General features: G+C 70.4%; 51 protein-coding genes and 3 pseudogenes (1 of these 54 cut by a window edge). 32 read left to right on the top strand and 22 right to left on the bottom strand.

Going from position 1 to position 56,277, the window contains the following annotated elements; genetic code table 11:
* From ACFUJY_RS06470 to ACFUJY_RS06435, 8 genes are all read left to right on the top strand, one after another.
* On the top strand, nt 1-554 hold the 3' portion of the coding sequence (locus ACFUJY_RS06470; protein WP_383295359.1) for a helix-turn-helix domain-containing protein. The gene continues 250 nt to the left of window position 1, outside the view; only the last 554 of its 804 coding nucleotides appear in the window; the start codon falls outside the window, past its left edge; it ends in the stop codon at nt 552-554.
* Between the two features lie 132 nt (nt 555-686).
* Entirely contained in the window at nt 687-2,165 is a 1,479-nt protein-coding gene (gene rimO / locus ACFUJY_RS06465) for a 30S ribosomal protein S12 methylthiotransferase RimO (RefSeq protein ID WP_383295356.1), read from the top strand.
* Nucleotides 2,162-2,899, top strand: coding sequence for a CDP-diacylglycerol--glycerol-3-phosphate 3-phosphatidyltransferase (gene pgsA, locus ACFUJY_RS06460; protein WP_383295353.1), 738 nt, complete (start codon nt 2,162-2,164; stop codon nt 2,897-2,899). The genes rimO and pgsA overlap by 4 nt, the downstream gene beginning before the upstream one ends.
* Nucleotides 2,896-3,405: a CinA family protein gene (locus ACFUJY_RS06455; protein ID WP_383295350.1), complete on the top strand. Its 510-nt coding sequence runs from the start codon at nt 2,896-2,898 to the stop codon at nt 3,403-3,405. The genes pgsA and ACFUJY_RS06455 overlap by 4 nt, the downstream gene beginning before the upstream one ends.
* A 109-nt stretch (nt 3,406-3,514) precedes the next feature.
* Entirely contained in the window at nt 3,515-3,898 is a 384-nt protein-coding gene (locus ACFUJY_RS06450; protein ID WP_018105285.1) for a helix-turn-helix domain-containing protein, read from the top strand.
* Nucleotides 3,899-4,162: 264 nt separating this feature from the next.
* Nucleotides 4,163-4,633: a Dps family protein gene (locus ACFUJY_RS06445; RefSeq protein ID WP_383295346.1), complete on the top strand. Its 471-nt coding sequence runs from the start codon at nt 4,163-4,165 to the stop codon at nt 4,631-4,633.
* Between the two features lie 46 nt (nt 4,634-4,679).
* On the top strand, nt 4,680-4,871 hold the full coding sequence (locus ACFUJY_RS06440) for a CsbD family protein (RefSeq protein ID WP_361025244.1): 192 nt from the start codon (nt 4,680-4,682) through the stop codon (nt 4,869-4,871).
* A 175-nt stretch (nt 4,872-5,046) separates the two neighbouring features.
* Nucleotides 5,047-5,310, top strand: a complete 264-nt coding sequence (locus tag ACFUJY_RS06435; RefSeq protein WP_383295343.1) for a hypothetical protein — start codon at nt 5,047-5,049, stop codon at nt 5,308-5,310.
* Nucleotides 5,311-5,377: 67 nt separating this feature from the next.
* Here ACFUJY_RS06435 and ACFUJY_RS06430 read toward each other — a convergent pair whose 3' ends face one another.
* The gene (locus ACFUJY_RS06430; RefSeq protein WP_383295340.1) at nt 5,378-6,208 is read right to left on the bottom strand and encodes a DNA-formamidopyrimidine glycosylase family protein; all 831 of its coding nucleotides are present in this window, start codon (nt 6,206-6,208) and stop codon (nt 5,378-5,380) included.
* Between the two features lie 73 nt (nt 6,209-6,281).
* On the bottom strand, nt 6,282-10,958 hold the full coding sequence (locus ACFUJY_RS06425) for a DEAD/DEAH box helicase (RefSeq protein WP_383295337.1): 4,677 nt from the start codon (nt 10,956-10,958) through the stop codon (nt 6,282-6,284).
* A gap of 101 nt (nt 10,959-11,059) precedes the next feature.
* Between ACFUJY_RS06425 and ACFUJY_RS06420 the strand changes: the two genes are divergently transcribed.
* From ACFUJY_RS06420 to ACFUJY_RS06410, 3 genes are read left to right on the top strand one after another with little or no spacing between them, the layout of a single operon-like run.
* Nucleotides 11,060-11,923, top strand: coding sequence for an AraC family transcriptional regulator (locus ACFUJY_RS06420; protein WP_383295334.1), 864 nt, complete (start codon nt 11,060-11,062; stop codon nt 11,921-11,923).
* Between the two features lie 10 nt (nt 11,924-11,933).
* Nucleotides 11,934-12,731, top strand: coding sequence for an AzlC family ABC transporter permease (locus ACFUJY_RS06415; RefSeq protein WP_383295331.1), 798 nt, complete (start codon nt 11,934-11,936; stop codon nt 12,729-12,731).
* Nucleotides 12,728-13,033 carry an AzlD domain-containing protein gene (locus tag ACFUJY_RS06410; protein ID WP_383295328.1) on the top strand — a complete coding sequence of 102 codons (306 nt, stop codon included), beginning with the start codon at nt 12,728-12,730 and terminating at the stop codon, nt 13,031-13,033. Before ACFUJY_RS06415 ends, ACFUJY_RS06410 begins: the two co-directional genes overlap by 4 nt.
* 111 nt (nt 13,034-13,144) lie before the next feature.
* Here ACFUJY_RS06410 and ACFUJY_RS06405 read toward each other — a convergent pair whose 3' ends face one another.
* Nucleotides 13,145-14,059, bottom strand: a complete 915-nt coding sequence (locus ACFUJY_RS06405; protein ID WP_383295325.1) for a hypothetical protein — start codon at nt 14,057-14,059, stop codon at nt 13,145-13,147.
* Nucleotides 14,060-14,139: 80 nt separating this feature from the next.
* On the opposite strand from ACFUJY_RS06405, the gene ACFUJY_RS06400 reads away from it, so the two are divergent.
* The 5 genes from ACFUJY_RS06400 to recX all read left to right on the top strand — a co-directional run bounded on the left by ACFUJY_RS06400 (nt 14,140) and on the right by recX (nt 18,526).
* Nucleotides 14,140-14,334, top strand: a complete 195-nt coding sequence (locus ACFUJY_RS06400; RefSeq protein WP_383295322.1) for a DUF3046 domain-containing protein — start codon at nt 14,140-14,142, stop codon at nt 14,332-14,334.
* Nucleotides 14,335-14,508: 174 nt separating this feature from the next.
* Entirely contained in the window at nt 14,509-15,708 is a 1,200-nt protein-coding gene (locus ACFUJY_RS06395; RefSeq protein WP_383295429.1) for an AI-2E family transporter, read from the top strand.
* 77 nt (nt 15,709-15,785) lie between these two features.
* Entirely contained in the window at nt 15,786-16,544 is a 759-nt protein-coding gene (locus tag ACFUJY_RS06390; RefSeq protein ID WP_383295319.1) for a hypothetical protein, read from the top strand.
* A 212-nt stretch (nt 16,545-16,756) separates the two neighbouring features.
* Nucleotides 16,757-17,881 carry a recombinase RecA gene (gene recA / locus ACFUJY_RS06385; protein ID WP_383295316.1) on the top strand — a complete coding sequence of 375 codons (1,125 nt, stop codon included), beginning with the start codon at nt 16,757-16,759 and terminating at the stop codon, nt 17,879-17,881.
* A 3-nt stretch (nt 17,882-17,884) separates the two neighbouring features.
* Nucleotides 17,885-18,526: a recombination regulator RecX gene (recX, locus tag ACFUJY_RS06380; RefSeq protein ID WP_383295313.1), complete on the top strand. Its 642-nt coding sequence runs from the start codon at nt 17,885-17,887 to the stop codon at nt 18,524-18,526.
* 10 nt (nt 18,527-18,536) lie between these two features.
* Here recX and ACFUJY_RS06375 read toward each other — a convergent pair whose 3' ends face one another.
* On the bottom strand, nt 18,537-19,178 hold the full coding sequence (locus ACFUJY_RS06375; protein WP_383295310.1) for a hypothetical protein: 642 nt from the start codon (nt 19,176-19,178) through the stop codon (nt 18,537-18,539).
* A 412-nt stretch (nt 19,179-19,590) separates the two neighbouring features.
* Between ACFUJY_RS06375 and ACFUJY_RS06370 the strand changes: the two genes are divergently transcribed.
* Together ACFUJY_RS06370 and ACFUJY_RS06365 are read left to right on the top strand one after the other, a co-directional pair.
* Entirely contained in the window at nt 19,591-20,223 is a 633-nt protein-coding gene (locus tag ACFUJY_RS06370; protein ID WP_383295307.1) for an ArsR/SmtB family transcription factor, read from the top strand.
* The gene (locus tag ACFUJY_RS06365; RefSeq protein WP_383295304.1) at nt 20,220-22,775 is read left to right on the top strand and encodes an FtsX-like permease family protein; all 2,556 of its coding nucleotides are present in this window, start codon (nt 20,220-20,222) and stop codon (nt 22,773-22,775) included. Before ACFUJY_RS06370 ends, ACFUJY_RS06365 begins: the two co-directional genes overlap by 4 nt.
* A gap of 45 nt (nt 22,776-22,820) precedes the next feature.
* Here the strand turns inward: ACFUJY_RS06365 and ACFUJY_RS06360 are convergent, their stop codons facing one another.
* From ACFUJY_RS06360 to ACFUJY_RS06325, 8 genes are all read right to left on the bottom strand, one after another.
* Nucleotides 22,821-23,210 (bottom strand): rhodanese-like domain-containing protein, encoded by a 390-nt coding sequence (locus ACFUJY_RS06360; RefSeq protein ID WP_383295301.1) that lies wholly within the window; start codon nt 23,208-23,210, stop codon nt 22,821-22,823.
* Between the two features lie 477 nt (nt 23,211-23,687).
* Complete coding sequence (locus tag ACFUJY_RS06355; protein ID WP_383295298.1) at nt 23,688-24,203, bottom strand: cysteine dioxygenase; 516 nt, start codon at nt 24,201-24,203, stop codon at nt 23,688-23,690.
* 104 nt (nt 24,204-24,307) lie between these two features.
* Nucleotides 24,308-24,394, bottom strand: coding sequence for a putative leader peptide (locus tag ACFUJY_RS06350; RefSeq protein ID WP_311307652.1), 87 nt, complete (start codon nt 24,392-24,394; stop codon nt 24,308-24,310).
* Nucleotides 24,395-24,426: 32 nt separating this feature from the next.
* Entirely contained in the window at nt 24,427-26,043 is a 1,617-nt protein-coding gene (locus ACFUJY_RS06345; protein WP_383295295.1) for an FAD-dependent monooxygenase, read from the bottom strand.
* Nucleotides 26,044-26,264: 221 nt separating this feature from the next.
* Complete coding sequence (locus ACFUJY_RS06340; protein ID WP_383295292.1) at nt 26,265-27,176, bottom strand: amino acid ABC transporter permease; 912 nt, start codon at nt 27,174-27,176, stop codon at nt 26,265-26,267.
* A complete protein-coding gene (locus ACFUJY_RS06335) occupies nt 27,173-27,841 on the bottom strand; it encodes an amino acid ABC transporter permease (RefSeq protein WP_383295427.1) in 669 nt (222 codons plus the stop codon). Before ACFUJY_RS06335 ends, ACFUJY_RS06340 begins: the two co-directional genes overlap by 4 nt.
* Before the next feature lie 75 nt (nt 27,842-27,916).
* The gene (locus ACFUJY_RS06330) at nt 27,917-28,759 is read right to left on the bottom strand and encodes a glutamate ABC transporter substrate-binding protein (protein ID WP_383295289.1); all 843 of its coding nucleotides are present in this window, start codon (nt 28,757-28,759) and stop codon (nt 27,917-27,919) included.
* 69 nt (nt 28,760-28,828) lie between these two features.
* Nucleotides 28,829-29,617: an amino acid ABC transporter ATP-binding protein gene (locus ACFUJY_RS06325; protein ID WP_361025186.1), complete on the bottom strand. Its 789-nt coding sequence runs from the start codon at nt 29,615-29,617 to the stop codon at nt 28,829-28,831.
* 329 nt (nt 29,618-29,946) lie between these two features.
* Between ACFUJY_RS06325 and ACFUJY_RS06320 the strand changes: the two genes are divergently transcribed.
* Nucleotides 29,947-30,639, top strand: a complete 693-nt coding sequence (locus tag ACFUJY_RS06320; protein WP_383295286.1) for a response regulator transcription factor — start codon at nt 29,947-29,949, stop codon at nt 30,637-30,639.
* Nucleotides 30,640-30,654: 15 nt separating this feature from the next.
* Nucleotides 30,655-32,049 (top strand): sensor histidine kinase, encoded by a 1,395-nt coding sequence (locus ACFUJY_RS06315; RefSeq protein ID WP_383295283.1) that lies wholly within the window; start codon nt 30,655-30,657, stop codon nt 32,047-32,049.
* Nucleotides 32,050-32,061: 12 nt separating this feature from the next.
* Here the strand turns inward: ACFUJY_RS06315 and ACFUJY_RS06310 are convergent, their stop codons facing one another.
* Nucleotides 32,062-33,060 (bottom strand): TAXI family TRAP transporter solute-binding subunit, encoded by a 999-nt coding sequence (locus ACFUJY_RS06310; protein ID WP_383295280.1) that lies wholly within the window; start codon nt 33,058-33,060, stop codon nt 32,062-32,064.
* A gap of 99 nt (nt 33,061-33,159) precedes the next feature.
* On the opposite strand from ACFUJY_RS06310, the gene miaB reads away from it, so the two are divergent.
* The gene (gene miaB / locus ACFUJY_RS06305) at nt 33,160-34,680 is read left to right on the top strand and encodes a tRNA (N6-isopentenyl adenosine(37)-C2)-methylthiotransferase MiaB (protein WP_383295277.1); all 1,521 of its coding nucleotides are present in this window, start codon (nt 33,160-33,162) and stop codon (nt 34,678-34,680) included.
* A gap of 140 nt (nt 34,681-34,820) precedes the next feature.
* Nucleotides 34,821-35,534 carry a class III extradiol dioxygenase subunit B-like domain-containing protein gene (locus ACFUJY_RS06300; RefSeq protein WP_383295274.1) on the top strand — a complete coding sequence of 238 codons (714 nt, stop codon included), beginning with the start codon at nt 34,821-34,823 and terminating at the stop codon, nt 35,532-35,534.
* 65 nt (nt 35,535-35,599) lie between these two features.
* On the opposite strand, the gene ACFUJY_RS06295 is transcribed toward ACFUJY_RS06300, so the two are convergent.
* Complete coding sequence (locus ACFUJY_RS06295; RefSeq protein WP_383295271.1) at nt 35,600-35,842, bottom strand: antitoxin; 243 nt, start codon at nt 35,840-35,842, stop codon at nt 35,600-35,602.
* A gap of 145 nt (nt 35,843-35,987) precedes the next feature.
* Here ACFUJY_RS06295 and miaA point away from each other — a divergent pair, with 145 nt between their 5' ends.
* Nucleotides 35,988-36,926, top strand: a complete 939-nt coding sequence (miaA, locus tag ACFUJY_RS06290; RefSeq protein ID WP_383295268.1) for a tRNA (adenosine(37)-N6)-dimethylallyltransferase MiaA — start codon at nt 35,988-35,990, stop codon at nt 36,924-36,926.
* Between the two features lie 666 nt (nt 36,927-37,592).
* Here miaA and ACFUJY_RS06285 read toward each other — a convergent pair.
* Nucleotides 37,593-38,288: an SDR family oxidoreductase gene (locus tag ACFUJY_RS06285; RefSeq protein ID WP_383295265.1), complete on the bottom strand. Its 696-nt coding sequence runs from the start codon at nt 38,286-38,288 to the stop codon at nt 37,593-37,595.
* 137 nt (nt 38,289-38,425) lie between these two features.
* Here ACFUJY_RS06285 and ACFUJY_RS06280 point away from each other — a divergent pair.
* Nucleotides 38,426-39,282: pseudogene (locus ACFUJY_RS06280) on the top strand (helix-turn-helix domain-containing protein).
* Between the two features lie 108 nt (nt 39,283-39,390).
* On the opposite strand, the pseudogene ACFUJY_RS06275 reads toward ACFUJY_RS06280, so the two are convergent.
* A pseudogene (locus ACFUJY_RS06275) lies at nt 39,391-39,603 on the bottom strand (IS5/IS1182 family transposase); the annotation flags it as partial.
* 231 nt (nt 39,604-39,834) lie between these two features.
* On the opposite strand from ACFUJY_RS06275, the gene ACFUJY_RS06270 reads away from it, so the two are divergent.
* The 6 genes and pseudogenes from ACFUJY_RS06270 (at nt 39,835) to ACFUJY_RS06245 (ending at nt 44,581) form a co-directional block, all read left to right on the top strand.
* Entirely contained in the window at nt 39,835-40,293 is a 459-nt protein-coding gene (locus ACFUJY_RS06270; RefSeq protein ID WP_383295262.1) for a MarR family winged helix-turn-helix transcriptional regulator, read from the top strand.
* Between the two features lie 31 nt (nt 40,294-40,324).
* Nucleotides 40,325-41,749 carry an MFS transporter gene (locus tag ACFUJY_RS06265; protein WP_383295259.1) on the top strand — a complete coding sequence of 475 codons (1,425 nt, stop codon included), beginning with the start codon at nt 40,325-40,327 and terminating at the stop codon, nt 41,747-41,749.
* A gap of 81 nt (nt 41,750-41,830) precedes the next feature.
* The gene (locus tag ACFUJY_RS06260; RefSeq protein WP_383295256.1) at nt 41,831-42,418 is read left to right on the top strand and encodes a cysteine hydrolase family protein; all 588 of its coding nucleotides are present in this window, start codon (nt 41,831-41,833) and stop codon (nt 42,416-42,418) included.
* A gap of 373 nt (nt 42,419-42,791) precedes the next feature.
* Nucleotides 42,792-42,944 (top strand): oxidoreductase, encoded by a 153-nt coding sequence (locus ACFUJY_RS06255; protein WP_383295253.1) that lies wholly within the window; start codon nt 42,792-42,794, stop codon nt 42,942-42,944.
* A gap of 267 nt (nt 42,945-43,211) precedes the next feature.
* Nucleotides 43,212-43,642, top strand: a pseudogene (locus ACFUJY_RS06250) (heme-binding protein).
* Nucleotides 43,643-43,735: 93 nt separating this feature from the next.
* Nucleotides 43,736-44,581, top strand: coding sequence for an SDR family oxidoreductase (locus tag ACFUJY_RS06245; RefSeq protein ID WP_383295250.1), 846 nt, complete (start codon nt 43,736-43,738; stop codon nt 44,579-44,581).
* 329 nt (nt 44,582-44,910) lie between these two features.
* Here the strand turns inward: ACFUJY_RS06245 and ACFUJY_RS06240 are convergent, their stop codons facing one another.
* The 3 genes from ACFUJY_RS06240 to ACFUJY_RS06230 all read right to left on the bottom strand — a co-directional run bounded on the left by ACFUJY_RS06240 (nt 44,911) and on the right by ACFUJY_RS06230 (nt 48,191).
* Entirely contained in the window at nt 44,911-45,813 is a 903-nt protein-coding gene (locus ACFUJY_RS06240; RefSeq protein ID WP_383295247.1) for a carbohydrate ABC transporter permease, read from the bottom strand.
* Nucleotides 45,810-46,781, bottom strand: a complete 972-nt coding sequence (locus tag ACFUJY_RS06235) for a carbohydrate ABC transporter permease (RefSeq protein ID WP_383295244.1) — start codon at nt 46,779-46,781, stop codon at nt 45,810-45,812. The genes ACFUJY_RS06240 and ACFUJY_RS06235 overlap by 4 nt, the downstream gene beginning before the upstream one ends.
* Nucleotides 46,782-46,868: 87 nt before the next feature.
* Nucleotides 46,869-48,191 carry an ABC transporter substrate-binding protein gene (locus ACFUJY_RS06230; protein ID WP_383295241.1) on the bottom strand — a complete coding sequence of 441 codons (1,323 nt, stop codon included), beginning with the start codon at nt 48,189-48,191 and terminating at the stop codon, nt 46,869-46,871.
* Between the two features lie 267 nt (nt 48,192-48,458).
* Here ACFUJY_RS06230 and ACFUJY_RS06225 point away from each other — a divergent pair, with 267 nt between their 5' ends.
* Entirely contained in the window at nt 48,459-50,867 is a 2,409-nt protein-coding gene (locus ACFUJY_RS06225; protein WP_383295238.1) for a glycoside hydrolase family 2 protein, read from the top strand.
* Nucleotides 50,864-51,895, top strand: coding sequence for a LacI family DNA-binding transcriptional regulator (locus ACFUJY_RS06220; protein WP_383295235.1), 1,032 nt, complete (start codon nt 50,864-50,866; stop codon nt 51,893-51,895). The genes ACFUJY_RS06225 and ACFUJY_RS06220 overlap by 4 nt, the downstream gene beginning before the upstream one ends.
* Before the next feature lie 155 nt (nt 51,896-52,050).
* Here ACFUJY_RS06220 and ACFUJY_RS06215 read toward each other — a convergent pair whose 3' ends face one another.
* The 3 genes from ACFUJY_RS06215 to ACFUJY_RS06205 form a co-directional block, all read right to left on the bottom strand.
* Nucleotides 52,051-53,370, bottom strand: a complete 1,320-nt coding sequence (locus ACFUJY_RS06215; protein ID WP_383295232.1) for a cellulase family glycosylhydrolase — start codon at nt 53,368-53,370, stop codon at nt 52,051-52,053.
* 392 nt (nt 53,371-53,762) lie between these two features.
* Entirely contained in the window at nt 53,763-54,956 is a 1,194-nt protein-coding gene (manA, locus tag ACFUJY_RS06210) for a mannose-6-phosphate isomerase, class I (protein WP_383295229.1), read from the bottom strand.
* Nucleotides 54,957-55,059: 103 nt separating this feature from the next.
* Entirely contained in the window at nt 55,060-56,025 is a 966-nt protein-coding gene (locus ACFUJY_RS06205; RefSeq protein ID WP_383295226.1) for an ROK family protein, read from the bottom strand.
* Nucleotides 56,026-56,277: the final 252 nt, after the last annotated feature.

Raw genomic sequence — 56,277 nt, 5'->3', positions numbered from 1 at the left:
CCGAGCACGGCGGCCGTCCCGCGCCCACGTTGGCGGCGCCGCTGTTCGAGGCCGAACGCATCCGTTCCGAACCCCGCAGGCCCAACTGGACGGCGGCCATGGTCGCGGCGATCGTCGCCGTGATCGGCTTCGTCGGCTTCACCTTCTTCAAGGGCGGCGACGACGGGCCCTCGACCGCGGGCCGCGTCGCCGAGGGCCCGACCTCCGACAAGATCGCCCCGAAGCCCTCCGCCAGCAAGCCCGCCGACCCCAAGCCGGCCCCGTCCGAGAGCGCCATCGCCGCGGCGCCCCAGGACAAGGTCACCGTCAAGCTCAGCGCCACCCAGGGCAAGAGCTGGATCTCCGCCAAGGACCACAACGGCCGGTCCCTCTTCGACGGCACCCTCCAGCAGGGCCAGTCGAAGACCTTCCAGGACAAGGAGCGCGTCGACCTCATCCTCGGCAACGCGGGCTCGATCGAGCTCTTCGTGAACGGGAAGAAGGTCGAGGACCAGTTCAAGCCCGGACAGGTCGAACGCCTCTCGTACACCAAGGGCGACCCCGAGGTCGGCTGACCGGTCACCCGGAGACATCGCGGCGCGGCGAGCGCCCGGCCACCGTGCCGGGCGCTCGCCGTCTTTGTCACCGTGGGTGACGGCGCAGCCTCCGCGGCGGGGCCGGTGCCGGGACAAAGTAGTCTTGAGTCCATGCCCGAACGCCGTACCGTCGCCCTTGTCACTCTTGGCTGCGCCCGTAACGAGGTGGACTCGGAGGAGCTCGCAGGCCGCCTGGCAGCGGACGGCTGGGAGCTCGTCGAGGATGCCTCCGATGCCGATGTCGCCGTCGTCAACACCTGTGGGTTCGTCGAGGCCGCCAAGAAGGACTCCGTCGACGCCCTCCTCGAAGCCAATGATCTGAAGGACCACGGCCGCACCCAGGCCGTCGTCGCCGTCGGCTGCATGGCCGAGCGCTACGGAAAGGACCTCGCCGAGGCCCTGCCGGAAGCGGACGGCGTCCTCGGTTTCGACGATTACGCCGACATCTCCGACCGCCTCCAGACCATCCTCAGCGGCGGCATCCACGCCGCCCACACCCCCCGCGACCGCCGCAAGCTGCTGCCGATCAGCCCCGCCGAGCGGCAGGACGCCGCCGTCTCCCTGCCCGGCCACGCGCAGGAGGTCGCCCCCGCCCCCGCCGACCTGCCGGAGGGCGTCGCCCCGGTCTCCGGGCCGCGCGCGCCGCTGCGCCGCCGGCTGGGCACCAGCCCCGTCGCCTCGGTCAAGCTGGCCTCCGGCTGCGACCGCCGCTGCTCCTTCTGCGCCATCCCGTCCTTCCGCGGCTCCTTCATCTCCCGCCGCCCCTCGGACGTGCTGGGCGAGACCCGCTGGCTCGCCGAACAGGGCGTGAAGGAGGTCATGCTGGTCTCCGAGAACAACACCTCGTACGGCAAGGACCTCGGTGACATCCGTCTCCTGGAGACCCTGCTGCCCGAGCTCGCGGAGGTCGACGGGATCGAGCGCATCCGCGTCAGCTACCTGCAGCCCGCCGAGATGCGGCCCGGCCTGATCGACGTCCTCACCTCGACGCCGAAGGTCGCGCCCTACTTCGACCTGTCCTTCCAGCACTCCGCGCCCGGCGTGCTGCGGGCGATGCGCCGCTTCGGCGACACCGACCGCTTCCTGGAGCTGCTGGACACGATCCGGGGCAAGGCACCGCAGGCCGGCGCGCGGTCCAACTTCATCGTGGGCTTCCCGGGCGAGAGCGAGGACGACCTCGCGGAGCTGGAACGGTTCCTCACGGGCGCCCGTCTCGACGCCATCGGCGTCTTCGGCTACTCCGACGAGGAGGGCACCGAGGCGGTCGGCTACGACGACAAGCTCGACGCCGACGTCATCGCGGAGCGCCTCGCGCACATCTCGCAGCTCGCCGAGGAACTGACCTCGCAGCGCGCCGAGGAGCGCATGGGCGAGACGCTCCAGGTGCTGGTCGAGTCCGTCGAGCCCACCGAGGAGGAGCCGCGCGCCTACGGCCGTGCCGCGCACCAGGCGCCCGAAACCGATGGCCAGGTGCTCTTCACCACACGCGAGGGCCTGGTTCCGGGCCGTATGGTCGAGGCAAAGGTCGTGGGCACCGAAGGGGTGGACCTGATCGCCGAGTGCAGTGAGCTTGTGGAGGTAGCCAGATGACCGGAGTCCCGGCGTCCGCGGCAGGCGGTTCCGGCGCGACGCCGGTCCGCGGCGGAAAGCTGGGCGCCGCTGCGGTCAATCAGGCCAGTCTGTGGAACATCGCCAACCTTCTGACGATGGCCCGGCTCGTGCTCGTCCCCGGCTTCGTGGTGCTGCTGCTCCACAACGGCGGTTACGACCCGGCCTGGCGCTCGTTCGCCTGGGCCGCCTTCGCCGTCGCCATGATCACCGACCTGTTCGACGGGCACCTGGCGCGCACGTACAACCTGGTCACCGACTTCGGGAAGATCGCCGACCCGATCGCCGACAAGGCGATCATGGGTGCGGCGCTGATCTGTCTGTCGTACCTGGGCGACCTGCCCTGGTGGGTCACGGGCGTGATCCTCTTCCGCGAGCTGGGCATCACGCTGATGCGGTTCTGGGTGATCCGGCACGGGGTCATTCCGGCCAGCCGCGGCGGCAAGATGAAGACGCTGGCGCAGGGGACGGCCGTCGGGATGTACGTCCTGGCGCTGACCGGTCCGCTGGCCACCCTGCGCTTCTGGGTGATGGCGGTGGCCGTCGTGTTGACGGTCGTCACCGGTCTGGACTACGTCCGCCAGGCCGTCGTGCTGCGGCGCCAGGGCCTCGCGGCGGAACGGGCGGCCTCGGAGGCGCCCCGGCCCGCCGCCGCGGAGAGCGGCACGGCCGCCGAGGCGGCGGGGGCCCGGGGCCCGGCGGAGGCCGAGCGGTGACTGCGGCGGGCCGGGTGCTGTGGCTGCTCGTCGAGCGCGGGCAGACCCTCGCCGTCGCGGAGTCGCTGACCGGCGGCCTGGTCGCGGCCGAACTCACGTCCGTACCGGGTGCCTCCCAAGCCTTCAGGGGCTCGGTGACGGCTTACGCGACCCCCCTCAAGAGTGAAGTCCTGGGAGTGGACGCCGGTCTCCTGGCGGAGCGCGGGGCGGTCGACGCGGACGTCGCGCGGCAGATGGCGACAGGCGTACGGCGGGCTCTGGGCGCAGACTGGGGAGTGGCGACCACCGGCGTCGCCGGCCCCGAACCGCAGGACGGCCAACCCGTCGGGACGGTCTTCGTAGCGGTCAGCGGCCCGTGCGGCACCGAGAAAGTGGCCGCGCTGCGGTTGAACGGCGATCGGGCGGACATCCGTAAGAAGAGCGTACGAAGCGCGCTCGACCTGCTCTCAGGCGAACTCCACGAGAATGCGAGCGCACAGGATACGGAAGAGAACGGGGGGAATTGATGTTTGCAGCCCTGAGTGAACACGACATCGCTCCCCGCACGGCCGCAGCGCTAGGCGGTACGGTGGGGCGTGAAGGATGCGGCTACGCGGTCCGAGGAGGGAGCCACCGATGATTCTGCTCCGTCGCCTGCTGGGTGACGTGCTGCGTCGGCAGCGCCAGCGCCAAGGCCGTACTCTGCGCGAAGTCTCCTCGTCCGCCCGAGTTTCGCTCGGCTATCTCTCCGAGGTGGAGCGGGGGCAGAAGGAGGCATCCTCCGAACTGCTCTCCGCCATTTGCGACGCGCTTGACGTACGGATGTCCGAGCTCATGCGTGAAGTGAGCGATGAGCTGTCCCTGGCCGAACTGGCCGAGTCGGCAGCGGCCAGCGATCCGGTACCTGTACCGGTGCGCCCCATGCTCAACTCCGTCTCCGTTACCTCGGTGGCGGGTGTACCGACGGGGCGGGTGACCATCAAGGCACCCGCGGAAGCGGTGGACGTAGTCGCCGCCTGACCGTTCGGTTCGGTGTGAAGCCGAAGCCCCGGTTCTTCCCCTGCTGTGGGGGAGAACCGGGGCTTTCGCGTGTCTACGGGTGGATTTCGTGGGCCTTCTCGTGTGTCAGCGGGGCGATGGGGGGCAGGTGCGTGGATGAGAGACCGAGGAAGCCCTCCGACCGAACGCGACGGATTCGTCGAGCGCTTCTCAAATGACCGTTTTGCTTCGTTTGTGCCATCGTGGGTGGTGCTGAACGGAACGGATTCCAGATCGGAGACGTGCATGTCTGTGGTGAAGAGCCCACTGTCCGAGACCGACCTCAAGACCGTCGGAGACGCCCTGCAGGGCGCCCTGGTGGATCTCCTCGACCTTTCTCTGGTGGCCAAGCAGGTCCACTGGAACGTGGTCGGGCCGCGGTTCAGGTCCGTGCACCTCCAGCTCGACGACGTCGTGGACACCGCGCGCCAGCACTCCGACACCGTCGCGGAGCGGGCGTCCGCGCTCGGCGTCAACCCGGACGGCCGAGCCGCGACGATCGCCAAGAGCACGGCCATCGCGTCGGTGTCCGAAGGCTGGATCAAGGACGTGGACGCGGTGAAGACCCTGGTAGACGCCCTCGGGGTGGTGATCGGGCGGATGCGCGAGCGCATCGAGGCGACCGAGACCCCGGACCCGGTCAGCCAGGACATCCTGATCGCGCTGACCGCCGATCTCGAGAAGCACGCGTGGATGTTCCAGGCCGAGAGCGCCTGAGCGCACACGCCATCACCCAGCAGATTTTCTTCACGGAGGTAGCGGCATGAGGAACGAAGGCGCGAAGGACAAGGTCACCGGCAAGGCGAAGGAAGCCATGGGCAAGATGACCGGCGACCGTCGCAAGGAGGCCGAGGGCAAGGCGGACCAGGCCAAGGGCAAGGCCAAGGACGCCATGGACGGAGCCCGTGACCGGGCGGACGGCGTCAAGGACTCCCTGAACGACGACAAGGGCTGACCCCTCGGTCCGCGGCGAGCCCCCACCCGTGCGGTGGGGGCTCCGCGCTGAGAGGGGGCGGGGCGGGGTGGTGCGACCCGCACCGTGCGCGCCGGGGGTGCAACGGTGCGCTCTCGTCCCGGAAGAACGGGCGCGACTAGGGTCCTTCGTTTGGATCAACCCGGAGGAGGCAGCCATGGTACGGCGATGGGTGCCGGCGCTCGTTCTCTGCGGCGTGTGGTGGTGGGCCGTGCTGCGGCTGATGCTGGCCCCGGCGCACGCCGGGGTGGTCGAGGGAGCGGTGGCGGCGGGCGGATGGGGCCTCAGCCTCCTGCCCGTGCACGTGGCCGCCACGGCCAGACCTCTCGGCATCTTCGACGCGGGTACCGGTCTGCTGCGGCGCGGTACGGCGTGGGCCCGGAGGCGGGCGGGGGCGTGGCGGCGGTGGGTGGTCAGGTAGGGGACGTGGGCGGCACGATCCGCTGCCGCTGGCCGGTACGGCTGCCTGACCCGGCAGTCGCGGTACGTCAGGCCGGCCCCGGGCCGGTCTGGCAGCTGGGGCACCAGTAGGCGGGGCGGTCGTCCTGCTCGGCCGCGCGGATCGGGGTTCCGCAGCGCAGGCAGGGGCGGTGTGCCCGGCCGTAGACCCAGAGACTTTCACTCGGCCTCCGCGTGCGGGCGGCAGCGCTCGCGACGGTACGCGAACGGCCTCCGGCCGTCGTGACGCGGTTCGGGCGGTCGCGGTTGGCGTCGAGGAGCTGGTGCGCCGTGCTGACCAGCAGGGCGGCCGTCCGGGCGGGCAGCTCGCCGATGGGAAGCCAGGGTGTGGCGCGGGCCAGGAAGCAGAGCTCGGCCTTGTAGATGTTCCCGATGCCGGCCAGGTTGCGCTGGTCGAGCAGGGCCTCGCCGAGCGGGCGGGCGGGGTCGCTCAGCAGATTCCGCAGCGCCGTGTCGGCGTCCCAGTCCGGCCCGAGCAGATCCGGGCCGAGGTGGCCGACCGCCTGCTCCTCGTCCTGGGTGCGCAGGAGCTCCAGGACCGGGAGGCGGTACCCGACGGCGGTGTGCGCCGCGTTGCCCAGGACGGCGCGGATCTGGTGGGCGGGGCCGCCGCGCCAGCGCTCGCCCGGGGCGTAGATCCGCCAGGCGCCGTCCATCCGGAGGTGGCTGTGCAGGGTGAGACCGCCCTCGACACGGGTCAGCAGGTGTTTGCCCCGGGCGGTGACGTCGAGGACGGCCCGGCCCGTGAGGTCGGCGGTGGCGAACCGGGGGACGCGGAGGTCGGACGTGGTGAGGACCTGTCCGGCCAGCGCGTGGTGCAGCCGCGCGGCGGTCTGCAGGACGGTATCTCCTTCGGGCATGCCTCCATGATGCGTGGGGCGGGGGATGCGTGGGACGGGTCGGGGTGCCCGTCCCCGTCCGCCGGGTCCGGGGCTACGTCGCGCGCAGGCGCAGGCCCCTCGGCGTGGCGAGGAAGCCGGCCGCCTCCAGCGTGCGCCCCAGGGGTGAGGTCAGGGAGGAGGCGCCGTTGGTGCGCTCGACGGTCACGGTGCCGAGGGCCCCGGCGCGGGCGGCCGAGGCCAGTGCGCCCGCCGCCGCCCGGAGCGCGGGATCGCCCGGATCGGTCGGCCAGGCCAGCAGCGTCTTGCCGCCGCGCTCCATGTACAGCGTCAGCTCACCGTCGACCAGGACCACCAGCGAGCCCGCCTTGCGGCCCGGCTTGTGCCCGGCCCCGTCCGGCGGCTCCGGCCACGGAAGGGCGGCGCCGTACGCATTGGCCGGGTCGGCCGCCGCGAGGACGAGGGCACGGGGGTCCGCGCCCGGCTCCGTACGGTCCCGGGCCGTGGACACCGCGCGGAGCCGGTCGACCGCGCCGTCCATCGCGAACTGGGCGGCCCCCAGCCCCTCCACCACGTACCCCCGGCGCGCCTGCCCGTTGTCCTCGAAGGCCGACAGCACCCGGTACGCCGCCGAGAAGCCGCCCTCGACGCCCTCGGCCTGCACCGCGCCCCGGGTCACCACCCCGTGGCGGTCGAGCAGCGTGCGTGCCAGGGCATGGGCGCGGTGCGTGGGCTCGGGCTCGATGGCCGGCAGCAGGGACCAGCGGCCCGAGACCGTGGGGGGTCCGGTGCGTGAGGCCGGTCGGGCGGCGGCGGTGAGGGTGCCGTAACGGCCGCGCGGCACATTCCGGCGGGCGCGGTGCGCGGTCGAGCCGGCCGTGCGGCCCGAGCCCAGGAGTGAGCGCAGCGGCGCGAGCGTGTCGTTGGTCAGACGGCCGGACCAGGCGAGGTCCCACACCGCGTCCGCCAGTTGCGTATCGGTGCAGTCGGGGTGGGTGGTGGCGCGGACCTGGTCGGCGATCTGCCGGAAGAACAGGCCGTAGCCGCCGCCGAGCGCGGTCAGCACGGACTCGTGCAGGGCGGTGAGCTCCAGAGGGCGCGGCGGGGGCAGGAGCAACGGCGCGCTGTCGGCGAGGTAGAGCGAGATCCAGCCGTCCTTGCCGGCGAGGGCGCCCGCACCGGCCCAGACGACTTCGCCGGTCGTGGTCAGCTCGTCCAGGAGCGCGGGGGTGTATCCGGTGACCCGGCCGGGCAGGACGAGCCGTTCCAGCGCGGAGGCGGGGACGGGCGCCCCCTGAAGCTGCTCGACGGCGCGGGCCAGCCCGTCGATGCCGCGCAGGCTGTTGCCGCCGAGATGCTGCCACTGCGGCAGGAACCCGGCCAGGGCGGCGGGCGGGACCGGCTCCAGCTCGTGCCGGAGGGCGGCCAGCGAACGGCGTCGCAGCCGCCGCAGCACCGTGGCGTCGCACCACTCCTGGCCGATGCCGGCGGGGTGGAACTCGCCCTGGACGATGCGGCCCGACGCCGCGAGCCGTTGCAGCGCCCCGTCGGTGACGGCCGTGCCGAGGCCGAACCGGGCCGCCGCCGTGGTGGAGGTGAACGGGCCGTGCGTACGGGCGTACCGGGCGAGGAGGTCGCCGAGGGGGTCCTTCACCGGCTCGGTGAACGCTTCGGGGACGCCTACCGGGAGCGCCGTGCCCAGCGCGTCGCGCAGCCGGCCCGCGTCCTCGATGGCCGCCCAGTGGGGCGCCCCGGCGATGCGGACGCGGATGGCGCGGCGGGCGGACTCCAGCTCCTCCGCCCAGGCCGCTCCGGCCCCGCGCTCGGCCAGCTCCTCGTCGGTGAGCGGGCCGAGGACCCGCAGCAGGTCCGCGACTCCCTCGGCGTCCTTGACCCGGCGGTCGTCCGCCAGCCACTGGAGCTCCCGTTCCAGCTCGGTCAGCACGTCGGCGTCGAGCAGTTCGCGCAGCTCCGCCCTGCCCAGCAGTTCGGCGAGGAGCCGGGCGTCCAGGGAGAGCGCGGCGGCGCGCCGTTCGGCGAGCGGCGAGTCGCCCTCGTACAGGAACTGGGCGACGTATCCGAAGAGGAGGGAGCGGGCGAAGGGGGAGGGCTCCGAGGTGGTGACCTCGACCAGGCGGATGCGCCGGGCCTCCAGGTCGCCCATCACCTCGGTGAGCCCCGGGACGTCGAAGACGTCCTGAAGGCACTCGCGGACCGCTTCGAGAACGATGGGGAAGGAGCCGAACTCGGAGGCGACCTGGAGGAGCTGGGCGGCCCGCTGGCGCTGCTGCCAGAGCGGGGTGCGTTTGCCGGGGCTGCGGCGGGGAAGCAGCAGCGCCCTGGCGGCGCACTCGCGGAACCGTGAGGCGAACAGGGCGGAGCCGCCGACCTGGTCGGTGACGATCTGCTCGATCTCGCCCTTGTCGAAGGCCACGTCGGCGGCGCCGACCGGGGGCTGGTCGCTGTCGAAGGCGGCGTTCGCCGGGGCAAGCGGTGCCGGGGCGCCCCGGCCCGGCTCCTGGGCCGGGTCTTGCGCCGGGTCGAAGTCCAGGAGGTCGAGGCCCATCATGTCGGCGTCGGGCAGCCGCAGCACGATGCCGTCGTCGGCGTGCATCACCTGCGCGTCCATCCCGTACCGCTCGGCGAGGCGGGCGCTCAGCGCCAGCGCCCACGGGGCGTGGACCTGCGCGCCGAACGGGGAGTGCACCACGACCCGCCAGTCGCCCAGCTCGTCCCGGAAGCGCTCGACCAGGATCGTCCGGTCGTCCGGGACATGACCGCAGGCGCGGCGCTGCTCGTCCAGATACGCCAGGACGTTGTCGACGGCCCAGGTGTCCAGGCCGGCGGAGAGCAGGCGGTCCCGGGCGTCCTCGGGGGAGAGCCCGCCGAGCTCGCGCAGGAAGGCACCCAGGGCACGGCCCAGCTCCAGCGGGCGGCCCAGCTGGTCGCCCTTCCAGAACGGCAGCCGCCCCGGCACACCGGGCGCGGGGGAGACGAGGACCCGGTCCCGGGTGATGTCCTCGATCCGCCAGGAGGTCGTGCCCAGCGTGAAGACGTCGCCGACCCGGGACTCGTAGACCATCTCCTCGTCCAGCTCACCGACCCGGCCGCCGCCCTTCTTGGGGTCCGCACCGGCGAGGAAGACCCCGAAGAGGCCCCGGTCGGGGATGGTCCCGCCCGAGGTGACGGCGAGGCGCTGCGCACCGGGGCGGCCCGTGACCGTACCGGCGACACGGTCCCAGACGACTCGGGGCCGCAGCTCCGCGAAGGCGTCCGACGGATAGCGGCCCGCGAGCATGTCGAGGACGGCCGTGAACGCCGACTCCGGCAGCGAGGCGAAGGGGGCGGCCCTGCGGACCACCGCGAGCAGATCGTCCACCTGCCAGCTGTCCAGCGCGACCATTGCGACCAGCTGCTGGGCCAGCACGTCCAGCGGATTGGCCGGGACGCGCAGCGCCTCGATCGAGCCCGTCCGCATCCGCTCGGTGACCACGGCCGCCTGCACCAGGTCGCCGCGGTACTTCGGGAAGACGACACCGGTGGAGACCGCGCCCACCTGGTGGCCGGCCCGGCCGACCCGCTGGAGGCCGGAGGCGACCGAGGGCGGGGACTCGACCTGGATCACCAGGTCGACCGCCCCCATGTCGATGCCCAGCTCCAGGCTGGAGGTGGCGACCACCGCGGGCAGCCTTCCCGCCTTCAGGTCCTCCTCGACCTGCGCGCGCTGCTCCTTGGAGACCGACCCGTGGTGCGCCCGGGCGAGCAGGGCGGGAGCGCCCTTGGCCGCGCCGGACTCCGCCATGATCTCGGCGGGGGAGTGGGCCTCGGGCATGGCCTCGCCGGTGGCTCTCTCGTACGCGATCTCGTTGAGCCGGTTGCACAGGCGCTCCGCGAGGCGGCGGGAGTTGGCGAAGACGATCGTGGAGCGGTGCGCCTGGACGAGATCGGCGATCCGCTCCTCCACATGCGGCCAGATCGACGGCTTCTCGGCCTGCCCCGAGGTGTCGTCGGTGGCGGGGGAGCCGCCCAGCTCCCCCAGATCCTCGACCGGCACGACCACCGACAGGTCGAACCGCTTGCTGGACGGTGGCTGGACGATCTCCACCTTGCGCCGGGGCGACAGGAAGCGCGCCACCTCGTCGACCGGCCGGACCGTGGCCGACAGACCGATGCGCCGGGCCGGCCGGGGCAGCAGCTCGTCCAGGCGCTCCAGCGATACGGCGAGATGGGCGCCGCGCTTGGTGCCCGCGACGGCGTGCACCTCGTCCAGGATCACCGTCTCGATGCCGGACAGGGCTTCGCGGGCCGATGAGGTCAGCATCAGGAACAGCGACTCGGGCGTCGTGATCAGGATGTCCGGCGGACGGGTCGCCATCGAGCGGCGCTCGGCGGCCGGGGTGTCGCCCGACCGGATGCCCACCCTGACCTCGGGCTCGGGCAGGCCCTGGCGCACCGACTCCTGGCGGATGCCGGTCAGCGGTGAACGCAGATTGCGCTCCACGTCGACCGCGAGCGCCTTGAGCGGCGACACGTACAGCACGCGGCAGCGCTTCTTCGCCTCCGCCGGCGGGGGGACGGCCGCCAGCCGGTCCAGGGCGGCGAGGAAGGCCGCCAGCGTCTTGCCCGAGCCGGTCGGCGCGACGACCAGCACGTCCGACCCCTCGCCGATCGCCCGCCAGGCGCCTTCCTGCGCGGCGGTCGGCGCGCTGAAGGCCCCCGTGAACCAGCTGCGGGTCGCGGGGGAGAAGGCATCGAGTGCGGAGCCGGTCATGTCCCCCATCGTGCACCCCGCCACCGACAACGGCCCCGACGACAGCCGGGCGGGCCGCGGGGCCGACGGACGGACCGCCCGCGAGCTGGGACAATCACACCATGGCAGGAGCACAGCAACCGGCGGAGTGGGCGCGGCACTGGAGCTACGCGGAACTGCCCGACCTCGACCTGCTGCGCGCCCGCTACATCCGGCACACCTTCCCGCGCCACAGCCACGAGGGCTACGTCGTCGCCACGGTGAACCACGGTGTCGAGGACATCGGTACGCCCGCCGGGACCCTGCACGCGGGCCCCGGGACCGTCGTCATGATCAACCCGGAAGTACCGCACACCGCCCGCGCGGGCGTCCCCGAAGGCTGGGTGTACGACACGCTCTACCCGTCCGCGCAGGTGATCAACGACATCGCCGCCGATACGACGCGCCTGCGCGGCACCGTCGGCTTCGCCGAGACCGGGGTGGCCGATCCGTACGCCGCCCGGCTGATAGCCGAGGTCCACCGGGCGGCCGAGGAGGGCAACGCCCTGGCCGCCGACAGCGTGCTGCGGGTCGTCGTCACCCGCCTGCTCACCCGGCACGGCACCTCGTTCCCCGTCTCGGCCCCCCGCGCCGCCGGTGCCCGCGACGCGGCGCGGGCCCGGGCCCTCCTTGAAGCCCGGATGGCCGACCCGCCGACCCTGGAGGCACTGGCCGCCGAACTGGGCACGAGCCCCTTCGCACTGCTGCGCGCCTTCAAGAAGCAGTACGGCATGCCCCCGCACACCTGGCTCACCGACGCCCGGGTGCGGCGTGCGCGCCGGATGCTCGACGCCGGCACGGCCCCCTCGGCCGCGGCGACGGAAGTCGGCTTCACCGACCAGCCGCATCTCAACCGCCACTTCACCCGGATCGTGGGAGTGACCCCCGGCGCCTACCAGCGCGAACGTGCAAGAACGTACAAGACCGGCCCGGAACGGCCCCGGTAGCGTGCTGAACGTGGCAAAACAGACAGCACCCCTCCGCACCACCGCCGACCCGGCAGACGGCAGCACACGTGCCGCCGGGACCAAGCCGGACTCGGCCGTCGTACGCGACGCACTCGGCGTCGGCATAGCCGTCGGCCTCTCCGGCTTCGCCTTCGGCGTCACCTCGGCGGGCTCCGGCCTGAGCCTCCTCCAGACGTGCGCGCTCAGCCTGCTGGTGTTCACCGGCGCCTCCCAGTTCGCCCTGGTCGGCGCGCTCGCCGCCGGAGGCAACCCGTACACCGCGGCTGCCGGAGCCTTCTTCCTCGGCGTGCGCAACGCCTTCTACGGTCTGCGGCTCTCCCAGCTCCTCGCCCTGCCGCGCGCCCTGCGCCCGCTCGCCGCCCAGTGGGTCATCGACGAGACCACCGCCGTGACGCTGCCCCAGCCCACCCGTCGGGCCGCGCGGATCGGCTTCACCGTCACCGGGCTCACCCTCTACGTGCTGTGGAACCTGACCACTCTGGCGGGTGCGCTGGGCGCCGAGGCGCTCGGCGACACCGACGCCTGGGGGCTCGACGCGGCCGGCCCCGCGGTCTTCCTCGCGCTGCTCGCCCCGATGCTGAAGTCCACGACGGAACGCGTGACGGCGGCGCTCGCCGTCCTGCTCGCCCTCGGGCTCCTGCCGGTGCTGCCGGCCGGGGTGCCCGTGCTGCTGGCCGCGTCGGCCGCGCCCGTCGTCCTGTTCCTCACGGGGCGGGCCAAGGGCCACGGCCGGGGCGGGACCGAGGCCGGGGACGCCGGCGCGATCCGGGCGGAGGGAGGCCGGTGAACGTTTGGATCGCCATCGCGCTGACCTTCGTCGGCTGCTACCTGGCCAAGCTCCTCGGCCTTCTGGTGCCCGCCGGCGCACTCGAACGCCCGCTGGTCCAACGCCTGGCCGCCTTGCTGCCGGTCGCCCTGCTGGCCGCGCTCACCGCCCAGCAGACCTTCGGCGACGGGCAGCACCTGGCCCTGGACGCCCGGAGTGCGGGCCTGGCGGCCGCAGCGCTCGCCCTGGTCCTGCGCGCCCCCTTCCTGGTGGTCGTGGGTGTTGCCGTGGCCGTCACCGCGGGGGTGCGCGCGCTGGGCTAGGTGGTGTCCGGTAAGGGGCGTGCCTCCCGGAGGGTGCCCCTTACCGGTGTAAGGGGCACGCCCCTGAGAGGGTGTCCCTTACCGGCTCGCCCCTTACGGCCCCGCCGCCCCTCACGCCAGGACGCGGCCGTGCGCCCTCAGCGTTTCCAGCGCCCTGAGGGTCACCAGGGGGCGTCCCTCCAGCGCCGTCCCGGGTGCCCACTGCCGCCAGGTGACCGGCCAGCCGCCGTCCGCCTCCTGCGCGGCGGCCAGATGGTCGAGCGAGCGCTCCATCTCGGTGTCGGAGAACCACCGCCGGGCGAGCGACGCGGGTGACCGGGCGTAGTCGTACGGGAAGTGCTGCTCTCCCGGTGCGTACCCGGGGGCCACCGGGTACTCCGCGCGCCGGTCCGGATCGAGCACGGCGAGCCGCTGGTCGCGTACCAGCCGCCCCAGCCGTTCGGCGGCGGCCTCCGCGCGGGGCCGGTCCGGCACCCCGTCGAGAAAGGCGACCGCCGCCTCGATCTCGTACGGATGCGACACCTCCAGGGCGTCCACGGCCGACCAGCAGAAGTCGGTCGCGCGGAAGAGCCAGGCGTGCCACACCGCGTTGCGGTGCAGCAGCCCGACGACGGGGCCGGTGGCCAGCAGCTCGGCCGGCGGATCGTCCACGATCGGGATGAAGGGGGCCGCCGGATAGTCGCGCTGGGAGGGCAGCAGCGCGGGCAGGGCGCCCTCCTTGGTGGACACCTCCGTCAGATACCGGCAGATCCGCTCCACCCGCAGACCGCCGCACCGGCCGATGGAGTCGAGGACGCTGAGCGCGTGGGCGGTGTGCAGGGGCTGACTGACGGGGCCCCGCAGATCGGGTTCGAGCGCGTGGCCGTAACCGCCGTCCTCATTGGCATACGCGGTGAGGGCCGTCTCCACCGCGTCCGCGCCTCCCTCCAGGTATTGATGGGCGAACCGCCGCTGTTCGAGGACACGGGCCGTGAGCCAGATGAACTGCTCGGCCCGGTCGAGGGGACTTGTTCCAGTTGCAGCCATGGACCCGACCGTAGGGCTTGGGGTCCCCGAGCAGGGCGGATGCGGCCCGGCTGCACTCTCAGGAGCGGGATACTGAAGGCATGCGGTTGACGATTTTCTGGGAACGGATGGCGGACCACTTCGGCGCGGCCTACGCGGAATCCTTCGCACGCGACCATGTGATGGCGGAGCTGGGGGGACGTACGGTCCACGAGGCGCTGGCGGCCGGCTGGGAGGCGAAGGACGTCTGGCGCGGGGTCTGCGCCGCCATGGACATCCCCGCCGACAGGCGCTGACGGCGGCGGGAGGGGAAGCCCACCTTCCGGGGTGCGCGAGGCACCGTCACCCACATAGGCGAGACTTGCTCCGTGGCACCCACAGACGAGACCGCTCAGATCCAGCCGCCGCGCACGCCGCCCGTACCACCGGCCGTGCCACCGGCTCCGCCGTCCGGCGCCGGGCCCGCCCGCATGCCCGCCTGGCTGCCGCGTGCCATGGTCCTCGCCCTCGCCCTCTACGCCTGCTTCCGGCTCGGCAGCTGGGCGTTCGACCAGCTCATCGGCCTGCTGATCAATGTGCTGATCGCCTTCTTCGTGGCGCTCGCCATCGAACCCGCGGTGAGCCGGATGTCCGCCCGCGGCATGCGCCGGGGCTTCGCGACCTTCCTCGTCTTCCTCGTCGTGCTGATCGCCGGGGCCGGTTTCGTCGTGCTGCTCGGCTCGATGCTCGCGGGCCAGATCGTCGACATGGTGGAGGACTTCCCGAAGTACCTCGACTCGGTGATCAACTGGGTCAACCAGACCTTCCACACGGAGCTCTCCCGCGTCGAGGTCCAGGACAGCCTGTTGCACTCCGACTGGCTGCAGAAGTACGTCCAGAACAGCGCGACCGGCGTGCTCGACGTCTCCGCGACCGTCCTCGGCGGTCTCTTCCGCCTGCTGACGATCTTCCTGTTCTCCTTCTACTTCGCGGCGGACGGCCCCCGGCTGCGCCGCGGGCTGTGCTCCGTGCTGCCCCCCGCCCGGCAGACGGAGGTGCTGCGGGCCTGGGAGATCGCCGTCGACAAGACCGGCGGCTACCTCTACTCGCGCGGCCTGATGGCGCTCATCTCCGGTGTCGCGCACTACATCCTGCTGGCCGCCCTCGGCGTGCCGTACGCGCCGGCGCTCGCGGTCTGGGTCGGACTCGTCTCCCAGTTCATCCCCACGATCGGCACCTATCTCGCGGGTGCCCTGCCGATGCTGATCGCCTTCACCGTCGATCCCTGGTACGCGCTGTGGGTCCTCGGCTTCGTCGTGGTGTACCAGCAGTTCGAGAACTACATGCTCCAGCCCAAGCTCACCGCGAAGACGGTGGACATCCACCCCGCCGTGGCGTTCGGCTCGGTCATCGCGGGCACGGCGCTCATGGGCGCCGTCGGCGCGCTGATCGCCATCCCGGCGGTGGCCACGCTCCAGGCGTTCCTCGGCGCGTACGTGAAGCGCTACGACGTCACCGACGACCCGCGTGTCCACGGCAGCCGTCCCGGCGTGCGGGGCGAGCCCCTGTGGACGCGCCTGAGGCGGATGCGTACCGCTTTCGCGGGCGAGGACGGCCGGGGTACGGACGGGCGGCCGGACGGCGGCGAGCCGGAGGGGCCGGAGGGACCTTCCGGGCCGAGCGGTACCTGAGGCGCTCGTTCCGCCGGAGCGGGTTGGGCGGGCCCGTAGGCTGAGGCGCGGGATGTCGTGCCGACCCTGGGGGGAACATGGAGTGGCTGTCCCTGGCATCAGCGGCCGTGGCGATCTGCGGTGCGGCGGCGGCCGCGCTCTTCAGCTACTGGCAGCAGCGCCGCCTGAGGTCCCGGGAGCAGCGCGACTACATGGAGCGGTACGGGGCCTCCCTGGCCTGGGCCGCGTTCGACCTGCAGAGCAGGCTGTACAACATCCTGTATGGCCATGACAACGATCGGGACCCCGCGCGCGGCGACGGTTTCCTGACGAGTTTCCTCACTCGGGGCACCCCGCGCGAGGCGGACTTCGTCCGGCGCAGCACGGTCTTCGTGCTGGCCGAGTACCTGGGCTGGGTGGAGATCCTGCGCCGCGACATCCAGTTCCTCGACCTGGGCAGGAGCCGCGTCAACGCACAGGTCATGAAGCAGATCTCGCAGATCGGCGGCAGCCTGGCCAGGATCGACGCGGTGAGCAACGAGCTTCGGCTGTTCGGCGCCCAGCAGCGGGCCATCGGCGAACTGATGGTCCATCCCGACGGTGAACCGGGCCGGCGCCGCTGCCTGGGGTACGCGGAGTTCTGCTCGAAGCTGGAACACGACCAGGACTTCGCCGCCTGGTTCTCCGATCCGCTGGCGGACGTGGACAGGCTCGCCGCAGACACGGCCCAGGCCGTCGGCCGCCTGAAGGAGCTCCAGGTCCAGCTGGTCGCGCTGATCGATCTGCTGGACCCCCGGCGGGAGCGGTTCCCCCGGTCCAGGCTTGCCTACAGCCCCCGCGACCGCTCCCGGAGCTGACCGGACCGCCCCCCGGGCACGGCCGCGGAGGGGCGGCGTGGTGCGCTTGACACTAAAATCGAACATCCATTCTCATGGGATTCCGGCCGGGTTTTCCCGGGCCCGACCGCGGAGTTTTCCACAGGCCGGGAGGACGTCGAGGCCCATTGTCAGTGGCAGGGGTTAGCGTCTTTGACGTGAAGCGATCGACTCAAGCAAATCGGGTGGAACCCATGGCAGGAACCGACCGCGAGAAGGCGCTGGACGCCGCACTCGCACAGATTGAACGGCAATTCGGCAAGGGCGCGGTGATGCGCCTCGGCGAGCGGCCGAACGAGCCCATCGAGGTGATTCCCACCGGGTCCACCGCGCTCGACGTCGCGCTCGGCGTCGGCGGTCTGCCGCGCGGCCGTGTGGTGGAGGTGTACGGACCGGAGTCCTCCGGTAAGACGACGCTGACGCTGCACGCCGTGGCGAACGCGCAGAAGCTCGGTGGCTCGGTGGCCTTCATCGACGCGGAGCACGCCCTCGACCCGGAGTACGCGAAGAAGCTCGGCGTCGACATCGACAGCCTCATCCTGTCCCAGCCGGACAACGGTGAGCAGGCCCTCGAAATCGTGGACATGCTGGTCCGCTCGGGCGCCCTCGACCTCATCGTCATCGACTCCGTCGCGGCCCTGGTTCCGCGCGCGGAGATCGAGGGCGAGATGGGCGACTCGCACGTGGGTCTCCAGGCCCGCCTGATGAGCCAGGCGCTCCGGAAGATCACGAGCGCGCTCAACCAGTCCAAGACCACCGCGATCTTCATCAACCAGCTCCGCGAGAAGATCGGTGTGATGTTCGGCTCGCCGGAGACCACCACCGGTGGCCGGGCGCTCAAGTTCTACGCCTCGGTGCGCCTCGACATCCGCCGGATCGAGACGCTCAAGGACGGCACCGACGCGGTCGGCAACCGCACCCGCGTCAAGATCGTCAAGAACAAGGTCGCGCCGCCCTTCAAGCAGGCCGAGTTCGACATCCTCTACGGCCAGGGCATCAGCCGCGAGGGCGGTCTGATCGACATGGGCGTGGAGCACGGCTTCGTCCGCAAGGCCGGCGCCTGGTACACCTACGAGGGCGACCAGCTCGGCCAGGGCAAGGAGAACGCGCGCAACTTCCTCAAGGACAACCCCGACCTCGCCAACGAGATCGAGAAGAAGATCCTGGTGAAGCTGGGCGTCGGGGTCCGGCCCGAGGACGCCGCCGAAGCCGGGACGGACCCGGCGGGCGCCGCGGCTCCGGCCGAGGCCGCGGCGAAGCCGGCGACGGCGGCGGCCGGCAAGACCAAGCCGGCCAAGGCGGCCGCGGCCAAGAGCTGATCCGTGACGCGTCGCACAGAGTGGCCGGCCGGCGCCGCCGACCCCGGCGCGGCCCCCGTATCCGGTGAAGGGACGGGGCGCCGTTCCCGCTCCCGGTCCAGTGACAGCGGTTCCCCCTCCTCGTCGAGGGCCGAGAAGGGGGAACCGCGCGACCCGGCCGAGGAGGCCCGCAACATCTGCCTGCGCCTGCTCACCGGCACACCGCGCACCCGCAAGCAACTCGCGGACGCCCTCCGCAAGCGGGAGATCCCGGACGAGGCGGCCGAAGAGGTGCTGTCCCGCTTCGAGGACGTTGGGCTGATCGATGACGCCGCGTTCGCCGACGCCTGGGTGGAGTCCCGGCACCACGGCCGCGGGCTCGCCCGCCGGGCGCTGGTCCGTGAGCTGCGGACCAAGGGCGTGGACGCCGCCGTGATCGATGAAGCCGTCGGGCAGCTCGACTCCGAACAGGAGGAGGAGACCGCGCGGGAGCTCGTCGCCCGCAAGCTCCGGTCCACCCGGGGACTGGACCGCGACAAGCGGCTGCGCCGCCTCGCGGGCATGCTCGCCCGCAAGGGGTACGGCGAGGGAATGGCCCTGCGCGTGGTGCGCCGGGCGCTGGAGGAAGAGGGGGAGGACACGGAAGGGCTGGACGAGCCCTTCTGAGCCGGGGCCGCTACTGGCCGGCGCGGGCCGCCCGGCTGATGGTGGCGTCGACCAGCGCGAGGGCGTCCTCGGCGGTGCGCCCCGGGAAGCGGTTCCAGGGACCGATCAGCCCGGTCCAGCCCTGGGAACGGAGCTCCGCGATCAGCCAGGCCCCGGCCCGGTCGACCGTCTCCGCGGAGCCGTAGCCCAGGCGGTGCGCGGTGAGCATGGCGCCGCAGACGCAGCGGGCGCCCCGGATGTTGCGGAGCCGGTACGGGGTGTTCTGCCAGCCCCACTCGGTCAGGATGCGCCGCGCATGGGCGAGATGGACGGACGGCGGTACATCGGGTCGTCCGACGCGTCGCCACGCGTGGAGCCGGTCGGGCAGGATGGCGCCGATGCGCCCGGGGAGCGGGCGTTCGCGCGGCGCGGCGGGGGGCAGCGCCCGGACGGTATCGGCGATCAGCCGGTCCACCGGCACGGAGAGCAGGGCGCGCCAGTCGGCGGCGGGGGCCGGCGCGGGCGGGGCGGTGCTCACGGGACCCGGGGAGGGCGGCGGGGCGGTCCGGCCCCAGCCGGTGACGATCTGCTGCCAGGCGTCCGTGTCATGGAGGCGCGCGGCTTGGGCGTCGAGTTCGTCGGGGGTGAGGGCGGCGGCGGTGGTGGTCGGCATCGGTGCGTGCTCCCCGTCGTAGCGGCGTACCGGCGCCCTGATGGCGTTCCGGCGGGCAGGCGGGACGGACCGGTCGCCCGCCGTGAGGCGAATGTCCGCCCGCCGTCCGGGTCGCTCCACCCGAGCGACGCCATACGGGTGTGTCACGGGGCATTCCGGTGGCAGCCACGACTGAGCGGCCATGGTTGAGCAGCCCCGGTTGAGCAGTCACGACTGAGAAGTCACAGCTGAGCAACCGCGCCCCCGCCTCCCCACGCAGCCGCGCCCCCGCCCCGTGCTCCCACGCCTCCGGAGCACGCCCCCGCCCCCTCCGGGGCGCGTACGCCTCGCGACCTCCGGGGGACAACCCCCCTACGGAGACGCCGGGTTGCTCCAGTGCACAGACATCTGTGCACAGAGCAGTGTGTGACGCATGCCAGAGAAGCCCGGTGGGACCGAGATCACGGAGCTGGCCGCCCTCAAAGCGCTCGCCCAGCCGCGACGCCGGCAGATCCTCCAGCACCTCACCCTGCACGGCCCCGCGACCTCCGCGATCGTCGCCCGCGCGCTGGGGCTGAACACCGGGGCGACCAGCTACCACCTGCGTGAACTGGCCCGGTACGGCTTCGTGACGGACACCGTGCCGAAGGAGCCGGCCGGGCGCCGGGGCAGGTGGTGGCGGGCCGTCCCCGGGGACCGGCGCTTTCCGCCGCCGTCCCGGCGGACGCCCGAACTGAGCCTCGTCATCGACGAGCTGAACCGTCACGCGTACGCCGCCGACCTCGCCCTCTTCGAACGGCTCCAACGCGAGAGCTCCGACGCGGCGCCGGACGAGTGGGCCGACGCCTTCGCGTACTCGCGGGGCGCGCTGAGCCTCACCCTCCCGGAACTCCGCGCGTTCTTCGAGGAGTACATCGCCCTGATGAACCGCTACCGGCGCCCCGGAGCCGACCCCGCACCGGGTGCCAGGACGGTGCACACCCGGCTGCTCGCCTTCCCGGACCCCGGTCCGGACCGCACGACCCCGCCCACCCGCACCGGCCGACCAGAGACGGACGCCTCATGATGCTGCGCTACGCCCTGCGGACGATCCGGCACCGCAAGGCGGGATTCCTCGGGGCGTTCCTCGCCCTCATGTGTGCCGCCGCACTCGTCACCGCTTGCGGGACCCTGCTGGAGACGGGCCTGCGCGGCCGGATCGCCACCGAGCGGTACGCGGCCGCCCCGGTGATCGTCTCGGCCGACCAGAACGTCCACCGCACGACCGTGAAGCACAAGGGCAACGGCAAGACGAAGATCAAACACAAGGCGAAGCCCGTCGCCGAACGGGCCTGGCTGCCCGCCGCCACCGCCGACCGGCTGCGCCGCCTGCCGGGTGTCCGCGCGGTCGTCCCCGAGCTCACCTTCCTCGCCCAGCCGCTCGGGCCGCCCGCCCGAGCAGCGGCCGACGACGTCCCCGTCCACGGGCACGCCTGGTCGTCCGCCTCGCTCACCCCCTTCGCGCTGACCGCCGGCCGGGCCCCGGCGTCCTCCGGCGATGTGGTGCTCGACCGGACCCTCGCCGTGCGGGCGGGCCTCACGCCCGGCGACCGGATCACCGTGCAGTCGACCCGCGCCCCTCGCACGTACCGGATCAGCGGCATCGCGGCGCCCCGAGGGCGGGGCGCACTCCGGCAGCAGCGCTCGCTGTTCTTCTCCGACACCGAGGCCCGGCGGCTGGCGGACCGTGCCGGACAGGTCAGCGCGATCGGCGTCCTGCCCGAGCCCGGTACCGACACCGGCACGCTGAAGGAGCGGGTCACCGCGGCCCTCAAGGGCACCACCGCCCAGGTGGCGACCGGCGACGGACGCGGACCGGTCGAATTCCTCGACGCGGCGGGGGCCCGCGTCAAGCTGGTCTCGATGGGCGGAGCCATGGGCGGCACCTCACTGCTGGTCGCGGTGCTCGTCGTCGTCGGGACGTTCGCCCTCTCCATCCAGCAGCGCCACCGCGAATTGGCCCTGCTCCGTACCATCGCCGCCACCTCGCGGCAGGTCCGCCGGCTGCTCGGCCGGGAGGCCCTGGTCGTCGGGGCCTTCGCCGGGGTCCTGGGCGCGCTCGCCGGACTGCCGCTGGCCGCCTGGCTGCACAGCCGGTTCACCGGTATGGGCGTGATCCCGCCGACGCTGGAACGGACGGCCGGAGCCCTCCCCGCCTGCGCCGCCGTCGCCGTCACCCTGCTGGGCGCCTGGGCCGCCGCCCGGATCTCCGGCCGCCGGATCGCCGGTCTGCGTCCGGCCGAGGCCATGGCCGAGTCCGCGGTCGAGCGCCGCGGCCCGGCCCGGGGACGGGCCCTCGCGGGGCTGCTCCTGCTCGCCGGCGGCGGTGCGCTGGTCGGTGTCCTGAGCGTGCTGCGCACCGAGGCCGCCTCGACCCCGGTGACCTTCCTGGCCGTGGTGGTCCTGGCCACGGCGGTCTCGCTGCTGGGGCCCCTCCTGGTACGGGTCGCCGCCTTCCTGATGGCGGGTGTGCTCCGGCGGACGGGTCCGATGAGCACCCTGGCCACCGCGAACGTCCGGGGCAACTCCACCCGGATGGCCTCCGTCGTCACCCCGCTCACCCTGCTCATCGGCATGACCTGCACGGTCCTCTTCCTCCAGCCGACCGTCGGCGACGCCGCGCGCGCCCAGGCCAGGGAGGGCATCCGCGCCACCTGGGTGCTCGGCGCGCAGGGGCCGGGCGTTCCGTCGGAGGCGGCGAAGGCGGTCCGCGCGACGCCCGGTGTCACCGCCGCCACGGAGGTCGTACGCACCACCGTGCGGGTGGGCCTGGAGAAGTACGCCGCACAGGGCGTCACCGGTCCGGGTCTCCTCCGTACCTGGGACCCGGGCGTGACGAGCGGTTCCCTCGCCGCGTTCGCCGCGAACGGGCGGGCCGCCGCGATCAGTGAGCTCGCCGCCGACCGGCTCGGGCTGCACGTCGGCAGCGAACTCGCCCTGCACCTCGGGGACGGCACCCCCGCCACCCTCACCGTCGCCGCCGTCTACCACCGGGGCCTCGGCTTCGGGGACCTCACCCTGCCGCACGACCTGCTCGCACGGCACATGGACAACCCGCTCGCCGCGACGGTCCTGGTGGCCGGGGACGTGTCCGGGGCCGAACTGTCGGCCGCCGTGGAGAGGTTCCCCGGTGTCGAGGTCGCCACCCCGGCCGTCGCCGACCGGCTCCAGGCCGACCGAGGCCAGGAGAACGCCGAGGTCAACCTCCTCGCCATGGGACTGGTTCTCGCCTTCACCGCCATCGCCGTCGTCAACACGCTGGCCATGTCGGTGTCGGAACGCTTCAGGGAGTTCGCGCTGCTGCGCCTCGCCGGCGCCACGCGCCGCCAGGTGCTGCGGATGCTTCGTACCGAGACCCTGTCGGTACTGGTGATCTCCGCGGCCCTCGGTACCGGTATCGCGCTCGCCGTACTGACGGCGTTCAGCATCGGCATGACGGGGAGCGCGGCGCCCGGTGTGCTGCCCCTGGTGTACGGGACCGTGGTGGGCGTCGCCGCGCTGCTCGCGCTGGTCGCGACGGCACTGCCCGGCCGGTTCGCGCTGCGGGCCCGCCCGGTGGAGGTGGCCGCGGGCCGGTGACGAGGACGGCAGGAGGGGGCGGTCCGGGCCGGCCGCCCCCTCGTCTCACGTCTCGACCGGAAAGCCCGCCGCGCGCCACGCCTGGAAGCCGCCCACCAGGTCCGTCGCCCGGTGGAGCCCGAGCCGGTGCAGCGACTCGGCCGCCAGGCTCGACGCGTAACCCTCGTTGCAGATCACCACCACGCGCAAGCCGTGGTCCACCGCCTGCGGGACCCGGTGGCTTCCCCGCGGGTCCAGCCGCCATTCCAGCTCGTTGCGCTCGATGACCAGCGCCCCCGGGATCAGCCCGTCCCGCTCGCGCAGCTCCGCGTAGCGGATGTCCACGAGCAGGGCGCCTTCGGAGGCAGCCGCCCACGCCTCCTGCGGGCCGAGCCGTTCGTAACCGGCCCTGACCCGCTCCAGCAACTCGTCGATACCGAGGGCCTCGTCGCTCACCTTGATTCTCCCGGGGTGCCTCGTTCTTGGGGGTGGGGAAGGAGGGGTTCTCGGGGTGGAGCCGCGAAGCGGCGGAGTTCGCTGCGCATTGGTTCTGACCTGTGCTTTCTTTCGTTGTCAGTGAGGGCTGTTACGTTGCAGATCATGGCGACGAAGGCAGTGGCAGGGCAGGGCAGGGCCGGCATGCCCGGTACACCTAGCGGCTGCGCGTGTCGTCGTCCGCGCTCGCCCGGCTGGAAGCTGAGTGGGCGCGGTGTCGGTGGGTGTGGAACGAGTGCGTGGCCATGTCCCGCAAGGTCCATGTCGCGAACCGGAGCGCTGTCGAGAAGGCGACGTGTGGTCCGGCGCAGCTGGACGGGTTGCTGACTGAGGCGCGGCAGCCGATGGCGTGGCTGCGTGCGGGTGCTTCGGTGCCGCCGCAGGTCCCCGGCCAACGTGAACCAGGAATCCCCGCCCTTCTTCAGGGCGGGGAGGATGTCAATGCCAGTCCTCCGGTCCCTCGGTCTGCTCCAGGCGGAGCACCGCGCCGGTGCGGCTGTAGCGGCGGATACGCGGCAGCGGCGGGTAGTACGCGTGCACGGAGACGGCGTGCTCCGTGGGGGATTCGTTCAGCACCTCGTGGACGTGGTGGCGGCCGAAGGCCCTGCCCCGGCCGGGGCGCAGTTCCCGGGTGCGGTCGATGTCCTCGGTCAGTTCGAGGGTCTTCCAGCCGTCGGTGGGCAGCCGGGCCGCGAGGGAGTGCTCCCGGAGCGTGCCGGCCGCGGTGAGGAAGGCGCCGACCGACTCGGCGTGGTCGTGCCAGCCGGTGCCGGTGCCCGGTGGCCAGCCGATCAGCCAGGCCTCGCTGCCACCGGGACCGTCGAGCCTGATCCAGGTCCGGCCTTCGGGGTCGAGGGGCAGTGAGGCGACGAGTGCGGTGTCCTCGGCGGTGCGACGGACGAAGTCGAGCAGTTCCGCGGCGGTCGGAGCCGGACCGGATGTGCGTGTGGGCACGGGGACAGCGGGGAACGGAGAGGCAGACACGGAGACCGTCCTGAGAGTTCGCGCGGACGCCCCGCCGTACGGCACAGCGCACGGCGAAGGCAGGGGAAGGCGATTCAGCAGGACGGGCGACACACGCAGCCCGCGTAGCGGAGCAGGTCCATATGGACCCTCCGCCACAGGCGCACATCGGTGTCGGTCATGACCGGGAGTAGACCACGCGCGCCCGTGAGGGTCAATTGACGTCCGCGGTGCTGTCGGCACGCACCGACGTCCGGGCCGCGCCGCCGCGCGCCGCGTCCGCCGCCGCGAACAGCTCGGCCGGACGCACCCCGCCGAACGTCTCCACGAGATGTCCGTCCGGCCTGACCAGCAGGACCGTGTGCGCGGAGGCCCCCGGATAGCTCTCGGTCACCAGCAGCTCGGCCTTCACCGGCAGCCCCGCGACGGCCTCCGCCAGCCGGGGCATCACGCCGGCGCGCATCCAGTGGCGCCGGTCCCACACCCCGGTGCCGGGCGCCACCAGCACCACGAGCAACTGCCCCTGCCCCAGCCGCTCGCGCAGCCGGACCGGCGTGCCGTCGGGCGCCGTGACCCGCACATCGGCCACCGGCGCACCGGGGGGCGTGCCCACCGACGTGTGCGCCTCGGTGCGCGCGGGCGCAAGGGGGGACAGCGCGTAGGAAGGGGGCGCACCGAGGGGGCCGCAGCCCAGATGTCCGTCCATCAGCAGCGTGTCGTGCCCCCGTGCGCTCCCCGGTACGAGCGTCCGCAGACCTCCGCCGCCCCGCAGTATCGGCAGCGACTGGTCGGCGGCGCGCAGCCGTGCGGCGACGGCGGCCCGGCGTTCGGCCTGGTAGCTGTCGAGAAGCGCGTCGGACGCCCCGTGGTGCCAGGCCAGAGACAGCTTCCAGGCCAGGTTCTCGGCGTCCCGCAGCCCTTCGTCGAGCCCCTGGGTCCCCAGCGCACCCAGCAGATGGGCGGCGTCCCCGGCCAGGAAGGACCGCTTCACCCGCCACCGGCGGGCCAGGCGGTGGTGCAGCGTGTAGACCCCGGTGTCCAGCAGCTCGTACGGGGGAGTGTCGCCGCACCAGCCGGCCAGGGTGTCGCGGACCCGGGTGACGAGAGCGTCCGGCGTGACCAGTTCGCCGCGCGCGGGCAGCAGCCAGTCCAGCCGCCACACGTCGTCGGGCAGCGGGCGCGCCGTCACCTCGGCGCCGCCGGTGCGCCAGGGCGGCGACCGGTGCAGCACGGCCTCACCGGGCCGGGGCAGCTCGGCGCGCAGCGCGGCCACGGCGTGCCGTTCCACCGCCGTACGCCCGGGAAACCGGATGTCGAGAAGTTTGCGCACGGTGGACCGGGCCCCGTCGCAGCCGACCAGGTAACTCCCGCGCCACCAGGTCGATCCGGGCTCCCTGGTGTGCACGGTGACCCCGGCCGGGTCCTGCTCCAGCGTGTCGATCCGGCTGGGCCCGGCCGTCCGCACCAGCTCCTGCGCGGCCACCGCGTCCCGCAGACCCCGGACGAGCGCGTGCTGCGGTACGTGCACGGGGGCGGCGGGCACACCGCTGCCCGGGACCGGGTCCTCGCCGAGCGGCAGTTCGCGCACCAGCTGCCTGCGTCGCACCGAACGCCAGCCGGACCAGCGCAGCCCCTCGTCCCGTAGCGCCTTGCAGCCCAGCCGCTCCAGGAAGGCCGCGGTCTCCTCGCGCAGCACGACCGTGCGGGCGGGGCGGGTCTCGTTGCTTTCGGGGTCCTCGTCGAGCAGCACGGACGGCACGCCCTGCGCGGCGAGGGCCAGCGAGAGCGCCAGGCCGACCGGCCCGGCCCCGACGACGATCACCGGGTCCACGGCGCGTCCCCCGTCGGAAGCGCGGCGGAACGAACGGGTCCGGTGAAACGGAACGGAAGGTGCGCGGGCGTCGGAGGGGGTGCTGCGGCGTCGGGGACTCGGTGCGCGATCACAGAACGTATGCAACCTACTGCCGGTGCTTGCGTCAAGCGACGCCGGAACGCGGCGAGGGGCGGTGGCAGGTGTGCCACCGCCCCTCGCGGGCGTCGTGCGACGAGCCGTCAGACGGCGCTTCCGTCGTCCGTCTTGAGCGACGGCGCACCGATCGTCTCCAGTTCGCCCCCCGGGCCGGTGCCCACGACCGCGCCCGTGCTCTTCTTCCCGCGCCGGAGCCACCGCTCCAGCCAGCTCGCGAAGGACGTCAGGGCGAAGTTCAGCGCCAGGTAGACCAACGCGACGATCGTGAAGCAGGCGATGGTGTTGGAACCGTAGTTCGCGGACATCGGCCGTACCGAGGCCAGCAGCTCCGGGTAGCTCAGCACGGCGCCACCGAGAGCGGTGTCCTTCACGATCACCACGAGCTGGCTGACGATGGCCGGCAGCATCGCGGTGACCGCCTGCGGCAGCAGCACGAAGATCATCGTCTGACCCTTGCGCATACCGATCGCCTTGGCCGCGTCCGTCTGCCCGCGTGGCAGCGTCAGGATGCCGGCCCGTACGATCTCGGCGAGTACCGAGGCGTTGTAGAGCACCAGGCCCGTCACGACGGCGTACAGCAGACGCGTGTCCGGTTCGAGGTCGGTGTACTCGGAGTACATGGCGTTGGCGATGATCATCAGGAGCAGCACGGGAATGGCGCGGAAGAACTCCACGACCGCCCCACCCGGAACGCGCACCCAGCGGTGGTCCGAGAGCCGTCCGATACCGAAGAGCGCGCCCAGCGGCAGCGCGATGAGCAGCGCGTAGAACGCTGCCTTGATCGTGTTCTGGAAGCCCGGCCAGATGTACGTCTCCCAGGCCTGGGTGTCGACGAAGAACGGCTTCCACTTGGCCCAGTCGAGCTGGTGCTTCTCGGCGAGGCCGTCGTACACCCACCACACCACCGCCGCGGCGGCCAGCACGAAGAGAACGGTGTACAGGATGTTGCGCCGCTTGGCGCGGGGCCCCTGGGCGTCGTACAGGACGGAGCTCATCGCTTCACCGCCACCTTCTTGGCGACCCAGCCGAGGATGAGGCCGGTCGGGAGGGTCAGGATGATGAAGCCGAGGACGAACACGCCGGAGATCAGCAGCAACTGGGCTTCGTTCTCGACCATTTTCTTCATCAGGTACGAGGCTTCCGCGACCCCGATCGCCGCCGCGACGGTGGTGTTCTTCGTCAGCGCGATGAGCACGTTGGACAGCGGATTGACCACCGAACGGAACGCCTGCGGGAGCACGATCAGCCGCAGCACCTGAGTGAAGCTGAGCCCGAGCGCCCGGGCCGCCTCCGCCTGGCCGACCGGCACCGTGTTGATGCCCGAACGGAGGGCCTCGCACACGAACGACGCGGTGTAGGCGGTGAAGGCGAGCACCGCGAGCCGGAAGTTGATGGTCGTGAAGTCGCCACCGCCTCCGAGGGTGATCTGAAGGGTCTGGAAGAGGCCCAGCGAGGCGAAGACGATGATCACGGTCAGCGGAATGTTCCGGATCACGTTCACATAGACGGTCGCGAAGCCGCGCATCAGGGGGACCGGGCTGACCCTCATGCCGGCCAGCAGCGTTCCCCATATGAGGGAGCCGAGGGCGGAGAACACGGTGAGCTTCACCGTGACCCAGAAGGCCCCGAACAGGTCATAACCATCAAGAAAGTCGAACACGATCTCCCGTGCTTCCACGTGTAGGAGGGCGCGGCGCGCCGCCGGTCAGCGGCGGCGCGCCCGGTCAGCCCTGCTTCACTTGACGACGTTGCCGATCTTCGGGGCGGGCTCGTTCTTGTAGCCGGCCGGACCGAAATTGGTCTCGACCGCCTTGTCCCACGAACCGTCCTTGACCATCTTGGTCAGCGCGTCGTTGATCTTCTTCTTGAGGTCGGCGTCGCCCTTCTTCAGGCCGATGCCGTAGTTCTCGTTGGTCATCTTGAAGCCGGCCAGCTTGAACTTGCCCTTGTTGGCGTCCTGCGAGGCGTAGCCGGCCAGGATGCTGTCGTCCGTGGTCAGCGCGTCGACGGCCTTGTTCTCGAGGCCGGTCAGGCACTCGGAGTAGCCGCCGTACTCCAGCAGCTGCGCCTTCGGGGCCAGCTTGTCATGGACGTTCTGCGCGGAGGTCGAACCGGCGACCGAGCAGAGCTTCTTGTTGTTCAGGTCCTCGGGCTTCTTGAACGAGTCGTCGTCCGCGCGGACCAGGATGTCCTGGTGGGCCAGCAGGTACGGACCGGCGAAGTCGACCTTCTGCAGGCGCTCGTCGGTGATCGAGTAGGAGGCGACGATGAACTTCACGTCACCGCGCGAGATCGCCGTCTCGCGGTCGGCGCTCTTCGTCTCCTTGAACTCGATGTTCTCGGCGTCGTAGCCGAGTTCCTTGGCGACGTACGTGGCGACGTCGACGTCGAAGCCGGTGAACTTGCCGTCCGGGGTCTTCAGACCGATACCCGGCTGGTCGATCTTGATGCCGATGGTGATCTTCTTGCCGCCGCCCGAACCGGCCGAGTCGTCCTTGTCGTCGGAACCACAGGCGGTAGCGGTGAGGGCGAGCGCGAGCACGGCGGCCGAGGCGGCGGTGACCTTACGAAGCTGCATGGTGAGATTCCCTATGATTGACGTGATGTGAGTGATCAGCAGATACGGATGCCGGTGCTGAAGGCTCCATCAGTGGTGAAGGATCTTCGACAGGAAGTCCTTGGCCCGGTCACTGCGCGGGTTGCTGAAGAACTGGTCGGGCGTGGCCTCTTCGACGATCTTCCCGTCCGCCATGAAGACGACCCGGTTCGCCGCCGAGCGCGCGAAGCCCATCTCGTGGGTGACGACGACCATCGTCATGCCCTCGCGGGCGAGCTGCTGCATGACCTCCAGCACCTCGTTGATCATCTCCGGGTCGAGCGCGGAGGTCGGCTCGTCGAAGAGCATGACCTTCGGATCCATGGCCAGGGCCCGGGCGATCGCCACGCGCTGCTGCTGGCCGCCGGAGAGCTGGGAGGGGTACTTGTCGGCCTGGGTCCCGACGCCCACCCGGTCGAGCAGCGCACGCGCCTTGTCCTCGGCCGCCTTCTTGTCCGTCTTGCGGACCTTCAGCTGGCCGAGCATCACGTTTTCCAGGACCGTCTTGTGCGCGAAGAGGTTGAACGACTGGAAGACCATGCCGACGTCGGCACGCAGCCGCGCCAGCTCCTTGCCCTCCGCGGGCAGCGGCTTCCCGTCGATCGTGATCGCGCCCGAGTCGATCGTCTCCAAGCGGTTGATCGTGCGGCACAGCGTGGACTTACCGGACCCGGACGGCCCGATGACGACCACGACCTCGCCGCGGGCGATCGTCAGGTCGATGTCCTGGAGCACATGCAGCGCGCCGAAGTGCTTGTTGACGTTGCTCAGCACAACCAGATCGCCGGCGGGCGCGGGTGCAGCGTCCTCGGCGCCCTTGGTCACTGAAACTCCGCTCATCGGCTTCTTGCTCCGTCCTCCTCGGTTGGGAAGGACCCTAGTGACGCAGTGCTACGAACGTCATTACATCTGAGCGGAAATTGAGCATAACGATCCGGCGGCAACCGGACACTCCGCGTGAACGGGACGTCACGCCGGTCGTACCGGCCGTACCGGGTGCATAACGGAAACCCGGATACAACGGGCAGGCCCTTGACTGTCCCCCGCGCATCGGCGTGGATTCCCTGGTACACCCCTATGTGGAACGCCCCGGAACGGGGAAGTTGCCGGGGGCGCACATGATCGTCCGGACCCGATCACCGACCACACGCCGCTGCCAGAGGGGGGCCATGAGACTGCTGCTCGTCGAGGACGACAACCACGTCGCCGCCGCCCTGTCCGCGATCCTCGCCCGGCACGGCTTCCAGGTGGTCCACGCCCGCAGCGGCGACGAGGCCCTCCAGGCGCTCCTGCCCACCGACACCGAGCCCTTCGGCGTCGTGCTCCTGGACCTCGGCCTTCCCGACCAGGACGGCTACGAGGTGTGCGGCAAGATCCGCAAGCGCAGTTCCGTGCCGGTGATCATGGTCACCGCCCGTGCCGACGTCCGCTCCCGCATCCACGGACTCAACCTCGGCGCCGACGACTACGTGACCAAGCCGTACGACACCGGAGAGCTGCTGGCCCGCATCCACGCGGTCAGCCGGCGCAACGCGGGCAACGAGGACACCGTGTCCACCCCGGTCGGGGCGCTGCGCCTGGGGCACGTCAGCATCGAGCTGCCCACCCGCCGGGTCAGCGTGGACGGGACGGAAGTGCAGCTCACCCGCAAGGAGTTCGACCTGCTCGCGCTGCTCGCCCAGCGGCCCGGTGTGGTCTTCCGCCGCGAACAGATCATCAGCGAGGTGTGGCGCACCAGCTGGGAGGGAACGGGCCGCACGCTGGAGGTGCACGTCGCCTCGCTCCGTTCCAAGCTGCGGCTGCCCGCCCTCATCGAGACGGTGCGCGGGGTCGGCTACCGCCTCGTCTCCCCGTCCGCGTAAAGGCGTACGTCCCCGGTGCGCACCCGGCTGCTCCCGCTGCTCATCGTCCTGATGGCGAGTGTCCTGCTCGCCCTCGGCTTCCCGCTCGCCGTCAGTGTGGCCGCCGCCGAACAGCAGCGCGTCGTGATCGACCGCATCGACGACACGGCACGCTTCGCCGCCCTCGCCCAGTTCATCACCGAGCGCACCCGCGGCTACGACGAACGGCGCCGCACCCTCCAGACCGAGCTGGAGACGTACGACTCGGTGTACGGAATCCGCGCCGGTGTCTTCTACCGCGACGACTCCGCCATGGCGAAGGCCCCGGACGACTGGCGGCTGCCCGCCGAAGGGGAGGGGCGCGCCGCGTTCAGCGAGGCGCTGCTCGGCCGCCGCAGCCACGATCCGCCCCAGGTCTGGCCCTGGCAGAACGGCCGTGTGGTCGTCGCCTCGCCCGTCGTACGCGACGGCGACGTCATCGCCGTCGTCGTCATCGACTCGCCCACCGGCCAGATGCGCGGCGACACGATCCGCGGCTGGCTGCTCATCGCGGCGGGCGAGGCGGTCGCGATGCTGGTCGCCGTCGGCGCCGCGATCCGGCTCACCGGCTGGGTCCTGCTGCCCGTCAAGACCCTGGACGCCGCCGCCCACGACATCGCCAGCGGCCGGATGCGCTCCCGGGTCGCCGCATCGGGCGGGCCCCCGGAACTCAGGCGGCTGGCCCGCTCGTTCAACGAGATGGCCGACAACGTCGAGGACGTGCTGGAGCAGCAGCGCGCCTTCGTCGCCGACGCCTCCCACCAGCTGCGCAACCCGCTGGCCGCCCTGCTGCTGCGCATCGAACTGCTCGCCCTCGAACTGCCCGAGGGCAACGAGGAGATCGCCTCCGTGCGCACCGAGGGCCGCCGCCTCGGCCAGGTCCTGGACGACCTCCTCGACCTCGCGCTCGCCGAGCACGCCGAGAGCGACCTCCGGCTCACCGACATCGGGGCCCTCACCGCGGAACGGGTCGCGTCCTGGCGGCCGGTGGCCGAGGAGAGGGGCGTGCGGCTCCGGGCCGACGGGCCGCCCGCGGTCACGGCCTGGGCGGACCCCATCGCCCTGTCCAGCGCGCTCGACGCCATCATCGACAACGCCCTCAAATTCACGCCCGCCGGCGAGGAGGTCCGCGTCACCGTCGCCTCCGGCGGCCAGGACGTCACGGTCGTCGTCGCGGACGGCGGCCCCGGCCTCACCGACCAGGAGCTGGAACGGGTCGGCGACCGCTTCTGGCGCAGCTCGCAGCACCAGAACGTGCAGGGCTCGGGCCTCGGCCTCTCCATCTCCCAGGCCCTCCTGGCGGCGGGCGGCGGCTCGCTGTCGTACGCGCGCAAGGACCCGTACGGGCTGAGCGTGACGGTCTCCGTGCCGCGCCACGACCCCAAGGGCTGAGGAGCGGGTGCGCTACGGCTTGACCGAGCGGTAGTAGCGCTTCGCCCCTTCGTGCAGCGGGAGCGGATCGGTGTAGATGGCCGTACGCAGGTCCACCAGTTGCGCCGCGTGTACCTCGCGCCCGATGCGGTCGCGGCTGTCGATCACGGTCCTCGTGAACGCCTCGGTCATCGCGGCGTCCGTGCGGTCCGTGGTGACCAGCACGTTGGCGACCGCCACCGTGGGCACGGCCTGGCCCTGCTGAGCGTTGCGATAGGCATCGGCGGGCATCACGGCCGACCGGTAATAGCGGGTGGAACCGCCCGCCGCCTGGAGCTGCTTGATCAGCGGTTCCTCCAGCGGGATCAGCCGGACCGGGAACCGGTCCGACAGATCCGCCACCGCCGTCGTGGGCAGTCCGCCCGACCAGAAAAACGCGTCGATCCTGCCCTCCTCCAGCAGCTCCGGCATGGTGTCGATGCCGACCGGCAACGGCGTCACATCGTGGACCGGATCGAGGCCGGCCGCCGTCATCAGCCGGTCCGCGACCAGCTTCACCCCGGACCCCGACTGCCCCACCGCGACCGTACGGCCGCGCAGGTCGGCCACGCTGTCGATGTCCGAGCCCCTCCTCACGACCAGCTGTATGTAGTCGTCGTACAGCCGGACACAGCCCCGCAGCCGCTCGTAGCCGGGCTTGCGGGCGCGCAGATAGGTGGCGACGGCGTCGGTGGTGGCGATGGTGAAGTCCGCCTCGCCCGCCGCGACCCTGGCCAGGTTCTGCTGCGAGCCCTCGCTCGTCTGAAGGTTTATCGACACATCGGGCAGATCCTTGGCCAGGGCCCCCTTCAGCCGCTCCCCGTAGCGCTGGTAGACGCCGCTGCGCACCCCCGTGCTGAACGACAGGCTGCCGGTGGGCGCCGGGTCGCCGAGCGGGAGCAGCCACCAGAGCAGCAGCCCGAGCACGACGGCGAGGGCGGCGCCCGCCCGCAGCGAGCGACGCCGGCCGATTCGGGACAGGGCCGGAAGCATGGCGGCGATCCTGCCAGGTCGTTCCCGGCCGTGGCCAGGGGCGTCGTCGGATCGCCCGCCCGAGACGGAGCGAGCCCGGGCACCACCTACCCTTGTCCCATGAGCAGCGGCAACCGGAGCGAAGCAGTGGACGTCAGAAAAAGCTATGAGGTGCGCACCTACGGGTGCCAGATGAACGTCCACGACTCCGAGCGCTTGTCGGGGCTCCTGGAGGACGCCGGTTACGTGCGCGCGCCCGAGGGCTCCGACGGCGACGCCGACGTCGTCGTCTTCAACACCTGCGCGGTCCGCGAGAACGCCGACAACAAGCTGTACGGCAACCTCGGCCGGCTCGCCCCCATGAAGACCAAGCGCCCCGGCATGCAGATCGCCGTCGGCGGCTGCCTCGCCCAGAAGGACCGGGACACCATCGTCCGGCGGGCGCCCTGGGTCGACGTGGTCTTCGGCACGCACAACATCGGCAAGCTGCCCGTGCTGCTGGAGCGTGCCCGCGTCCAGGAGGAGGCGCAGGTCGAGATCGCCGAGTCCCTGGAGGCCTTCCCCTCCACGCTGCCCACCCGTCGCGAGTCCGCGTACGCGGCGTGGGTCTCCATCTCCGTGGGCTGCAACAACACCTGCACCTTCTGCATCGTCCCGGCCCTGCGCGGGAAGGAGAAGGACCGGCGCACCGGCGACATCCTCGCCGAGATCGAGGCCCTGGTCGCCGAGGGCGTCTCCGAGATCACCCTGCTCGGCCAGAACGTCAACGCGTACGGCTCCGACATCGGCGACCGCGAGGCGTTCTCCAAGCTGCTGCGCGCCTGCGGGAAGATCGAGGGCCTGGAGCGCGTCCGCTTCACCTCGCCGCACCCGCGCGACTTCACCGACGACGTCATCGCCGCCATGGCGGAGACGCCGAACGTGATGCCGCAGCTCCACATGCCGATGCAGTCCGGTTCGGACCGCGTCCTCAAGGCGATGCGCCGCTCGTACCGGCAGGAACGCTTCCTCGGGATCATCGAGAAGGTGCGGGCCGCGATGCCCGACGCCGCGATCTCCACCGACATCATCGTCGGCTTCCCCGGCGAGACCGAGGAGGACTTCGAGCAGACGATGCACGCGGTCCGCGAGGCGCGCTTCGCGAACGCCTTCACCTTCCAGTACTCCAAGCGGCCCGGCACCCCCGCCGCCGACATGGACGGCCAGGTCCCCAAGGAGGTCGTCCAGGAGCGCTACATGCGCCTGTCCGCCCTCCAGGAGGACATCTCCTGGGAGGAGAACAAGAAGCAGGTCGGCCGCACCCTGGAGGTCATGGTCGCCGAGGGCGAGGGCCGCAAGGACGGCGCCACCCACCGGCTGTCCGGCCGCGCCCCCGACAACCGCCTGGTCCACTTCACCAAGCCGGACCAGGACGTCCGCCCCGGTGACGTGGTGACCGTCGAGATCACCTACGCCGCCCCGCACCACCTGCTCGCCGAGGGCACCCCGGTCGCCGTGCGCAGGACCCGCTCCGGCGACGCCTGGGAGAAGCGGAACGCTGCCCCGGCCGCCGCGCCGGCCGGCGTCATGCTCGGCCTGCCGGGCATCGGTGCCCCGGCACCCCTGCCCGCGACGGCGGCCCCGGGCTGCGGCTGCGACTGAGGCACGGAGCGCGACTGAGGCACGGGGCGCGACTGAGGCACGGGGGAGGCGGCGGCCCGGCGCGGCCGCCCCGGGCCGCGGCACCGGTGTGACGGCCCGGCCCGGGCGGCCGGGGGAGTGGCCGCAGTACGCTGCCGACCATGCTTGTCGCCGCCGCTGTCTGCCCCTGTCCGCCGCTGCTCGTCCCCGACGTGGCCGCCGGTGCCGCACCCGAGCTGGACGACGCCAGGAGGGCGTGCACCGACGCCCTGGGCGTCCTCGCCGCCTCCCGGCCCGACCTGCTCGTGGTGATCGGCCCGGCCGGGCTCGCCGGGCGGGGCACCCACCCCGAGGGGGCCGTCGGCGGCTTCCGGGAATTCGGCGTCGATCTGGAGGTCCGGCTCGGCCGGGACCGGGGAGAGCGCGACGGCCGCCCCCTCCCGCCCTCGCTCGCGGTGGGCGCCTGGCTCCTCGCCCGTACGGGGTGGGCCGGCGCCCCCGTGGAGGCCCTGGGCGTGGGCGAGCCGCTGGAGACCGCGCGCTGCACGGAGACCGGGCGGGAGCTCGCCCGCCGGGCGGACCGGGTCGCCCTGCTGGTGATGGGCGACGGCAGCGCCTGCCGCACGCTGAAGGCCCCGGGCTACCTGGACGAGCGCGCGGCGGCGTTCGACGCGGAGGCCGCGCGGGCCCTGGGCGCCGCCGACCCGGAGGCACTGGCCGCGCTGGACGAGGCACTCGCGTACGAGCTCAAGGCCGCGGGGCGTGCGCCCTGGCAGGTGCTGGCGGGCGCGGCGGAGGGGGCCGGTCTGGACGGCCGGCTGCTGTACGAGGACGCGCCGTACGGGGTGGGCTACCTGGTCGCCGCCTGGTCCTGACGTCGCGGGGACACACGGAGGGCCCCGGAGCGGTCGCCGCTCCGAGGCCCTCACGCGTTCCGCCGTCAGGCTGCGGGCGGGGGCGGCGGCGTGCCGCCGTCCTTGTTCGCCAGCTTGTCCACCGCGTCCTTGGCCTTCTGCCGGCCCGTCACGATCTTGTCGCTGTACTTGCCCTTGGTCTTCTCGTCCACCGTCCGGGCGGCCTTCTCGAGCCCTTGGTCGATCTTGTCCCCGTGCTGCTGCGCGAGGTCGCTGACCTTCTCCTTCGCCGGAGCCAGCTTCGCCTTCACTTGGTCCATGAAGCCCATCGGGCACCTTCTCCGCTCGGAAACTGTGAGAAATAACCCATATGTACAACCACTGTACGGGGAAGACCGCACTGTCGCGTCACCTTCCCCGCCCGGGCTTCCCTCATTCGGGATACGCGGCGCAGGTTTGAGGGAGACTGAGCCGGTGACAAGCTCAGCTCCCACACCCCGGGTCATCACCGTCGTCGGTCCCACCGCAGCAGGTAAGTCCGACCTGGGGGTGTACCTCGCCCAGCAGCTCGGCGGCGAAGTGATCAACGCCGACTCCATGCAGCTCTACCGGGGCATGGACATCGGCACCGCCAAGCTGACGCACGCCGAGCGCGCCGCCGTCCCCCACCGGCTGCTGGACATCTGGGACGTCACCGAGACCGCCAGCGTCGCCGAGTACCAGCGCCTCGCCCGCGCCGAGATCGACCGGCTCCTCGCCGACGGCCGCACCCCGGTCCTGGTCGGCGGCTCCGGCCTGTACGTGAAGGGCGCGATCGACGCCCTGGAGTTCCCCGGCACGGACCCCGGCATCCGGGCCGCGCTGGAGGCGGAACTGGACGAGCACGGCTCCGGAGCGCTGCACGCCCGGCTCGCCGCCGCCGACCCCGAGGCCGGCCGCGCGATCCTGCCGAGCAACGGCCGGCGCATCGTCCGCGCCCTGGAGGTCATCGAGATCACCGGCAAGCCGTTCACCGCGAACCTTCCCGGCGACGACGCGGTCTACGACGCCGTCCAGATCGGCGTCGACGTGGAGCGCCCCGAACTCGACGAGCGCATCGCCCTGCGCGTCGACCGCATGTGGGAGGCGGGACTCGTGGACGAGGTGCGCGGCCTGGAGGCGCAGGGGCTGCGCGAAGGGCGTACCGCCTCGCGGGCCCTCGGCTACCAGCAGGTGCTCTCCGCGCTGGCCGGCGAGTGCACCGAGGACCAGGCGCGCGCCGAGACCGTGCGCGCCACCAAACGCTTCGCGCGCCGTCAGGACTCATGGTTCCGGCGCGACCCGCGCGTCCGATGGCTCAGTGGTGCCGTGCAGCACCGCGGGGAACTCCCCAGCCAGGCGCTGGCGTTGATCGAACGAGCGGTTACAGCCTGATCGCATGAGGGGAGAACGACGTGCAGCAGGCACAGGCAGTGCGGCGTCGACGCGGGTCAGGAGGAGTCCCGGGTTGCGCGTTTTCGTCGAATTCCGACGCGAGGAAGAAGTCCTTGCGGATGGGTGCTGACCTCTCACTGACTTTGGTGATGGGTAGTTAGTCAATTGGGGGCGGGGTCTGGGACCTTGCTGCACGACCCCTCCCTGCGGTTCTTAGCTCTGGGGGATTAACCATGATGCGTGGGATCGCCGGTTTGGCTGACCGGCGATCCCGGGCTATATTGCCTGACCCTGAGTGAGTGTGTGGTTGGCTTGTCTGTTTCGTTTGGACAGCTGTCGCGCCAGTCGGCACCAACCCGGTGATCGTTTCCGGTCAGAGCACTAGCTTGGCTGAGCTCCACGGCTTGGGTCTTGTAGCCGTTGCCGGCCCGAGATTTAGAGGTCGCGCAGATGGGCGCGCGGCGCCCTTGTCAGCGAAGCCGGCACAGATCTTGGTGATCCTGGAGTTGCAACGCTGTGTGATCAACGGGGAGACCTGCGCCTGTTCCGCCATCATGGGTGACCGAACCGCTCTGGGACCGACTTGCCACGCTGTTGCCTGAGCGGTCGGCTTACGTCCCGGCCCATCCGCTGGGCGCCATCGCCCACGTATCAGCGACCGGATCATTACCAGATGGCCGGGCCGGTCTTGTCGAAGAAGCCGCCGGTCGGGCCGTCGGCGTCGATCGAGGCCATGCGGACGATGATCTCCGCGCCCTCCTCGATGGTTTGGGTGCCGTGGTGGCCGTTGAGGTCGGTGGCGGTGTAGCCGGGGTCGACGGCGTTGAACCGGATGGCGGGGAACGCCTTGGCGTACTGTGAGGTGACCATGACCAGCGCGGTCTTGGAGGAGTTGTAGTCCAGCATTGTCACCTGGAACTCCAACCGGCTGGGGTCGGCGCACGCCGCCAGCGAGCCCAGACCGCTGCTGACGTTGACGACGACCGGGGCGTCGCTTGCTTCCAGCAGGGGCAGGAAGGCGTGCGTGACGCGCACGACGCCGAAGACGTTCGTGTCGTACGTGGCCATCATGTCGGCCCCGGTGACCTCGCCGACTGGCTTGCGCGCGCCCACGATCCCGGCGTTGTTGATCAAGATGTCGAGGCGGCCGGCGTCCGCGCGGACGAATTCGGCGGCGGCTTTGGCGGAGTCCTCGTCGGTGACGTCGAGCTGAACGAAGCGGGCGCCGAGCCTCTCGGCCGCCGTTCGGCCGCGGTGTGCATCGCGTGCCCCGACATAGACGGTGTGCCCGGCCTCGATCAAGCGGCGAGCCGTCTCGAAACCGAGGCCCTTGTTCGCTCCGGTGATCAATGTGGTGGTCATGTGCTCACTCCGATGGTGATCGGTGGGTCGGTGATATCTCCACCGTCGGCGCACCGCAGACGAACAGGTAGTGCCCGCCTCAGCCAGCGGACCAGCAGTACCAGGCTGTCCGGGCACAGCGGCGCGATACTGGGAGGGTGAGCGAATCCAGGGAACTAGGCAGAGCCCTGCACGGCTGGCGGGACCGGATCGCCCCTGCCACGGTCGGACTGCCCGCGGGCGGGGTACGTCGGGCCGCCGGACTTTGCCGCGAGGAACTGGCCCAGCTTGCCGGCCTGTCGGTGGACTACATCACCCGCCTGGAACAGGGCCGGGCTACGTCCCCGTCGGCACAGGTCCCGTCCGCGCTGGCCCGTGCCCTGCGGCTGTCGGTAGCCGAGCGTGAATACCTGTTTCTCCTCGCGGGCCAGCCGGCGCCGGTCCCGGGCAGCTGCCGGCCCACATTCCACCTGGGGTCCGAAGGCTGCTCGACCAGCTGGAGGGCTCACCGCTGAGCGTGCATGACGCCGCCTGGAACCTGATTCTGTGGAACCCGTTGTGGGCGGCCCTGTTCGGAGACCCGTCCGCGTTGCGCGGACGCGAGCGCAACATCGTCTGGCGGCACTTCGCCGGTCTGCCCAGCCGGGTCAGCCACACCCCTGAGCAGGAGGCCCGGTTCGAGGCGGCCGTGGTCGCCGATCTCCGGGCGGCGACCGCCCGCTACCCGGCCGATGCCGGCCTACGCTCCCTGGTCAAGGACCTGCGGGGTGCCAGCACCGACTTCGCACGCCTGTGGGACACGGGCATCGTGGGGGTCCATGAGTCGGACACCAAGACCGTCCAGCACCCCGATGCTGGCGCAATCACATTCGACTGTGACGTGCTAACGGCTCCCAGCAGCGATCTGCGCATCGTCGCCTATACCGCCGCTCCTGGCAGCGATGCCGCCGACCGGCTCCGGCTCCTGAACGTCATCGGCACCCAGACCATGACCGAAGACAGCACCCCGGGATAGCAGTCGGCGGGCGCACTCGACCCCCGTGGCCCGCAGCCGGCGCACCGACCACCGACGACAGACAGCTCGCTGTCAACGCCAACGAGGGGCTGCCAGGCAGGCGTGCTCTCATGGGCGGCAGATCGGGCGTTCGTCGCAGCGGTGGGTCGTCCATGCCCGTCGAATCAGACTACGAAAGGTGATGACGGAGTCGGCCAGGTCGAAGAAAGCGTCGATGGCAGTCCCCCCGGCGCTTATAGCGGCGGGCGAGGCGGTAGAAGGCGTTCTGCCAGGCGTGGGTCCTATCGCATGCCGCCTCTGACTTGCCTGGATCGGTGCTTTGTACGTCGAGCCCATCTCTCCCGTTGCCCGCTGCCCCTGTCGACCTTCATGGTGAACGGAATCTCGGTCGTCACTCAGTGTTACGCACCTGTTCGCCCAGCAGCCGTATGGGAACGGGCTGTGCCGCCGTGCCGGTCGGCCCTGCGCTGCCGGTCGGCGGGGCCGCCGTGGTGTCGAGAAAATATGAAGCCCAAGTTTGCAAGCCTGGGCTGTGAAGGCTAGCCTTAAGGTATGAGTGAAGCTGAGAACCAACCGGCCGAGGTGCCAGGTGTCCGTGAGACGGCCAATCGGCTGCGGATGGCCATCGGTGCGTTCAAGCGCCGTATCCAGGAGGTGACGACCGTTGATGAGCTCACCAACCCGCAGCTCACCGCTCTGTCACGGCTCGACCGGCTCGGCCCGATGACGATCTCCGACCTAGCCAGGCGCGAGCAGATCACCCCGCAGGCGATGGGGGCGACCATCGCGAGCCTGGAGGAACTCGGCTTGGTCTCGCGCAGCCCGGACGCGACGGACAGACGCCGTTCGACTCTGAGCCTGACCGTGGACGGTGAGGTGGCTGTCCACTCCGGACGCAACGCCGTGGTCGACAAGGTCACAGCGGTCCTCCAGGAGTCCTTCGCCGACGCGGACATCGAAACCCTCTCCGCTGCTGCGCCCCTGATCGAGCGGCTCGCGGAACGTCTCTAGCATCAATTTCCCCGCACCACCGGGAGCCTTCATGTCCGCACCATCCGGGGCCCGCCTCTCCGTCGCGAACCGCGAAACCGCGATCCCGCAGGAGCGCGCGTTCTCGTGGCGGTTCACCACACCCCTGTTCATCGGCTCGGCCCTCAACCCCATCAACAGCTCCCTGATCGCCACCGCCCTACTGCCGATCGCGCACGGAATCGGCGTGCCGATCGGCCAGACCGCGGCGTTGGTCACCGCCCTCTACCTGGCCAGCGCGATTGCTCAGCCCACCGCAGGCAAAGCCGCCGAGGTCCTCGGACCGCGCCGGGTATTTCTGGCCGGGACCATCCTGGTCGCCGCCGGTGGACTGCTCGGCGCATTCGCCCAGAACCTGATCACCCTTCTGATCAGCCGCGTCTTGATCGGACTGGGCACCTCCTGCGCCTATCCCACCGCCATGCTCCTCATCCGGCGTCGGGCTCACGATGCCGGACTGGACAAGCCACCGGGCGGCGTACTCGGCGGTCTGCAGATCGCCGGCATCGCCACCGCGTCCCTCGGCCTCCCGCTCGGCGGCGTCCTGGTTGGTGGGCTTGGCTGGCGCTCGGTCTTCCTCATCAATGTGCCGGTCGGGCTGATAGCCGTCGCTGCGACCCTCGTCTGGGTCAGGCCGGATGGGCCGCTCAAGCACCCGCTCCGACCGCGCGAGGTGGCCGTCCGCCTGGACATCGCCGGCATCACCGGGTTCGCCGCCGCGATGATCGCCCTGCTGCTGTTCCTGTTCTTCCTCCCCATCGCGCACTGGTACCTGCTGGGCATTTCCGTCGTGCTGTGGACCGCCCTTGTGCTGTGGGAACTGCGCGCTTCAGCCCCCTTCCTCGACGTGCGGATGCTCAGCTCCAACAAACCGCTCTCCCGCACCTACCTGCGCTTCGGCCTGGCCCTGCTCTGCCAGTACGTGGTGCTGTACGGCATCACCCAGTGGGTCGAGAGCGTGCGGGGCCTCAGCGAAACGCAGGCTGGCCTGCTGCTGCTTCCGATGACGCTGGTCTCCGGCCTGATCATCTCGCCGGTCGCGCGACGCAACCTGGTCCGCGGACCCGTCATCGCCGCCGCGATCGCCTGCGTGATCGGCTCGGCCGGGGTGCTCGTGCTCAGTGCATCCGCCTGGATCGGCTGGGTAGTGATCATCACCCTCTTCTTCGGCCTCGTGGTGGGTTTCGCCGCTGCGGGCAACCAGACCGCCCTGTACGCCCAGGCGCCGCCGGACCAACTCGGCACCGCCTCTGGACTGCTGCGCACCTTCGGCTACGTCGGCTCCATCGCCTCCTCAGCCATCACCGGACTCGTCTTTCACACCAGCGTCAGTGACCCTGGCATTCATCTGATCGCCTGGATCATGATCGGCGTCAGCCTGGTCCTGCTCCTGGTCTCCGTCCTCGACCGCACCCTCCCGGGCAGGACCGCCAGGTAGAACCCACCGGGACCTGCATAGCGAATCGCCCGGTTGGCCAAGCCCAATCAACAATCAGCTCAGCAGAGAGAGAACGCACCCATGATTGCCCCCCTCGCCCCAATCGACACGGCCCGTACCGCTCTGGTGCTGATGGACTTCCAGCCCGGCGGCCTGGGGATGTTCCCTAACTCCGAGACGCTGCTGGCCCGCGTCGGCGACGCGCTCGCCTGGGCTCGCAAGACGCAGGTCCAGGTCTGCTTCGTGCGCGTCGCCTTCACCGAGCAGGACCACCAGGCAATCCCCCCGCACAACAAGACCTTCGCCCCCGTGGGACAGCACAAGCTCTTCGGCGCCGACACCCCCGAGACGCAGGTCCACCCCTGGCTGGACATCCGAGAGGAGGACCTGGTGGTACGCAAGACGCGCGTCGGCGCCTTCAGCACCACTGACCTTCACACCCGCCTGCACGCCCGGGGCATCGACACGCTGATCCTCGCCGGTATCGCCACCTCCGGCGCCGTGCTCTCCACACTGCGGCACGCCGCCGACGCGGACTACCGCACCTTCGTGCTCGCAGACGCCACCGCCGACCCCGACGCCGAGACACACCGGGTCCTGACCGAGAAGATCTTCCCGACCCAGGCCGACGTCATCACTACCTCAGACCTGCCCGCCCTGGCGGTCTAGCCAGGAGGTGCCACCCACCTCCCTCGGCTGGTGGATCACAGGATGCGTCAACTCACCATGAGCTTGTCCGACTTGTGCGGAGGTGCGATCAACGCTGTGCTCCGAGGTGTCCTGGTCTCGCCCTGGCCCTCGACCTCACGGTTGCCGCCAGGCGCTACATCGCTCCCACCCGCACTCGTCAGCGCACCACGAGAAGCGGCGCCCGAAGCCATAGGAGGTGGCTCCGGGCGCCGCTTCGACTGTATGGCCCGTGCTCGCGGGGGAAAATCAAGCGGCAAACCAACGCGGTCCGGCACAGCGGCGCCCGGCACATGGTCGTCGACCTCCATACGCCACGACCCGCGGCATCGGAGTCACTCTGGCCAACCCCGGCATGATCGACCCACCGTTCTGGACAGGCACCAGCATCCCCTCCTTCGCCCTGCCGCCCCGGCCCATCGCCGAGGCCATCTACTACGCCCTCGACCAGCCCACAGGCGTCGATCTCAACACCCCGACCGTCCGGCCGATGGGCGAGCCCGTCTGACCGGGACTGTCGCATATCAGGGCCCTTGTCCTCAGCCTGATCATGGGTGTCGGTCCGGATCGCCAACCCACCCGTGATACAGAAATGAGGCGTCGTCCGGTGGCGCCCGCCGCCGCTGAGTCACCGGTCTGCGTGAACCGCGCGAACGGGTCGGAAGACTGTTTCGTTGCGGGGGACGGCGTTGTGCCAGGCAAATGAGCGTTGACGACGTCCTGGGATCCGTTCTCGTGACGGAAAGCCGGGAGGGTGCTGCCGGAAGGCGTCCTCATGCTCAAGGATCTACCGTCTTTCGTATGCACAGCACACACACCGTGGGTCTCAGGGGATGCCCGCTGGATCATCGATGCGGGCATCACCGAGGCGGAGCGTATCGGTCCCCTCAGCAACATCGCCGTCGCGGACACAGGCGGCAGCCTGGTCGCTCACGCACGGATGGACGGATCCCAGCTCGGCAGCATCGAGCACTCCATCGACAAGCCGCACACCAGCGCTCTGGTGCGGTCCTCCACCGGCGATCTGGCCCGGACTCCGAGCCGGGCGGGCAGTTCTGGGGCATGGCGCTGTCAGGGCTGGACCGAGAGCTGCTCCTCCCGGGCGGGGTACCGCTCAGGGGCGATGGAGAGGTGGTGAGTGCGGTCGGCGTCCACGGCGCCTCACCGGATCAGGACAGCGCTGTGGCCAAGGCCGCGGCCTTTTAGGCAAGCCGGTCGCGAATCCGGCGGCTGGGCGGGGGCATCCAGGGACCGGTGCCGGGAACAGGCCCGGCACCAGCACAGGAAGGCTCATCCACCATGGCGGGACCGATTCTCATCACCGGAGCGGGCAGCGGCTTCGGCAAGGAGGTTGCGCTGCGGCTCGCAGCGGCCGGGCACCAGGTGATCGCAGGAGTGGAGATCATCGCCCAGGTCAGCGCGGTGCGCGCCGACGCGCGGGAGCAGGGTGTCGAACTGCGCGTGGAGAAACTCGACGTCATCGATCCCGGCGACCGCGAGAGGGCCTGGTCCTGGGACGTCGAGGTCCTCCTCAACAACGCCGGTGTCTCCGAGGGTGGTGCCACCGCTGATATCCCTGAGGAGCGGCTGCGCCGCCAGTTCGAGGTGAACGTCTTCGGGCCTGTCCTGCTCACTCAGGGCATCGCCCGTCGGATGGCGGCGCGTCGCAGGGGGCGGATCGTCTTCATGTCCTCGGTCGCCGGACTCACCGTCGACCCGTTCACCGGTGCGTACGCCGGATCGAAGCACGCGGTGGAGGCGTTCGCCGACGCGCTGGACCAGGAGCTGGCCGAGTTCGGCGTCACGGTCGCCACAATCAACCCCGGCCCGTTCTTGACCGGCTTCAACGACACCATGTTCGAAACGTGGAAGGAATGGCGCGACGACCCCGCCGACCGCCTCTACGACTACGCCGAATTGTCCTTCCCGCACGAGCAGTACGACCCGGAGCCGGTCATCGAGCGCACGGTACGCGTCCTGCTCGGCGAGGAGAGCCGCTACCGCAACCTGCTCCCCGAAGAGATGGAGCCACAGGCCCGCCGGCAAGTCGACGCCCTGTGGGACCGGAAGCTCAACGACGGCAGCCGCCCCGCCCTCGTGCAGAAGGCGTATGACATCAGTTCGGCCACACGGGTTCGGGACTGACTTCCTGCAGACCCGAGAAGGCCGTCAGCCGTCGTTCGGGACTGTTGCGCGCGTCCACGTCTGGCGGCTTGGCTGAATTTCGATCTGGATCACCTGACCGCCATCGACCACCTCCTCGATGACCACAGCGACGCTTATAGGGGGGTGATGTGGTCAACGAGCCCTCTCACTACCGCTACGACCGACTTCGGACCAAAGCCGATCGCTTCACGGTCTCGGTCCACGCCTCTCTGAGCTGCATGTTTGCACCGGATGGTGTCGAGTGGTTTGCGACACCATCCCATTCGGTGGCGATCTGGCTGCGCAGGAAGCGGTTTGGCTGAGCGTTTTTACTTTGTCGCGCCCTGGGCGAAGCCGTTGTAGATGTAGCGCTGGAGGAACAGGAAGATCACCAGCGTGGGGACGATGACGAGGACGGCGCCGGCCGAGATGTTCTCCCAGTGGGCTCCGAAGGGCCCCTTGAAGCGGAACAGGGCGGTGGAGACTGTGCCGAGTTCCTCCGACGGCATGTAGAGGAAGGGGATGTAGAAGTCGTTGTAGACGGTGATCCCCTTGATGATCACCACGGTCGCGATCGCCGGCTTGAGCAGCGGGAAGATGATCTTGCGGTAGATCGTGAACGAGTTCGCTCCGTCCAGCCGCGCGGCTTCGTCCAGCGAGACCGGGATGCCGCGGATGAACTGCAGGAAGATGTAGATCGAGACGATGTCCGTGCCCATGTACAGCAGGATCGGTGCCCAGCGGGTGTCGAACAGGCCGAAGCTGTTGACGACCTGGAAGGTGGCGACCTGTGTGGTGACCCCGGGTACGAGGGTGGCGATGAGGAAGAGGGCCATGACGAGCTTCTTGGCCCGGAAGTCGAAGCGGTCGATGGCGTAGGCGGTCATCGAGCCGATGAGCACGGTGCCGGTGATGGAGAACAGCAGGATGAACGCGGTGTTGCCGAAGGCCGTCAGCATGTGGCCGTCGGAGAACGCGGTCGCGTAGTTGTCGAAGTTCAGCCAGTTGCCCGGGAGCGAGAGGGCGCCGCCGTCGGTGGCTTCCGAGGAGGTCTTCAGTGAGGTGAGGAAGACGACCGCGAGCGGGAGGACCACCACCAGGGAGGCCACGACGAGCGATACGTAGACGAGTGTCTGCCCGATCCGGCCGCGCAGGCGGACGCGTCGCCGGCTGGGTGCGGTGCGGGTGCGGCCCGCGGTTTTCGGGGCCGAGGTCTGCGGGGCCGTGGTCATACGAGGTCCACCTTTTCGTCGGGCACGAGCCGGCGCTGGATCCAGGTGATCAGCAGAATGATCAGCAGCAGCACCACGGCGGCCGCCGATGCCAGCCCGGTCTTGTTGAACTGGAACGCGAGTTTCACGGTCTGGATGACGAAGGTCGAGGTGCCGGTCGCACCGCCGGTCATGATCCAGGGAATCTCGAATACGGCGAGCGAGCCGGAGATCGCGAGGATGACGCTCAGGCTCAGTACGGGCCGGATGCTCGGGGCGATGATGTGCCGGAACTGCTCCCACTTGTTCGCGCCGTCCAGTTGCGCGGCCTCGTACAGCTCGCCGGGAATGGACTGGATGGCGCCGAGGAAGAGCACGAAGTTGAGGCCCGTGTAGCGCCACACCGAGACGCCGGCGAGTGAGGTGTTGGCGGAGGTGGGGTCGCCCAGCCAGGCGTGGTCGGGGTTCTGGCCGAACCAGGACAGCACGGTGTCCAGGGTGCCGCCGTCCTGGAAGAAGTACAGGAAGACGAAGCCGATGGCGACGCCGTTGATGAGGTAGGGGAAGAAGAGCAGCCCTTTGAACAGGTTGCGGAACCGCAGGTCGAAGCTGAGCACCGTGGCGAAATACAGCGCGATCACGATCTGGACCGCGGATGCCGCCAGGTAGTAGAAGCTCACGAAGAACACCCGGAAGATTTCCGGCCGGGTGAAGATCTGGACGTAGTTGTCCGCTCCGGTGAAGTTCCGGTCGGGGCTGACCCCGTCCCAGTCCGTGAAGCTGTAATAGATCATGTTTCCTACGGGCACGTAGGTGAACGTGATCAGGAGGGCCAGGGGCGCCACCAGAAACAGCCAGGGCGTGGCACGGCGGAGCGACCAGCCCCGGGTGCCGCGTGTCCGTGGGCCGAAGCCTTTGGGGGAGGTGCCGCGCCGGTGGGGCGTCGCACGGTGCGTTTTCACGCTCACCGCCTCGGTCGTCTCGGTCATGTCGGGCCTTTCGTCGTCCGCGTCGGTCATGCGGGTGTGCGCGGGACGGCCCCGGCCGGTCTCCCCCCGGCCGGGGCCCGTGCCGGGTCAGGAACCGGCGGTCTTCGCGGCGTCGTTCCACTTCTTGTTCAGCTCGCCGAAGTAGCTCTCGGCGTTGCCCTTCTGCGCCCCGCGGGCGATGTCGATCAGCTTCTGCCGGTAGTCGGGCTTGTTGAGGCCGATCTCGGCGGCGTTGTCGATGTCGTTCACCGCGCCCGTCTTGCGCTCGGAGCGCTCGACGAAGGTGACATCGTTGTCAACGAATTCCTTGAGGGTTTCGGGCATGGGGGCCGTCTTCAGGGTGGGGACGGCTCCCTCCTTGGCGGAGTAGCCGGACTTCTCCGTGAACCAGTCGATCCAGGCCCGGGCGGCTTCCTTGTGGTCCGAGTGGATGTTGACGGCCTGCTGGTAGTCCGAGACGAGCGTCGCGCACTGCTGCCCCTCGTCCTGCTGGACGGGGACGGGCATGTAGCCGATGTCGTCGGGGTTCTTCCCGGCCTTCTCGGCCGCGTCGCGCATCTGGCTGATGGCCCAGGAGCCGACCATCATGGAGCCGATCTCGCCCTTGGCGAGCTTGCTCTTGGACGCCTCCCAGTTGGTGGTGCTGGGGTCCTTCTCCGAGAGGCCGTCCTTGACGATGTCGAAGAGCAGGTGGTCGATCACTCCCAGTTCGCTGCCCGACTTCCAGGGCGAGACGGCGCCTGCCAGCTTATTGTTGGCCTCCTTGTCGCACGTGACGGAGCCGATGTTGGCGGACCACTGGACCAGGGGCCAGCCGTCCTTGAAGTTGGTGTAGTAAGGGGTCGACCCGGTCTTCGCCTTGACCGTCTTCAGGTCCGCGATGAACTCCTCCGGGGAGTTCGGCCAGGCGGTGATGCCGGCCTTCTTCCAGAGGGCCTTGTTGTAGACGAAGCCGTTGGCCGTACCGAACTGGGCGATGCCGTAGGTCTTGCCGTTGACCTCCGACTTGTCGCTGAAGCGGTACTTGCTCGCCATTTCGATGGACGAACCCAGCGGCGCGAAGAACTTGGGGTAGTCGTTCTTGGCGACCGCCGCCGGGATCATCAGGACATCACCGTACTTGTCCGTGTTCATCCGGATCTTGACTTCGCCCTCGTAGTCGGTGAGGCCCTCGAACTTCACCTTGATCTTGGGGTAGACCTTGTTGAACTCCGCCGCGTAGGCCTTCATGGCCCCGCTCTTGATCAGGTCCGTCCGCTGAGTGAGGACCGTGATGGTGCCGCTCGCCTTGCTCGCGTCAGCGGGGGCGGATGCCGTCTCCGTGGACGGTGAACCGCTGCCGCTGCAGCCGGTAACCGTCATGGTCGCGATGGCCAAAAACGTACCTGCGAGTGTCCTGGTCTTCCCCATGTGCCCTGCTCCTTTGGACGGCGGCTCGGGTCTGCGCCGGATGTCGGCACTATGACAGGGAAGGAGTGAACCGGTAAAGCACTTGTTTCCCCGGCGATGCCGAATCGTTACTGACAGGCGTTGGCGTGCAGGTCACGCGTACTCGAAGAATCCTGCGTGTTACCGATGCGTGACTAGACCGGTTTATAGACAGTGATCGATCTGCGGGCTAAGTTGTGCCGCGTCGTACATCTGTCAGCGTGCGTACTGGGCCGATTGGAGCCGCACATGAAGGACATCACCCCACTCACCGAAGGCTGGACCCTGCGTCACGGTCAGGATCAGCTCCCGGCTCGGGTCCCCGGCTGTGTCCACACCGATCTGCTCGCAGCCGGAGTCATTCCGGACCCGTTCCTCGACCGCAACGAGACCGAGGTCTCCTGGGTCGGCCGGCGTTCCTGGACCTACACCACCGACGTGTCCCACGAGAGTGAACACGAGCGCACCGACCTCGTCTTCGAGGGCCTGGACACCGCAGCCCGGATCGCATTCGACGGCCGGGAACTAGGGACCACCCGGAACATGCACCGCACCTACCGGTTCGACGCCACCGGGCTGACAGGCCGTCTGGAGGTGCACTTCACCTCCGCGTACGAGGAGGCCGAGGCGGTCCGCGCGATCACTGGGGACCGCCCCAACGTGTATCCCGAGCCCTTCCAGTACATCCGCAAGATGGCGTGCGGGTTCGGCTGGGACTGGGGCCCGACGCTCGTCACCGCCGGCATCTGGCGCCCCGTACGACTTGAGCACTGGTCCACCGCCCGCCTCGCCTCCGTCCGCCCCCTCGTCACCGTGGACGAGGACCGCGGCAGCGTCGAGGTACGCCTCCGGGTCGAGCGCACGGAGGCCGGGACCGCAACCGTCCTGCGAGCGCGGGCCACGGTGGCCGGCGAGGAGGCGGAGGTCCGATTCGAGGGCGACGAGGCCGTGCTTCGACTGACCGTGGACGGCCCGCAATTGTGGTGGCCGCGCGGGTACGGGGACCAGCCCCTGTACGACCTCGACGTCACCCTGCTCGACGACGCCGGTCCGCTCGACACCTGGCACCGGCGCATCGGCTTCCGCACCGTCGAACTGGACCGCACCCCCGACGAGCACGGCACGGGCTTCACCCTCGTCGTGAACGGCGAGCGGGTCTTCGCCCGGGGCGTCAACTGGATCCCCGACGACGTCTTCCCCTCACGCATCACCCCCGAGCGCTACCGCACCCGGCTGCGCCAGGCGGCCGACGCCAACGTCGACCTGGTACGCATATGGGGCGGCGGCATCTACGAGGACGAGGCGTTCTACGACGCCTGCGACGAACTGGGCCTCATGGTCTGGCAGGACTTCCTCTTCGCCTGCGCCGCCTACCCGGAGGAGCAGCCCCTGCGGGGCGAGGTCGAGGCCGAGGCGCGTGACAACGTTGTCCGCCTCATGCCGCACGCCAGTCTGGTCCTGTGGAACGGGAACAACGAGAACCTCTGGGGCTTCCGCGACTGGGACTGGGAGCCCGGCCTGGCCGGTGACTCCTGGGGCGAGGGCTACTACCTCGGCCTGCTGCCCCGTATCGTCGCCGAACTCGACCCCACCCGCGTCTACAGCGCGGGCAGCCCCTGGTCCGGATCGTGGGACCACCACCCCAACGACCCCGACCACGGCACCTACCACTCCTGGGAGGTGTGGAACCGCCAGGACTACGCCGAGTACCGCGCGAACGTCCCCCGGTTCGTCTCCGAGTTCGGCTGGCAGGCCCCGCCCGCCCTGGCCACGCTCCGGCGCGCACTGCCCGGCGAGGACCTGGCCCCCGACTCGCCCGGCATGCTCCACCACCAGAAGGCCGAGGACGGCAACGGCAAGCTCGACCGCGGGGTCGCCCGCCACTTCGCCCTGCCCGAGGGCGACTTCGACCGCTGGCACTACCTGACCCAGGTCGTCCAGGCCCGCGCCGTGGCCGCCGGCATCGAGCACTGGCGCTCCCACTGGCCGGTCTGCGCGGGCACCGTCGTCTGGCAGCTCAACGACTGCTGGCCGGTCAGCTCCTGGGCCGCCGTCGACGGGGACGGCCGCCTCAAGCCGCTCCACCACGAGCTGCGGCGGGTGTACGCGGACCGGCTGCTGACCCTGCAACCCGCGGGCGCGGGCGACGAGGGACCCGTGCTCGCGGTGATCAACCAGTCCGCCGCGCCCTGGCGCACCGAGGTGACCCTGCGCCGCGTCGAGGCCGGCGGGGCGGTCACCGCTCACGGCGCCCAGGAGGTGACGGTCGCGCCGCGCTCCGTCGTACGGCTTCCCGTGCCCGCCGGGCTCCTGCCGGCCGGTCGCAGCACCACGGAGTTCCTCGTCGCCGACGCGGACGGCCTGCGGGCCACCTGGTTCCCGGTCCCCGACAAGGAGTTCAGCTACGTACAGCCCGCATTCGATGTAGTGGTGGAACCCGTCCCGGGCAGCGGCAGTAAGCTTGACGTCGTGGTCAACGCGCACACCCTCGTCAGGGACCTTCTCCTTCAGGCGGACCGGCTGAGCCCCAGCGCGTTCGCCGACTGCGGTCTTACCACCTTGCTGCCAGGTGAGCAGGTTCGGATCCGAGTCGACGGCTGTGGCGACGTGACCGCCGACGACGTGCGGGCCGCCCTGTTCTGCGCGGATACGAAGTGAACAGTCCGGCACGCGTCACCATCAAGGACGTAGCGGCCCGGGCCGGAGTCTCCAAGGGGGCCGTGTCCCTGGCCTTCAACAAGAAGCGGGGCGTTTCGGAGGCCACCCGCGAGCGGATCTTCGAGGCTGCGAAGGAGCTGGGGTGGGCGCCGAACCTCACCGCGCGCAGCCTCTCCAGCCAGCGGGTGGACATCGTCGGCCTTGCTCTGTGCCGTCCGGCCAGACTGTTGGGCCTTGAACCGTTCTACATGGACTTCATCTCAGGTATCGAGAGCGTCCTGGCCGAACGGTCGTACTCGCTGCTTCTGCGGCTGGTGCGGGATCTCGACGAGGAGATCGACCTCTACAAGTCCTGGTGGCGCAGCCAGACGATCGCCGGGGCCATTTTGGTCGACTTCCACGAAGACGATCCGAGGGTCCCAGCGCTGGAAGCCATCGGGTTGCCGGCGGTGGCCGTCGGGCATCCGTCTCTCACCGGTTCCTTTCCCGCGGTGTGGACCGACGACGCCACGGCCGCAGCTGAGGCCGTCCGGTACCTGGCGGCACTCGGCCACCGGCGCATCGCCCGCGTGGGAGGTCCGGTCAGTCTCGGCCATAGCGCCATCCGATCCAGCGCCTTCACGGCCACGATCCGGGAACTGGGGCTGGAAGAGGGCCGGCAGCTTACGACAAATTTTGACGGGAGCGAGGGAGCGCGGGCCACTCGCTCACTGCTGATGTCTGCTGACCGTCCGACGGCCATCGTGTACGACAACGACATCATGGCCGTGGCGGGAGCAGGGGTCGCCGCGGAGATGGGCTTCGTAGTCCCTGACGACGTCTCGCTGCTCGCCTGGGACGACTCTCAGTTGTGTCGGATCACGCATCCCACGCTGTCGGCCATGAGCCATGATGTGCACGGCTTCGGGGCCCAGGTGGCGCGCACTCTGTTCGCCTTCATAGAGGGTGCGCACACCGGCCCCATACAGGTGCCGACCCCGTCCCTCACTCCGCGCAGTTCCACCGCACAGGCACCCTCCCGGAGCTGAGGAGGACATCTGCGAACACTGCGGCCTCCCCGCCGGGACCGGGCGGGGAGGCCGCAGTGCTGTCCGGTGCGGGGAGGCCGCGGATCGGGGGCGCGGAAAGAGAGAGCTCCTCGCCGTGCGAAGCCTTTCCGCTTGCTGTGACGACGAGGAGGGGATCAGCCCGTGGTGCAGGTGACACCGTTGAGGGTGAAGGAGCTGGGAACTTCGTTGGCGGAGGCCGAGGAGGATCCGGTGATGCCGAAGTTCACCGAGCTGCCGGCCGGGATGCTCTCGGTCCAGGACGTGTTCGTAACCTGGACTGACGAGCCCTCCTGGCTCAGCTCGGCGTTCCATACGGCGTCGACGCTCGACACACTCGGGAAGAGGAACCGGAGCTGCCAACCCTTGATCGCGGTGGTGCCCGTGTTGTGGACGGTGACGTCTGCGTTGAAACCGCTGCCCCAGTCACTCAGCTTGTAGGACACGTGGCAGGACCCGTCTTTGTACACGCTGGCCTCACGCGCGGTTTCCTTGACACCGTTGGGGCCGTTGAAGAAGCGGTTGCCCCACGTAGTCAGCCGACTCGCGTCGAAGTCGGTCGCCATGTCCAGGTACTCGACCCCGCCGCCGTTCCCGCTCCAGGACCAGCCCATGTAGCCGATGCCCAGTTGCTGAGAGGTTGCCATGATCGCGTCCTCGTCGGGGTCGCCGTCCGAATGCGCGTCGCCGAATTCACCGACGACGATCGGCAGCTTTCGTGAAACGAACTGGTTCAGGTAGTCCTGTACCTCGGCGGCGGTGTCGTACACGCCGTACATGTGGATCGAGAATACTGTGTTCTTGTCGGGATCGGAGGCGAATACCGAGGCGGCGTTATCGCGCATGGTGCCGGACCAGTCCTGGCCCCAGTTCGGGGCGTCCACCATGATGGTGTGCTTGAATCCCGCGATCCGCATGCTTTTGACGGCAGCGGCGGTTCCGGAAGTCCAGTTCTCGTATCCGGTGTTTCCGTAGGGCTCGTTGCCGAGGTTGAGGATGATGTACTTCTCCTGTCCCTCGACCGCGCTCTTGATTCCCTTCCAGTAGTCCACCGCGCGGGACAGCGGGGCTGCTGCGCCGGCTTCGCCGTATCCCGTTGTGTCGTGGGCCTCAAGGACGCAGACAAGACGGCTGGCCTTGCACTGTGCAACAACGGCTGCGACGTCTGCGGTGTCGTTCTTGGTCCATTGGTCGCCCGTACTCAGGACCACACGGGCCGAATTGGCGCCGAGGGCCTTGATGTCCTTGAGCGCCTGCGGAGTCCTGGCTGTGTACCAGGTGTGCGCGTGGCTGACCCCGCGCAGGACGAAGTCCTTGTTGTTGGCGTCGAGCAGACGGCCGTCGCTGACGTGGAACCCGGTAGAGACCTCTGTCGCCTGAGCCGTGGAGGGCACGGTCAGCGTGACAGCCGTGATCGCCAGCAATGCTCCCGCTGCGGTGGCCAGCGTCCTTTTCATGTCTTACTCCCGATGTGGTGGCGTGCTCACGAAAGGGGACGGATTCCCGTCGGCGCGACACGCTCTGCCGAGTGGCGAGCTCTTCTGGCCCCGGACTTTCTCCGCATGAGCGGCAGATAGTCGTCTTCCGAAATCTGTTCCATTTAAAAGGAAGGATGTCGCCGGGGTGTGAGAATCCTCGTTGGCCGGGAACATAGGCGGCTCTCACCGGCCAACGAGGAGATTGGCTGCCCGTAAACGCTCGGGTGGAGAGCGTTCCAGTGTCCCCTGAGTGTGGGAAGTTCGGGCAACTGGAAGAGAGATTAGAGGCGCGGGAGCGGGGTAGCAACCTTTTTGGGAAAGCCGGTTGAGTTTAGCTTTGTTTTAATTGGTGGTTGTGCCGCGCCAGTGACTCACGGGAAGCTCACGTCGACGGTGGCGCGGTAGACGGTCCCCCTCCCTGTGACCGTCACCTGTTCGCCGGCCGGTGCGTAGACCGAACTGCCGACGGGCAGCGGCAGTTCGCCTTCCGGGCCAGTGACGGAGACTGCGCCCGCTGTGCACAGGAGGATCTGTGGGGCGAAGGCGTCGAGCTTCACGGCGCCCCCATGCCGACCAGGCCGGAGGACCGACAAGCGGAAATCGTCCACGGGGGTGGCAAATACCTCTTCGCCTGTTGCCGTGGCCGTGGGCCGCAAAGCGTGTACGGGAGCTGCGGAGAAGGCGATCACGCGGAGGAGTTCCTGGGAGTCCACGTGCTTCGAAGTCAGCCCGCAACGCAGGACGTTGTCGGAAGCCGCCATGACCTCCACTCCCAGGCCCCGTATGTAGGCATGCGGGATTCCGGCTCCGAGGAACAGCCCCTCGCCCGGCGCGAGACGGAAGTGGTTCAGCATCAACGCTGGCAGCAGCCCGGGGTCTCCCGGGTGCGCCTTCGCGATGGAGTAGTAGCTGTCGAAGGCAGCTTGGTAGGGGCCGGACCTTCGTGCTTCGCGCGCCACAGCACGTGTGATGGCATCCACGAGCGAGGGCCCTTCGGCCAGGAATGCCGAGAAGACCTGTCGCAGCGCGGTCTCCTCCGGCGCCGACCGCAGCGTCGCGCAGTGCTGATCCAACAGGTCAACGTTCAGCGCACTCAGCAGTCCGGCACAGTCCGAGGGGGTGCGGAAACCGCAGAGACCCTCGAACGGGCCGAGCGCGACGATCATTTCAGGCTTGTGGTTGCTGTCGGGGTAGTTGCGGTGCGGGGCGTCGAGGGGGACCCCTTGAGCGTTCTCCCGCTTGTGGCCGGCGGCGGCCCCGGCCAGATCCGGGTGCACTTGGAGGGAGAGCGGAGCCTCCGCTGCCAGCAGCTTGAGCAGGAAGGGGAGGCGCGGACCGAAGCGCCGCAGGACGTGCTCACCCAGTTCGGCAGCCGGTTCCTCTTCGATGACCTGGTCAAGAGGCCGACTCGCCCCGCGTCGACGGACTATGGACGGGGCCGTCGGATGGGCTCCCATCCACTGTTCGGCCTGTGGTGCACCGTCCGGTTCGACTCCGGTCAGCTCCGCGATGGCTGTGGTGGATCCCCAGCTGTAGTTGCGAATGGTGTTGATCATGCGGTCCATACGGTGGTCCCCTCACGGGGCTCCGCCGACCGGACCCCATGGTCGCGGCGCAGCCCCCATGACTCTCTTCGTGAGCTCTACGGATGAAGCAATGCGGAAAGGGCTACGGACGCGTCCCCGCCGCCAAGACGGAGGCGCCCGGCTGCGAAGATGCGACAGCCGCCGCCCCTATGAGACCGGCGTCAAGGGCCAGGAGTGCCGGCACGACGGCCAATCCTCGGGTGAAGTCGAGAACCGCATAGTCGGCCATGTGCCGGCGCAGGGGGGCGAAAAGCGTGTCGCCTGCCTGCGCTACACCACCGCCGACGACTACGATGTCCAGTTCGACGATGGCCGCTGTCGCCGCAATGGCCGCCGCCAGTGCCTGGGCCGCCCGCTCGTATGCTGCCAGCGCCTGGGGGTTCCCCGCCCGGGCCGCTTCAGCGACCGCAGCCGCAGTCGGGGCCACCCCCTCCGGCGCGGACCACCCAGCCGCTTGCGCCTGTGCGGCTATTGCCGTACCGCTGGCAAAGCCCTCGACGCAGCCGGGAGCGCCGCAAGGGCACAGCGAACCGTCCAGGTCAACCGTGATGTGTCCGATGTGGCCGGCGTTCCCCGTGCGGCCGGTGTGGGGCCGACCGTTGAGGATCAGGCCGCCCCCCACCCCGGTGGACACCACCATGCACAGCGCGTTCTCGAACCCTCGCACCGCCCCCAGCCAGTGCTCCGCCGCGGCCATTGCCACCGCATCCCCGGTCAATACCGGCCTCAGCCCCACCGGCAGCCGTGGGTGGGCGGCCACCTCGTCGACCAGTGGAAAGCGCCGCCAGGCAGGGATGTTGACCGGGCTGACCGTGCCTGCGGCCGTGTCGACCGGACCCGCACTTGCGATACCGAAGCAGGCCATCTCGTCCCACATCGGGTGGGCCGCCAGCTCGTCGACCACACAGGTCACCGCCGCCATGAGCTCACCGGCGGACTCCCGTGCCGGAGTCGGCCGCTGCGCACGCACCACCACCGTGCCTGCGCCGTCCACGAGCGCTCCGGCGATCTTCGTGCCGCCGATGTCCAGTGCTGCGTACACAGTCACGTCACACACCTTTCTTAGCAATGGGATTCGTCATTCCGGAGGACACTCTGACCCGTCATGACAACGTTGTCTAGTAAACGGTTTAGTTAAGGTCAAGGTTTAGTAATTCAGGCGTATGGAGTGGAGCCCGCGCGAGGTGCGGCCGAGCCGGGGGGGGGGGGGCGGGGGGTGCCCCACCCCCCAGCGCGGGCGCCGCCCGCGGTACCCCGGCGGGGGGGTGTGGTGGGGGGGGCGCCGCCCCAGCCCGCGAGG

Source organism: Streptomyces sp. NPDC057249, assembly GCF_042669245.1.
GTDB lineage: Bacteria > Actinomycetota > Actinomycetes > Streptomycetales > Streptomycetaceae > Streptomyces.
This window is presented reverse-complemented; position numbering and strand designations above follow the sequence as displayed.

Bases quoted from the DNA above. Each gene is read 5' to 3' on its own strand.
- rimO (WP_383295356.1), top strand. From the start codon at position 687: ATGCCCGAACGCCGTACCGTCGCCCTTGTCACTCTTGGCTGCGCCCGT.
- pgsA (WP_383295353.1), top strand. From the start codon at position 2,162: ATGACCGGAGTCCCGGCGTCCGCGGCAGGCGGTTCCGGCGCGACGCCG.
- ACFUJY_RS06450 (WP_018105285.1), top strand. From the start codon at position 3,515: ATGATTCTGCTCCGTCGCCTGCTGGGTGACGTGCTGCGTCGGCAGCGC.
- ACFUJY_RS06445 (WP_383295346.1), top strand. From the start codon at position 4,163: ATGTCTGTGGTGAAGAGCCCACTGTCCGAGACCGACCTCAAGACCGTC.
- ACFUJY_RS06440 (WP_361025244.1), top strand. From the start codon at position 4,680: ATGAGGAACGAAGGCGCGAAGGACAAGGTCACCGGCAAGGCGAAGGAA.
- ACFUJY_RS06435 (WP_383295343.1), top strand. From the start codon at position 5,047: ATGGTACGGCGATGGGTGCCGGCGCTCGTTCTCTGCGGCGTGTGGTGG.
- ACFUJY_RS06430 (WP_383295340.1), bottom strand. From the start codon at position 6,208: ATGCCCGAAGGAGATACCGTCCTGCAGACCGCCGCGCGGCTGCACCAC.
- ACFUJY_RS06425 (WP_383295337.1), bottom strand. From the start codon at position 10,958: ATGACCGGCTCCGCACTCGATGCCTTCTCCCCCGCGACCCGCAGCTGG.
- ACFUJY_RS06420 (WP_383295334.1), top strand. From the start codon at position 11,060: ATGGCAGGAGCACAGCAACCGGCGGAGTGGGCGCGGCACTGGAGCTAC.
- ACFUJY_RS06405 (WP_383295325.1), bottom strand. From the start codon at position 14,059: ATGGCTGCAACTGGAACAAGTCCCCTCGACCGGGCCGAGCAGTTCATC.
- ACFUJY_RS06400 (WP_383295322.1), top strand. From the start codon at position 14,140: ATGCGGTTGACGATTTTCTGGGAACGGATGGCGGACCACTTCGGCGCG.
- ACFUJY_RS06395 (WP_383295429.1), top strand. From the start codon at position 14,509: ATGCCCGCCTGGCTGCCGCGTGCCATGGTCCTCGCCCTCGCCCTCTAC.
- ACFUJY_RS06390 (WP_383295319.1), top strand. From the start codon at position 15,786: ATGGAGTGGCTGTCCCTGGCATCAGCGGCCGTGGCGATCTGCGGTGCG.
- recA (WP_383295316.1), top strand. From the start codon at position 16,757: ATGGCAGGAACCGACCGCGAGAAGGCGCTGGACGCCGCACTCGCACAG.
- ACFUJY_RS06375 (WP_383295310.1), bottom strand. From the start codon at position 19,178: ATGCCGACCACCACCGCCGCCGCCCTCACCCCCGACGAACTCGACGCC.
- ACFUJY_RS06370 (WP_383295307.1), top strand. From the start codon at position 19,591: ATGCCAGAGAAGCCCGGTGGGACCGAGATCACGGAGCTGGCCGCCCTC.
- ACFUJY_RS06365 (WP_383295304.1), top strand. From the start codon at position 20,220: ATGATGCTGCGCTACGCCCTGCGGACGATCCGGCACCGCAAGGCGGGA.
- ACFUJY_RS06350 (WP_311307652.1), bottom strand. From the start codon at position 24,394: ATGACCGACACCGATGTGCGCCTGTGGCGGAGGGTCCATATGGACCTG.
- ACFUJY_RS06340 (WP_383295292.1), bottom strand. From the start codon at position 27,176: ATGAGCTCCGTCCTGTACGACGCCCAGGGGCCCCGCGCCAAGCGGCGC.
- ACFUJY_RS06330 (WP_383295289.1), bottom strand. From the start codon at position 28,759: ATGCAGCTTCGTAAGGTCACCGCCGCCTCGGCCGCCGTGCTCGCGCTC.
- ACFUJY_RS06325 (WP_361025186.1), bottom strand. From the start codon at position 29,617: ATGAGCGGAGTTTCAGTGACCAAGGGCGCCGAGGACGCTGCACCCGCG.
- ACFUJY_RS06320 (WP_383295286.1), top strand. From the start codon at position 29,947: ATGAGACTGCTGCTCGTCGAGGACGACAACCACGTCGCCGCCGCCCTG.
- ACFUJY_RS06310 (WP_383295280.1), bottom strand. From the start codon at position 33,060: ATGCTTCCGGCCCTGTCCCGAATCGGCCGGCGTCGCTCGCTGCGGGCG.
- miaB (WP_383295277.1), top strand. From the start codon at position 33,160: ATGAGCAGCGGCAACCGGAGCGAAGCAGTGGACGTCAGAAAAAGCTAT.
- ACFUJY_RS06300 (WP_383295274.1), top strand. From the start codon at position 34,821: ATGCTTGTCGCCGCCGCTGTCTGCCCCTGTCCGCCGCTGCTCGTCCCC.
- ACFUJY_RS06295 (WP_383295271.1), bottom strand. From the start codon at position 35,842: ATGGGCTTCATGGACCAAGTGAAGGCGAAGCTGGCTCCGGCGAAGGAG.
- ACFUJY_RS06285 (WP_383295265.1), bottom strand. From the start codon at position 38,288: ATGACCACCACATTGATCACCGGAGCGAACAAGGGCCTCGGTTTCGAG.
- ACFUJY_RS06270 (WP_383295262.1), top strand. From the start codon at position 39,835: ATGAGTGAAGCTGAGAACCAACCGGCCGAGGTGCCAGGTGTCCGTGAG.
- ACFUJY_RS06265 (WP_383295259.1), top strand. From the start codon at position 40,325: ATGTCCGCACCATCCGGGGCCCGCCTCTCCGTCGCGAACCGCGAAACC.
- ACFUJY_RS06260 (WP_383295256.1), top strand. From the start codon at position 41,831: ATGATTGCCCCCCTCGCCCCAATCGACACGGCCCGTACCGCTCTGGTG.
- ACFUJY_RS06255 (WP_383295253.1), top strand. From the start codon at position 42,792: ATGATCGACCCACCGTTCTGGACAGGCACCAGCATCCCCTCCTTCGCC.
- ACFUJY_RS06245 (WP_383295250.1), top strand. From the start codon at position 43,736: ATGGCGGGACCGATTCTCATCACCGGAGCGGGCAGCGGCTTCGGCAAG.
- ACFUJY_RS06240 (WP_383295247.1), bottom strand. From the start codon at position 45,813: ATGACCACGGCCCCGCAGACCTCGGCCCCGAAAACCGCGGGCCGCACC.
- ACFUJY_RS06235 (WP_383295244.1), bottom strand. From the start codon at position 46,781: ATGACCGAGACGACCGAGGCGGTGAGCGTGAAAACGCACCGTGCGACG.
- ACFUJY_RS06230 (WP_383295241.1), bottom strand. From the start codon at position 48,191: ATGGGGAAGACCAGGACACTCGCAGGTACGTTTTTGGCCATCGCGACC.
- ACFUJY_RS06225 (WP_383295238.1), top strand. From the start codon at position 48,459: ATGAAGGACATCACCCCACTCACCGAAGGCTGGACCCTGCGTCACGGT.
- ACFUJY_RS06215 (WP_383295232.1), bottom strand. From the start codon at position 53,370: ATGAAAAGGACGCTGGCCACCGCAGCGGGAGCATTGCTGGCGATCACG.
- manA (WP_383295229.1), bottom strand. From the start codon at position 54,956: ATGGACCGCATGATCAACACCATTCGCAACTACAGCTGGGGATCCACC.